Raw genomic sequence first — 57,671 nt, forward strand, 5'->3', positions numbered from 1 at the left:
TCATTGCGGCCGACCGCCTCAAAGCAAAGCCCACGCTGATAATGGGCTTCGCCTAGTGTCCCGTTGACCTCCAATAGTTTGGAATAGACTGTGATAGCTTGCTCCCACTGATGATCAAGATAAAGGGCTCTGCCGAATTCAAAGATATATCGTTCGTTTTGTGGTTCCTGTTTGACTGCAGCACCAAAGAATTTTGCAGCCAGGTGCTGGTCTGCTTCAAGATCGGAGGCAATTTTTCCTTGGAGTGCGAGTGCTGCCGCGTGCCTTGGAGTCGTTTGCAAAACTTCCATGACACATGTTTTTGCCTCTTGCGGCATCCTGCGAAAATACAAATTTTCACAATCATCTAAATCTTGGGGGGGATCATTAGCCGGAGCCGATAGGGGGATGGGAGGTAGAGAATTTTCAGTGGCCTGTATGGGATAAGGGGGTAGGGAAGGTTCGAGATCAGGTGTCGTCTCAATCGCTTGAGAGGGAGGCTGGGGAGGTTGTGGATTTGTTTGGGCCTGAGATCGAATAAGTTGCTCGGCCCTCTGTTTGGCCATTTCTGCAAACTTAGGGTCGAGCTTAGCAAGTGCCAGTATATCCTCCAGTGCCTCCTGCGGTTTACCGGTAAGTTCGTAGATATCGGCTCTCCTCAAACGAGCACGACTGAAAGTGGGGTCAGCTTCCAGCGCATTGGTGAAATATACAATCGCTTTTTCGTAGTGGGATTTTTGAGCAAGAATATCCCCAAGGTCAAAGGAGTAAACCGCTTGGACCGTATCCCGTTTTTCTAGGCGAAAGGCTTGTTTGTAGAGTGCTATACCTTTATCTACATCATTGTGCTGCAGAATCCGTAAAGCGCCCAATTGGGCATAGGTGCGCGCGTCTTCAGGGGCAATGCGTATAAGATGGAGAAGATCGGCTTCAGCTTCATCAATGTGGCCTAAGTTATATAAAACCTCGGATCGTGCCGCCAAGGCCCACTGGTTATCGACATCCCGCAATAGTGCTTTAGCAAAGTCAGAGATCGATTCCTCGTTATTGAAAAGGTATCGGTTCTTTACCCCTTGGTAAAAATCGGGCCACGGTGAATGGGGAAAATCGTACCGATATTGATTAATAGCCTTATCAATAAGCCGAGCTTTCTCCCCCCCTTCTGGAAAAATGGCAACCATGATATCCAGGCGGGTAGGACGAAGGATCTTCATCTTGAGTAGTTCAAGTGGAAGGGTATAGACAATGCTTCCTTTAGGGGACTCATTGACGCAAGTGCGCAGGAAATTCATGAGTTCACGGTTGCTGCCGCGCCACATCGGAAGAATGGTATAGAATTTAGCTCGATAGGCAGCCATCCAACATTTGTCGGCTTCGATTGCTTTTCTGAACCATGCGTCGATGACGTCAATTGTCTGATCTTGGAGCAACGACACGCTAATAAGAAGGGAAGCGCTTTGCGGGTCTTGGGGCTGCATTGCCCAGGCTGACTCGAGTGCAAGTTGAGCCCGATGCAATAGCTTATTAATAGTGGTTCGTTGTTGTATGGAGACTGATTTTACCGGACCATTTCCTCGGATACGCCACGCCTCTTTAGCAAGGCAACTCCCCAAAATTACTTTGGGAAAATGGGATTTTTTCCTTGCCTTGTACCACTCTTCAATTTGATTTGGTTGTGTACAGAATAAGGGATCTGCGTAGACCTCTTCAAGCAAACGTAAACCGTTCACTGAAAGCTTTTTTTGTTCGAGCAATGTGGCAAGGGTTCGTTCCGCATTCTTGTAGCGTCGTTTCTGGACATCAGCCATCAGGTGTTGGACAATCGTTTTAGGGGGGGCAGGCTGAGGAGGCTTTTTTGCGTGAGTTATGGAAGCTAAACAAAAAAAACATAATAGAATGCAAATTTTGTTACGGAAAAAATGAAGTCTCATGGTGAATAAATAGATAATTATTTTATAGTGATAAAGATACAAATCAATGAAAAACACATATGCATATATGTCGTGTATAAATAGGAGTATTGCATAATATCAAAAAGGTTATGTCAATATAAAAGTGCATATGAGACCAATAAAAAACAGGCGTCCTTTGATTGGTGTTTTGAATGATGTTTTTTTCAGTCAAGAGCATGTTTTGGTGGCAAAAGGAAAATTTATCTAGAGGGAGGGATAATCAATATCGATAATGTTGAATCATGTGGCTGGAACATTTGGGAACCAAAGATCAAATCAATTTCAGGTTGTTTTCGGTAAGCCTGGAACGATCAATAATGGTCCTGAAATTGGGCTCTTCCCACTGCTATTGATCAATTGCATCGAACTAAGGAGGGCGTCGCTGTAGACCTCAATCCCGGCGAGATATGAGTAACGTTTCTATGGTGCCTTTAGGTCCAAGGCTTGGTAACGTAATCAAATAGCCTGTCGATGCAACCTGTTCGAAAAAACGTATTTATCAGCGGTCTGATAGCCCAAAGCTGATGGCTACCACGCCAAGCCTGGAGCCGATCAGGAGGGCGCCCAAAAAAATCACAGCCCTGTTTTTACAACTCCCGCGTATTGGGGCTAAGCGACAACACATGGAACGGGCGTCGTCGGGACGAAGATCGGAATTGATGAAGTTGGCGAAGTAGGGCAGACCATACCGGGCCGTGGTTTGCCAGAGCTGTTCCAGGCTTGCATGTTCCCAGTCAAGGTCTGCGGTGACGTTGTAGTTGTAGGTGGAATTGGAAAGGTGAAAACCCTACCCAGGCATCGCCCTCCGCCCAGAGTACACCGAGAGCAGGTTGAGATCGTGAAGTGGAGATCTCCTTGGATATGGGCCTGGCGGCACCTCGGCAGAATGGATCTTTTTGAGCCAATAGGTGCGACTGAGTTCACTTAAGATGTAATTATTCAGTCCCTGCAGAGAGTAGGACATATTGGAATTTTCCTGAACCCGCCAGTCCAGTTGCTGCAAATATCCGTCAATCAGGTCAAGGTTAGTCTGGGCGACCATCTCTCACAGGCTAGCATGCTGGTCCCGGTAGAGGATGTAGGCCTTGGCTGTTTTTTAAGAGAGAGGGGAGCAGGACCTCCTCCATTGCATCCTGACTGAAGCACTTGAACAACAACGACAAACCAGGCTGTCTAATTTTGAAGATTTTGAAAATGAATCGCGACACGCTTTATGATCGAATTACCGCCGCAAAATGTTAAACACTAACCGTGAGGGGGCAGATGTTCCATGATTGTCTCCAGGAGACTTTCCGGTGGAGACACGGCATCTGCCAGTCCTGATGCCTCTATCTCTTCCAGAGCCTCTCGTAGCATACAGCTGAGGGGATGTTTGATGGTTATTTTTCGGTGCTCAGCTTTGAAAAAGCGGAGTGTGTCCAGAGAGCAGAGCTTTGCCCCTGAGAAAAAATTCAGGGAAACGGTACCGGCAAAGTGATCGACTACAGAGCGAATGAGGGGATCTATCCCCTGTCTCCTTCCAGGTGAGGCAGGGAAGGAATCAGGCATGGTGAGAACGATTCCGTTCGTGTGTTTTTGCAGAGTAAAGCCAGCAGCAGTGCTGAGGTAACACTGTCCTGCAAGAAGTGGTGTTTCGCTGGTCAGAGGCACTACCTGAATACGGCAAATTTGATTCATGTAATGCACCAGAGGCGCAAGCAGGACGCTGGGCATGGTTTGCAGCACAAGAAGGCTGCCTGCAAATTCACTTGAAATTTTGACTAAAAGAGGAAAAAGCTCAGCAATGCCGCCAGCTCCGGAGATAATAATGGCTAACCGCTGACAGGGAACCCGGTTGGCTGGCTTTTTTATAAGGTTTTCGAGGGGAGGGGGAGGCGACAACAGTCTAAAATGCTCGACATGTGCCTTTGCTGCATCATGAATGGTTTTGAGATAATGTTGGCGTACCTCTTCGGGATCCTGCTCGTGTCGGGGTTTGACCAGAAAATCCACCGCACCCAGACGAAGAAAGTCAATAATGGTCTCCTGAGAACGATTACTCAAGTTACTGATAATGACTACGGGGCAGGGGTGGGTCAACATGAATCGTTTGAGCGCCGAAGTGCCCCCCATGCCGGGCATGTTTACATCCAGGGTGATCAGGTCAGGGTGTAATTCTTGGTTGCGTTGCAGGGCCTCATGACCATTCGATGCTTCGCCAACCACTTCCATGGTTCCATCTGATTCCAGAATATCTCTGATAATGCGTCGAAAGAGTTTGGAATCATCAACAACCAGAATTCTTTTTTTGGGTGTCGGGGCAGTAGTCACTGCGACCAGCTGGTTTTTTAGAGCCACATCGGGGCTTATAATTTCTGAGGGGCGTTCTTTGGAGATTGTGATGAGAAGGTTGCATTCCTGACAGTGAAAACTGTGGTACAGACCTTGGGCTGCGTCCAGATCGACATCGTAACGTTTTCCGCATTCCTCACAAAAAACGATCATCTTCCGTTGCTCAGATCAAAAGTCGTTTGGAAGCCGAGGACATTGTTCATAGGTTTTGCGCAAGCGATTGGCGAATACCGGCCAGATACGCTTTCAATGCTTTGTGGTCGTCTTCAAAAATATCCACAAACCTGGCCCCGATCTCAAAACGCTTCTCTCCTTGGTCCTTTTTCGACCAGACAACCTCTGCTATGGCCGTAAGCGGAGCCTTGACCATACTTTCGTTAACCAGTTGAGAAACGCCTTGCCTGTGATGTTGCCAGCCCAACAGGTCGATACTGAGACAGAGCTGGTCTTTTTCCTTGTAGGCTGTTTCTATAAAAAAACAGAGTCCCTCATCACTGATATTGCATAAAATGCCTGGTGCTCCAGGGCCAGATGCAAGAGGGTAGCTCAGTTGTTTGACCTGGAGAGTGGCTGTCTTCTCCACTCGACTCCATTCTCTGCATTCGTTATTTGTGGGGAGTGTATCTGTCATGGGTTTGCTGTGCGTGTACACGTTGGGGGTAAAATGGTATCAATCCCTTCAATGCCATAAAGAGAGGCCTCTTGGGCAAAGCGATCGTCAACCAATCCTTCTATGTCATCGCTTTGGCTGAGCTCATAATGCACCATGAGTTTCGCCATCTGCTTCAACTCGTCTGCTTTAGGAATGTACCGATCAAAAACGACCCTGTTATGTTTTGGAGTGGTCAACGCGTAAGTGACCAGCTCTGGGGATTGATTCCAGTAGGAGGCCGCAATTTCGGCGGCAGAAGCAAGATTATCCTGCGCCCACAACCCTGAACGAACCGCCCCTTGCACCAGTTGCTCGACCAGCTTGGGGTGAGCGTCGATAAAGGACTGCTTGACCAACATGACATTGCAGATGAAGTCTGGCCAGATATCCTCAACATAGAAAAGGGAATGAGACTGCCCGTTTTGCAGGGTCCTGGCGGCAAAGGGTTCTCCCACAAAATACGCGTCCAGCGATCCGGAAATGAGCGCTGCAGGCATATCAGGAGGGTTCATTTCCACAATTTTAACTGTATCACCCAGGTGATTTGATTCTGCAAGCTGGCGCAGGCTCAGATTGTGGCCTGAGTAGCGCATGGGCACGGCCACAGTTCGTCCAGCGAGGTCCGAGATGGAACGTGCTTGAAGATCGGCCCTGGCGACTAAAGTGCTTTCGTGACGGTTACCGATATACACCACCTTAACATCCTCTCCCTGCTGTTTGAGAACAATGGCCAGGGGCGCAATGATAAAGGCGGCTTCGATATTTCCATCACGCAGGGCTTCAGCCATTTCGGCGAAGGAAGCAAATTTCAGTGCAGAAAAACGAATATCAGAGTCTTCCTGGGAGGCATAATCAAGCAATGGCGCGGCCATGTTGGTTATGACTGGCATATAGCCCATATGGACAATTGGACGGCTGCCTTTCGATTGAAAGTTGAGCTGATAGTGGAGTAGGCTGATGAGCAGCAACCAGCCAAGAGCAATGAGGGGAACACGCACCGCTGCCGGAATTGTGTTACGCAGGCTGTTTCTTAAAGCGTCACACCGCATCCGGTACTCCCAACATGAAAAAGATTTCTCTGCGGAGTTCGACCAGTTCCGGTTCGCTCGTGATCTTTCGCGGATGGGGATAGGTCAGCTTACGGCTTAAGAGGACAGTTGCCGGACGTCCACCTAAGATGACGATACGATCCCCCATGACTAGGGCGTCATCAATATCATGGGTCACAAAGAGAACAGATTTTTCAGTGTAGAGGTGCATCATGACAACCTCTTCACGCATACGCATATGGGTGAGAAAATCAAGGCCTGTAAAAGGTTCGTCCATAAACAGGGTTTTGGGGTCCACTGCCAATGCGCGAGCAAGTTCGGCCCTCCGTTGCATGCCTCCGGAAAGCTCATAAGGATATCGGGATTCAAATCCGTTCAGTTCCACCATGTCGATGTACTCTTGAATTTTTTCCTCACGCTGCTTTTCTTCTCTGATACTCCGCAACCCCAAACCAACATTTTCGCTCACCGTCATCCAGGGTAATAGGGCACTGTGCTGGTAGACGAAAATATGATCTTCGCTTGGTCCCTGGATTTGTTTACCGTCAATGAGCACGCTGCCTGAGGTAGCCTGATCAAAGCCTGCAATAATTCGAAGAAGCGTTGATTTGCCACAACCGGAAGGTCCGAGAATGCAGACCATCTCACCGTTTTCAAATTCAAGGTCAATATCCTTGAGCACTTGGAATGACTGAGCTTGCAGCTGCTCTCCCGCATCCCTGATCTTTTTTCTGCGCTCACTATATTTTTTCGACAAACCGGCAAGAATGATATGGCTCATTGGCAAAATCCTATTGGGAAAAGGTGCCCCAGGCGACAGCCTCGGCTTTTCCCAGTTTTTTCATGGCCATATCAAGTGCAAGGCCGATCAGTCCGATAACAACCATACCTGCCATGACATAATCCATGCGCAGGGCATTGCGTGAATCGAGAATCAGGTAGCCCAGCCCAGAATCCACAGCGATCATTTCCGCCGCGACCACAACCAGCCAAGCGATTCCCAGAGTGATACGCAAGGCTGTGATCACTTCAGGAAGCATGGCAGGAACAATAATCTTGCTGATGACTTCCCAGCGAGTAAGGTTAAAGTTGGCGGCAACCTGGAAGTAGGTAGGGTTGATGGAGCTGACTGCCAGGGTGGTGGAGACGACCAGTGGGAAAAAGCTGGAGAGAAAGATAAGAAAAACGGCCGGTGGTTCACCAATACCAAACCAGAGCATGGCAATGGGAATCCAGGCAAGAGGAGAGATTGGGCGCATGAACTGAATCAGTGGATTCAAGGCGCAAAGCAGGAAAGTATTACGGCCAAGTACCATCCCCAGAGGAATTCCCAGAAAGATGGCAAGGTAAAACCCTGCAGTAACGCGAAACAGGCTGGCAATGGTGTGTTTGACAAGGGTCCCATTGGCTATCAATTGCCCGATGCTGGTGACAACGGTCAAGGGATCAGGAAAAACTTGGGTCTTCCAACCACTGAAACAGATAGTCAGCTCCCAAATGACGATAGCGCCACAAAAGGTGAGCAATGGCAAAATAAATGACCGGGAAAGTATTTTCATATCAGCCAAGTGGTTGTCCTTACCCCGCTATGATAGGGCTCTGTTTATCTGTGTTCTGTTCTGAGGACAATGCCGTTGGCATAGAGTCAAGTATTTCCTTGGCCAGAAGAATATGCTGCCGGGCCGCCGTACTCTCACGGTCGTAGACGATCGCTGGCAGGGAAAGGATCTGGGCCTCCTTTATTTTACTGTCACGTCCAATAAGCGTCGTGAAAAGTTTTCCAGGATAGAGTTGCTGCAGTTTTTCGTATACGACCTGGGAGGCGGTTTCGTTGGCATCGAACATGGTGATGAGAATCCGAAAAGTAAGGCCCGGGTTCGTCTTGGCCTGGATCTGCTCGATCAGTTTTTTGATTTTGGTCACGCCATGGGTGGCAAGGAATTCGCACTGACAGGGGATGATGGCCATCTGAGCTGCTGTTAGGGCGTTCATTGTAAAAAATTCTATGGAGGGAGGTGTGTCAATCAGGATGTAATCAAATGACTCGCCTAACTGATTGAGGCGATCACGCAGCAGAAATTCAAAGAATTGACGACTCAGGTACCGCTTATTCAAAAGCGCCATGTTCATGTTGGAGGGAAGCAGATAGAGGCCTGTATAGCGGGTGGCAATAATATGAGAGCTGAAATCTTTGACCCTTGTATCGACTATTTCAAAGAAGGAGTTTCGATCCTGGTAGCCCAATGACAGACTGAGGTTTGCCTGGCCATCAAAGTCAATGAGCAACACCTTTTTTTTCAAAAGCGCCAGAGATAAGCCCAAATTCAGGCAGGTGGTCGTTTTAGCCACACCGCCTTTCTGGTTGCTGAAGACAATGATGTTGTCCATGGCAAAACCGTGCAGGGCTTTGTCGCGATCAAAAAAGAAGAGTTCCCCTGCATTCGTCTCTTTTACCTGTCGTACGCCTTCCCCACACTGTCTGCAGCGAAGTCGGTCAAGATTCGCGGGTGCTGCATCGGTTTTCAACCGGTATTTTTTTCCGCATCCCTTACAGACAAACAACATTGCCTTTTTCCTCAGTACTTTTTATGGGTGCCTTGAATAATTAGATTTTCCAATCAAGGTCAAGGTGTGCTCAAAATTTTACCGCAGGCATCGAAACGATAGAATTCAACAATCCCTCTGGGCCCCCAGATATCAGGGAGCTGGAATCATGATTCAAGTGTTTGCTGGACCGCGGCAGCAAGATCACGGTCCTTGACAATCTTATCGGCTACGCCGCATCTGATGGCGTTTTCGGTCAAATTGGGAAAGACGCAGTAATGGGTGTCCTGAACCAGGGTCGTTCCCTGATGACGCTGGATCATGCCCAGCCCTTCAGCGCCGTCATCGCCTATGCCGCCTAACAAAACACCGACAATAGGGCCCTGAAAAGTTGCAGCGGCTGAGCTGTAGAGGAGATCAATAGGCCTATCTACGGGACCTCCCACCAAGACCAGCGGTTTGCCTTCAGTTGAGGTGGTAAAACTCAGTGAGGTTTCCGTTGAGCCGATATAGCACCTTCCTGGTTCAATAATCGTGTCCTCCTGCAGGGCATGAATTTTCCAGGGAACGGATTTATCGAATTGTTCTGCAAAGGTTGCCAGTATTTTGAGGGATATATCCTGAATAACCACGATACCGGCCCGTAGTATAGGCGGAAGGGTTGCAATCATACGGATAACCGTGTTCGGTCCACAGAGATTGGTACCGATAATGACCAGCGCTTCAGGAGGAAGGGTTTCCCGGCTGGAGTTCTCAGGTTTGTTTTCTGAAAGGGACGGGAGCTTGGCTCGATGGATGTTGCCGACTTTGACCGCGGCGGCCAGCTTCACCCTGTCGATGATCATCTCTTTTCCCTTGTTGAGGTCTCTGGAAACAGCACCGGAGGGCTTGGGAACAAAATCGACCACCCCCAGCCGCAGGGCCTCAAAAGTGATGGCGCCGTCGGCAAAAAGGGAACTGAGGACAACGATCGGAATTTGACATTTGATCATGATGTGGCGAATGGCACTGATCCCGTTCATGACCGGCATATCCATGTCCAGAGTGATCACATCCGGCTGAAGTCGCTGAGCTTTTTCCAGGCCAACCAAACCATTCTCAGCCGTATCGATCACCTCGATCATGGGGTCGGAATTCAGTATGTCGACCACCGCCCTACGCATGACGCCGGCGTCATCGACGACCAGTACTTTAATTTTTTCTTCCATAGACCTTTGGTTTCCAAGTGCTTTCATCCCCAAATTTTTCCACATGCATTGCAAGGCTGGGATGGTCGGGGAGGTATGGCATCTTTTTCCTTTTTGGAGATGAGAGAGAATTGGAATTTTGTATACGATCAGTTTGCCCTGGCACGAACAATGCGCGTTATTTCAGCAGCTATCTCATCATCGGCAATCACCAGAGCCCTGTCACATTTTTTCAAGGCTGCCTCGGCCATTTCTTTCAGGAGACATGTTTCGGGTGACTGAACCAGTGCCTTTCCCCCTGAATGCAGCAACTCGTTCAGACCATCGGAGCCATCACTGGATGCACCTGATAGCGTAATGCCTACGGTGGAGGGGCCGAATTTTTCCGCCAGCGAGATCATCAAGATATCTGCGGCCCCCCGGCGGTTGGGAAACGATGAGGGGGTAAGCTGCAGCAATAGATCCCTGCCCGACTGTTCAATGGTTGCATATTCCTGCCCGGAGACGAGGTAACAGATCCCGGGTTGCACTGCATTGCCGTTTGTTGCACGCTGAACAGTGATCTGGCTGTGCTGGTTAAGATAGTGGGCAAATGCGTCCACATGCTCAGTGGCTCCGTAGAGTACGACCAGAAAAGCTGCTGGCAGATTCGGGTCCAACTGGGGGACAATCTTTAACAAGGCTCCATAGCCCCCCTCACCGGCGACCATGCAGGCGACATATTCCAGCTCTGTCTCTCCCTGAATATGTTGTTTTTCCTGGCGCCCTCTGCGGATATAGCGCACAGAATTGATGGATACTTTTGAGGCCAGTTGGATTTTTTCACGGATAAGTCTAATCTGTTCCTCTTTATCGTCCTCGCTCAGTTGTGAGGGCTTGGGGATGAAATCAACGGCTCCGTATTTCAGGGCATCAAAGGTGATGGTTGCACCATCCTGTGTCATTGCGCTGACCATGACCGTGGGCAGGGGAAATTGAATCATGATCCTCTTGAGCGTTGAAATCCCGTCCATGACCGGCATATTGACATCCAGAGTGATCACATCGGGGGTGAGACTGGGGATGAGATCAAGGGCTTCTGCGCCGTTTGCTGCACTGCCGACAATGAGAAAATTCGTCTCGTCGAATATGGTGGCAAGGGCCTTACGCATCATGGAGGAATCATCGACTATGAGCACCCGTATCCGTGTATCTTCGATTTCGGCGAACGGCTTGTCCTTGTCTGTTTTCGCTAGAGGTTGCGTCGGCGAGTCCTCATCTTGCCTGCGGCAGGCCTCGAGCAAGAGATGCTGCCAACTCTGGACAATGGAGTTTGTATCGGGAACCTGACCGAGAATGGATTCAAAGTTGCCCTGATTCCAGCCCATGATGGCGAAAAACGCTTTTTCCCCCGATATATCGCCTGCCTCCGCGTGGACAATTTCCCCTTCAACCAAGTAGATAGTGCCCTCTCGCCCGTCTTTGGTCACACGAATTGCGGTGCTGGTGCCGCCAATGCAGCACATCTGGAGGATATCGGAGAGCTGGACGTTGTTGAGGGTTCCGACAAATCCTCGGCTTTTTGTGCCTGGGGTGTTCATAGTCTTAACTCTCGGATGTCATCGTTGCAGGTTCGTTGATCCTGCGGTTTTGTCTGCCAATGGTGAGGTGAACCAGATCATGGATATCAAGAATAAGCGAGATGCGTCCGTCGCCAAGTATGGTTGCTCCTGAAAATCCTCTGTTGTCACGGAGATAATCAGGCAGCGGCTTGATAACGACTTCTTCCTGTCCACGCAGGGCGTCGACAACCAGCCCCACCCGGCTCTTGCCTGCGCTCACAATGACGACAAAGGTCTTCTCATCGTTTTCGCTCTGGGAGTGAAGGATGGGCAGATTGAATATGGTTGAAAGGCGAATCAGGGGAATGGTGCTGTCACGGAGGTAGATTACTTCATTGGATTTGATACTGTGAATCTCCTCGTCACGCACCTGCAGGGTCTCGTCAACCGCTATCAGGGGTATGGTGAACAGCGAGGTCCCCACCTTGACCAGAAGGGCTTTTATAACCGCAAGCGTCAATGGTATTTTAATGCGAATGTTGGTCCCTTGACCGGGTTGGGAGTCAATCTCAATGGTACCGTTGAGATTTTCCAGGTTTTTCCTGACCACATCCATCCCGACCCCCCGACCTGAGGTACGGGTCACCTCGGCAGCGGTTGAAAAACCCGGTCGCATGATGAGTTCGGTGATTTCCTTGGGAGAAAGAGCGTCCAATTGCTCCTTGCTGATCAACCCCTTTGCGAGGGCCTTTGATTGGACCGCCTCAAGGTCGATGCCGCGTCCGTCATCAGTTACCTCGACAACCACGTGACTGTCTTCGTGATAGGCATCAAGTTTCAACAGCCCTTTTTCCGGTTTGCCCAATGATCTGCGGGTTGCGGCGGGTTCAATGCCATGGTCGACTGCATTGCGTATGACATGGATCAGCGGATCGGCAATTTCTTCAATGATCATTTTATCCAGCTCGGTATCTGCACCGCGCAGTACAAGTCCGATATCCTTATCCGTGTCATGCACCAGGTCTCTGATCAGCCTCGGATAGCGGTTGAACAGTTGGGATATGGGCAGCATCCGTACCTTCATCACGCCTTCCTGCAATTCATTGGCAACTCTGCCCAGGGCTACAATTGCCTCATGAAATTTGAAGGAAAAGCTTTTGACCTGTTTGACCTCCCGTTTGTCTAACTCCGGGATATTTTGCAGGTGCACCTCCATTCTTCGCAGCTCATTAAAGAGTTGGGAAAACCATGCACGATTAATAACCAGTTCTCCTGCCTGGTTCATCAGCTCGTCAATTTTATTGGCATCAATGCGCAGGCTTTGACGAAATACCTTTTCAACGCCTGACTCTGCAGTTTTCCTCCTCTCTCCTTTCCGCCGCTCCACACCTTGGAACTCGTCAACCATGGTCGGATCATTCTCTGCTGGGGCAGGAGAAGGGAGGGCTGGCTGCGTTGATTCTGAAGGCTCGGGTGGCAGGGAGACAACCTTGTGCTCCTGGCTCTCCTCCTCAGAACAATGCAACACACCTTCTGCATTTTGTTCTGGATCAAGAAGTGCACCCAGGTTGTTGTCAGGGGGGGAGGGCTGCTGGTCGATTGAAGCTGTTCTCTCTGTTTTCAAGGCGTCATCGAGCGCGGCGCTAAGCCGATCAGCCAGCATTTGCTTTTCGCCGATAACGATTTCTTCATGGAATGTTGGTTCTTCAGAAAGGAAGTCCTCTTCCTCCTGGTCCACTGCAGTGCTTGAGAAAAGCTCTTCGGTACGATCTACTAAGGAACTATCTTTTTCCGCATCAAGGGACGGTTGTTGCTCTGTTGTGGAGGGGGGAGTTACAGCGATTTGTTGTTCCATCCGGGCTGGACTCTGAACGGGGGATGTTGATTCTTTTTCTTGTATTTGTGGAAAAATATCGTAGAGCTTTTTGGCATATTCCCCAATGCAGTTACCAATTTGACTGGACAATTCCGTGCCCGTTGGGAAGAGCGAGAAGGAATCATCCAGTTCCTTGAGTTCGTCGACCCACTGGTCGTAAAGTCCGGTGAGTTTTTCATAGCCCATATAGTTGGCAGCTGCCCGAATACGGGTAATCTTTTTTGTCAGGGTATGAAGGACTGCCTGTGGGTTTTCGTTTGCTGGGATTTGATGCGCCAGGGTTTGCACCACCTGAAGATTATCTTTGAGTTGTTCCAGAAAGATAGAAAACAGTTCCGTGTCTATGTTCTCCTCATACTCATTCTCAGGCTGAGATGCAGAGGGTTTCTGGTGGAGAGGCTGGTTGTGCGATGCAGCAGGGGAGGGGGAACAAGGGGCTGCTGCTTCTTTAGCTATGTCTATTGGTGCCACTGTATCAAGTTGAGGGAAGAGTTTGGATATTGTAGCCAAATAGGTGTTGATCCCCTCATCAATAAGCATCGTACAGGTTGGTGGAGCCGTCAGTGATAGCTGATCTCTGAAACCAGTCAACGTATTCTGCCAGCGCGCACAGAGACCAACGAGGCTGTCATACCCCATATAGTTGGCCGATGCCTTGAGACGCTGGAGTTTTTCATCGATTGCGACAAGCAGCGCCGACCTTTCATCTGAGGCAATAAGCTGCTCGCCAACTTCCCGAATTTCCAGGAGATGGCGTTGCAGCTGTTCAATAAAAATCGCGACAAGCTCTGCATCTTCTGTCGTATCAATGATGCTTTCTGTATGTTCCCCCTGCAAAGCAGGTTCTGCCCGGGCTGGCAGGGGATCCGGTTCGCTCTGCGGTAGCGGGCCGTCAGGCCTCTCTTGGAAATCGGGCTGCTCCTCTTGACTATCAAAAATATCATCAAGCTCAAGTGTCAACTCTTCTTCATCATGTTGTCGTGCATCGGCTTGCTGCGCTACTCCTGCAGGAGCGTTTTCAACCAGTGCTATTTCACCGAGCTGCGGAAAATAGTGCTGGATAATCTGAAAAAAGGTGGCAATGCCCTCCTGAAAAATATCGTTGCGAGAGATGGCCTCAGTGGAGGAGAGTTGGTCCTGAAAGGTAGCAAGGGTATCCTGCCAGCGCTTGCAGAGGCTGACGAGTTTGTCATACCCCATGTAGTTGGCTGAACCGTTTAAGCGCCCTATTTTTTGCCTGATCTCACTTAAGAGTTGGTGCAGGTCTTCAGAAATGGCTATCTGAGCGGCGAGTTCTTGAATATCGGATAAATTCAGGTGTAATTGCTCAATATAAATTGCAAACAGCTCCTGGTCCTCTCCGGTTTCTTCTATCGTCTCAGTTGCGGCATCGCTGGCCCCATCTTGTCCAGAAGTGCCCACATGATCAGGTGCTGGCCCGGGTGAGGCTTGAGAATGAGCGACCGAAGAGGTTGTCTCGGCTACAACATCAGCCTGGTTTGACTCCAAATCAAAAATATCGTCCAGGCTGAGCGAGATCTCTTCTTCAGAGATGGATATGGGGGGATTCGCAACCGTTTTCGCAACCTTTTTGAACAATTTTTCAGCGGGTTCGTTTAAAGAACGCTCGATTGCTTCGATAAGATCATCTGTTTGCGTTCGCTCCTCCTGATATCCTTCTACATCAGCAACCAACGAGGACAGTCTGTCACGGGCGGCCATAAGCGTATCAACAAGAGAGGCGTCAACATTGCGTTTGCCTTGACGTACTATCTCAAGGATATTTTCAAGTTTATGGGCAAGATCGCTGGTCACGCTTAATCCGAGATAGGCGGAGGAACCTTTTATGGTGTGGACGTCTCTGAAAATATCATTGATGATTTCCAAATTTTCAGGATCAGTTTCCAACTTGATCAGGTTCACTTCCATTTCATCCAGATGTTCGCTCGCTTCGGCGACAAACTCAGGAAGCAGTTCAGGGTCAATCATTGTAAGCTCCTCGTTGGCTGTCCATCCTCCGAAATGGTGCTGACACCTGGTTGTGCCGTTCCTTCGAGCACAGTCTTTGCACCCGCCATGGCGCACTGGTCTATGATCTGGACATCATAGAGAGTGAAGGAGGTAATGACCTGTTCCATTTTTTGCACGTCTTGCTGTATTGCCGTGAGGTCCTGGCGCAGTTGCAGAAGATGTTTTTCCGGGTTTTGCAGCATTTCGTGTTCAACAACTCGGTCAAGTATGATTGAAGAGTCCCGAAGATGGTTCCAACTCAGGAGAATAAGCTCCTGGAATGTACTGGAAATATCGTCGAAACGCTGACCGAGTTTTCTAACCTCCGCACAGCCGTTTTTAGGCATAGTGATATCCAGATTACCCTCGCTGATCTGGCGCGCCAGCGAAGCCATGCGCAGCATTGGGCCAATCAGACAGCGGTAAAAAAAGGTGAGCGCCAGAACACCTCCTATCAGGAGAAAGGCAAGGAGTGATGCCAGCCCCACTTGGATTGTTTGCAAAACAACGGACACCGGATGGCGATCGATGCCCTGTGCAAGGTGAGAGGGCAACTGTGCGGAAACCGCTGAAATCAAGCTTTCCTGGAAGGCTGGGTTGTCCAAACGGATGAGAAGCCACAATCCGATGCAGAGCGGAATGATGAGCATCATGAGAGATATGAGCCACACATAGATGCGGGTATTCTGTCGTTGAAGCCTGCCCATATTACACCACCCTGAGGCCTGCAAAAGTTCGTGTCAGCGGCTGGGCGCCAAACAGTTTCTTGTTGAGCATGGAGCTTTCCGTTTCAGCTGGCACTACAGCAGCAGAGGCAGCAATTCTTCGAGGTTATGTTTGTTGACGAACCCCAGAGCTCCCAGATCTGTCGCCTGTGCAGCATATTGGTCTTTATCAAGATTGGTGAAAAATATAATCCGGGCGTCAGGATCAAGAGATAGAATCTCCCTGGCCGCGGCGAAACCATTCATGTCCCGCATGGTTACATCCATGATGACGATGTCGGGAGCGAGTGTTTTATACTGCTCGATAGCCTCTATCCCGCTTTTTGCTTCACCGGTGATTTGGTGTTCCGTTGTTTCCAGGAGTTTGCGAACCATCTTGCGCATGATGGCGGAATCATCCACAACTACAATCCGTTTGCCCATACCTGATATTCCTCTCAGAACGTGGTTGTCTCTCTCATTCCTCTTGCTTCTCTTATTCCGTCATTGCCTTCAAACGTTTGATTTCATCGACATGAAGGATTCGTGCGAAGTTGAGTAGAATGAGAAGCCTTCCGTCAATGTCGCAGACTCCGTCGATATACTGACTCTCCAGACCCGCTGTTACAATTTCCGGTGGCGGTTCGATACTGCGGACAAGTATTTTGATCACCTTGGATACGGAGTCGACCCGAAATCCTGTAATGCGCCCTTCAATCTCCAGTATCAGAATCCATATTTTGCTTCCCTCTGTATCCTGTTCCAGAAGATTGAGTCGTTTACGCAGGTCGATGACCGGAATGATGTTGCCGCGTAGGTTGGTCACACCTTCCACAAAATCCGGTGAATTAGGGATAGAGGTTATCGGTGCGTCACGGATGATTTCACGTACCTTTAAAATATCTACACCGAATAATTCCCGTCCTATGGCAAAACCAACCAGCTGCATTGAGGCATCGACAGAATTTGTCTCGGTATTACGTAGCTCATTTGCAGTGTTCATTATGCATATCTCTTGTTGTTCAATGTTGAGAGCATCGTATAAGGGTGTCTTGAATAATTAGATTTTTCAATCAAGGCCAAGGATTGCGCAAAATTTTACCGCAGGCATATGTGTGATATCGGAGTCTTCGCTTACCTCCGAGGATAAAATTTTAAGCATGACGCCGGGATTGGCAGAAAAAGCAATTATTCAAGATTCCCATAAGTCAAACCCTTAAGCAGCAGCGTCCTGACGAATCTTGAATTTTCTGACCTCGTCGGCCAATTCATTGGAGAGCTTCTGCATTTCCTCGGTAATGGTGATAACTTCGCCGGTTCCTTTGAAGGTCTCTACCGCTTTTTGAGCGGTATCCTCGGTCGCCGTGATAATTTTCTTGGAACGTTGGGCCTGGGCAGATGTCAGTTGATCGATTTCTTCCGAACGGGCGACCACCGTCTGCAATTCGTTTTCCGCTTCGCTTGCAAGCTTATTGGATTGTTCAACAAGAGTATCAATGGCCTTGGCCTGTTCCATGAGGCTGGAGAGGGCTTCCTGGGCAGCAGCTCGGCGGGCACCCTGTTGACCGGCCATTTCCATAATTTCTCCAGAGAAGGTGTTTACTTCCGTCATGATCTGCTGGACGTTTTTCGCGCTAAGGGCCAATGTTTCAGCTACCTGCACGATTTCTTCAATAGCCTGAATGTTTCCTTGACCACCCTGGGCAATTTTTTCCAGAGCAAGTTGTGACTGGTTCGACAGGGTTGTTCCTTCCTCGACTCGTTTGGTAGAGTCTTTAATGAGTTTGGTAATCTCGTTGGCAGCATCAGCGGAACGTTGCGCCAGCTTGCCAACCTCGTCAGCAACAACGGCGAAACCTTTACCATGCTCACCGGCACGAGCAGCCTCGATGGCAGCATTCAGTGCAAGCAAGTTGGTCTGTTCTGTAATCTCCGTGATAACCGATATGATTTCAGAGATCTGTTCCGATGAATCAGCAATAGCCTTCATACCTTGTACTGTTGCATTGATGGTATCGTGGCCTTCCTGGGCGGAGAGTAACACCTGCTGTCCTTGATCTTTGGAACTTTCAGCTGCTTGGGTGAGGGAGGCAACAGCCGATTGCATGACCTCGATAGCCTGGGTGGCCTGCTGAACCGCTTCCCCCTGGGTGGTCGCCGCGGCCACAACCTTGGCGCCAGTATCACCCATGTCACCTACACGTGCGATAACCGTACCGGCTTCCGTGTTCTGCACATGTGTCGCCTGTTCCACCGATTCCATGGACTGCAACAGGCCTTGGAGTTTTTGACTGGAAAGAACAGCCTGATCTTTCTGAGCGGCGGCATGCCCGGCGACCTCGCCGGCTGTTTGTCCCATCTCATTGATAATGGACTGCATCTCTTCGGTTGTCTTGAGATTCATCTCGGCACGATCTCGGTTTGCAACAGCACGCTGAGCAACGTTTCCGGAGCGGTTCTCCACATCCTGAGCTGCGGTATTGACAATTGTGAAGGAGTTTTGCAGCTGCTTGATCAAAGCGTTCAACGCGTCTGCCATCTCACCGATTTCATCTGAACTTACGGTAGGAACATTCTGGGTGAAATCACGATGTTCTGCCACGTGATGGACAGTACGGGCAATCTTGACAATTGGGCCGGCGATGGTGCGCGCAGTAAACATCCACACCAGGATGGTGATGAGCAGGACCACCGCGGCAACTGTGCCGAATATTTTCGTGGCCCTTCGTCCATTTTCTGCCATCATTTGCGGTACGGCGAGCAATTCATCCTCATACGAACCCGCAGCGATAATCCAGTGCCAGGGCGCAAAGTAGACAAATTTTGTGATCATCATGCGTGGAGTAGGATCACCAGGGTTTTTCCATAAGTAGAGCTGTTCTCCTACTTCGCCATTGCCCAGCTTCTCGGCTTTATTGATAATTTCTTGAATGAATAACTTGCCGGAGCTGTCTTTTTCCTGGAAGATGTTTTCACCGTCGCGTTCACCGTTCTGGGAAAGGACATAGCGACCATCAGTATCGAGGATATACGCATAGCCGGTTTCGCCGACCTTGGTGTCCAGGATTTCCCGCCTCATAAATTCGTTCAGCTCCGAAAAAACACCGACAGAGAGCATGCCGATAACCTGTCTGTCGCTGTTGTAGATCGGCTCATAAGCGGTTTCGAGCCATTTATTGACAACAAGTGACTTGCCGGCAAATTTTTCTCCTCTCAGCACAGTGGTGATAACCTCATTGGGTTTACCGTCGGGATCGAGGTGAGGAATGTATGTGCCGAGGGCCCTGGAACCATCGGCGTTTATAACGTTGGTCGCGACTCGGAGCATATCTCCGGAGTCGTTCATTTTTTGGAAAATGGTGGCTGAGACCCCCTGGAGATCTTTCATCTTGTCAACAATGGCAACTTTTTCTCCTGTGGAAGTTGTCTGTCCCAGCCATTGCTGCCCTACGTATAATTCCGGCAGGCTGACGGTGGTGGTTGCTTGGGAAAATTGGTTCCTCGCAGTCCATTTGATCTCCTTGCCTGCTTTTCCATAGGCTATCCCGCCTTCGTCGTTCACAAGGCTGCGGGCTAATTTCAAGGCGAGTTGAAGCTTCTCGTCGACCAGATGTTTCTGTGTCTCGATATTGGCCTCAACGACTTTGAGAATATCTTCAAGCTGATTGTAGACGATCTTTTCGGTTTCTATCTTGGCAATGGTATTGATGCTGCGATTCTGAAAATGGTTAAAAACCAAAATGGAGAGAAGCGGGACCATAGTAAGAAAAATACCGATGGATAACAGTTTGGGAACGAGTTTTAAATTTTTCAGCATGGTTAACCTTCTTTTTTCCGATTATTTCACATGTAGGGGATCCCCTCGAGTTCCTTTGAGAACAAAGGCTAGCAAAGGGATATCCTCTCCAAAAGCTGAGTCAGGTAAAAAAGATTTTTTTTTATATGATGATCTCAGTGGTTGTCTGAAATCATGAAAAAAGGTGAGATAGGTGCGTACCGTTTGTCTGACGTGCGGATATGGCCAGAACACGCTTGAAAACATTGAATACCAATGCCTTCACGGTTTACACGGCTCGCGTAATGCTGTCTCTACCTTGGGTTCTTATTGCTTTATTTAATTTTTTCTACTGGAAAGAGGAACGTGTTGTATGGCTACAAAAAGAAGAATCCTTTTGTATCAAGGCATTCGGGGGAATGGATCGATGATATTGTGGATTGTTGTTTTTGAATTGGGAATATAACTGAAAAGATGAGGAATTTTAACAATGTTACACCTGTTTTAGTAATTATTTCTATTCGTATTCATTGGACCTGAACTAGTTTTAAAAGATACTCTATGTCATTCTCTGTTCACTTTACAAGTGAAAAGTAAACAATAATAAAAAGATTCTCTTCACTGTCTTTATAGCATTTTATAGGATTTAATTAGTTGGTAATTTACGAATAATACTAAATTTTTTTAAAAAAATTGAGGTGAAAAAAGAGAAAACTGTAAAAAATTCTTAAAAAGAAAATATTGCCTTTACATTTTTAAATGAGTTGATCAAGTAAAGTATCAATGACGTCTATTTCAGCCGCACAGGCAGTTTCTTGCAATGCTCATATTGAGGCTCTGGTCACAGCGCATCAGAGTTTTTCCGGTATGAACTAATCATTTTTTTCCACCAGATTATTAACCAGCCAGCGTGGGCACTAGCCTGCCAGTTTCGCAGAGTCGGCACTCACCTGGCCGTAATCGCAACCACATTTCTGGAAAACAAAAAGCCCTCAATGCTCGAGATGGGCATTGGGGGCTTTTTGTCGTTTTCAAGGGGGGATTATCTGCTTTCACATACCGGGTGGCTACTCCCGAAAGAGTGGATCAGCACCACAGAAAGAAAAGATGAACTCCATCCACTTGTTAGCACATGTTTCATCTCATAAACCGCTTTCTATCGGCAGGGTCAGATTGTTTTTTCTCTTTAATCGTGAAAGCGCTGTTTTCTCTTCTTCATCAAATGGGGAAATGAAAATTTGCACTTTACGGCATAGACCTATCAACTTGCGTGTAAGTGTAACTATTTGTTTCTTCATTATTTACAAGGTCAGTGATTGGTGAAAAGGGGTATGGGGCAGGTTTAGCTGTATGCAAACAGGTAGGGGATTCTGAAATCTAAAGGGCATCTTGAATAATTGCTTTTTCTTCCAATCCCCCGGAGTCTGGCGCTTACCTCGTCACGCTTAAAATTTTATCCTCGGAGGTAAGCGAAGACTCCGATATCATATATATGCCTGCGGTAAAATTTTGCGCAATCCTCGAAGTCTACGCTTATCTGGCCTTGATTGAAAAATCTAATTATTCAAGACACCCTAAAAGCGATAGACCAATTCGATGCCATAGGTGGCTCCAACATCGCGCAGCACTCCCCAGTTTGCCGTAGTCGGGTATCCCTTGTTGTTGGTTCCGTACTGTTCATCGGTGATATTTTGACCAAAGACTGCCATCGTCAATTTCTCCGAAAAATTTTTAGAGAGGCTGAGATTGATCGTGGTGAAATCACCCACTGTGTAGCCATAACTTAGATACGGCGAGACATACAGAACAGTGGCGTGAGACTCCCAGTCACCATGACGCCAATTGAGACGGGCGCTGTATTTCTTTTCAGGAAATTCATTGCCGTCAATACCATCCTCATTGCTGTCGACAAAATGGGTCCAACCTAGTTCGTACCCGAGTTGATCACGCAATAAGTGTCCCCTGATGCTCATTTCAAAGCCAAATCTTTGCCGGTTATCCGCACGGTAGACGGTCAAGGAGGTAGCCTCACCGGTAGTGGGATCAATGATGGGGTTCCCCGCTGTATCGGTGGTAATGGTTCCGTCGGCTACCTTGGCGTTCTTGATGGCATAGTAAAATGGAGTCAGCGTCATTTGAAAGGCATTGCTCCAGTTAGCCTCTATTCCAACTTCATACCGGTGTCGCTGCTCGTCGGGGAGGGTGGCGTCGTCGACGGTAGTCAAGACATCAGGTGTTGGTGTCAGATTAAATGAATAGCGGGCTGTAACTCTCCATACCGGATCAATCTGCCAGGCATTGCCTAAAGAGACGACATAGGCCTCATCGGTCCATTCCCCATCTGAAAGTTGCACTTCGGTCCCGCTGGAAAGATACTTGTCCCCTCCTTGCACAATTTTTTTCTTATCAACGCGCATGGCTGCATCCACAGACCATGTAGGGTTGAAGGCATAGATATCAGTCGCATAGATCCCATAAATTCTTTCCTCTCGCGGCGTGGTTTTTCCTTCAGAGCGTTGGAGCCAGGAGACGATTTGACCACCGATTTTCAGAGTGTTCTGTTGGGTGGTTATGGCATGGGCCAGGTTCCACTCTTCGGATCGATCTTCCGCATCCCTGCCTGCCACAGTACTTTTGTCGGTCAGGGTGTTGTAGGCATAGAGTGTTGCTTCGGTTCTGTTCCATCCATAGGTGAGTGAGGTATTGTGCTGCGCATTCCATGATCGGTTGAGATTTATGGCGAAAAGCACGGTGTCTATTGGGTCGTATTCCCATATGTTCTTGTCGAGCACCCCTGCGGGGGTGGGCCCGCTGATGGGATAATTGGTGGAACCGCTGTAGGAGCCAATGGCCCGTTGGATCTCCCTTGAGGCCGCGTTGTAATAGAGTGAACCACTTGCCTGAAATCCCTCGCTGTTGAAGCCGCCGTTCATCAACCAGGTGTTTCCCGTATACCCGTTGTTCCAGTCGTCCTTGCCCTGGCTTTGGCTGCGTTGATATCCGGCGCTGAGGGTGAAACGGTCATCCATCCACGAGTGAGCTGTGAATGCCGAAGATTTCCAGGTGTCATAGGATGCGTAGCTGGAGCGCACTTCGGTTCCATATGGACTGTCCGGTCCTTTTTTCCGGGTTTCAATGATGATGAACCCCTGATTGGGCGAACCACCCGATGCAGAGCCAAACGACATTAACGGACCGATGGTGATAACCGATGCATCACGGACAAATTTTATCGAATCGATCATTTCCACAGGGATATCACCAATGATGCGGCGTGCCTCGGTTGCAGTCAGGTAAACGCCGTCCAGGATGACGCTGACGCTGTCGCCGCGGCTGAAGGAGAAATTATGGACGCGTGCTCCTTGCCGCCGGATGCTCATTCCCAGTGTAGTCTCAATCAGATCGCTGACATCGCGCGGGCGGATGGCCTGGATATCTTCTTTGGTCAAGGTCTCGACCGCTTCCACGCTTTCTGGTAGGTAAAATCGGCTTGATATGGGTTCCTCTGTCGTTTCTGCCTCATCGGAAACGATTATGGGGGCCAGTTCTTTGGGTTGTTCTTCCTCAATATTTTTTCCCCAGGCGGGCAGGCTGAAGCAGTGCCAGAGTGCGATTGGAAAAATTGCCTTGTTGGTCCAGTTTTTCACGTATTCCTCCTTTGAATGCCAGCTGTCGAACAAGAATTGTTTGTTTGGGGTCTTCCTCACCAAGAAATATGCCATCCTAAATTCTCCTGGTGTTTTAACGGAATAACAGGGTGATGGTTTGGCTTGTCCGCAGGAGGGACCATGGCATGTCAGCTGGAATGCACCGACATGTACAATCGGCTGAAAAATTGTACCTCAAGTGCAACGATCGGTTGGAGCAGGGAATGAAGAAAGCGAGAGGAAGGAGGGGATTGGGCATTCTGGTGACAGTTTCTTTTTGGGGAACTTCCCATCCTTTTTTACGGGAACCATGTGTACCGATGGGAACCATCGCCTGGGAGGTGTACCTGATGGTGCTATTGGTCTGCTTGGTCCTGAAGTGACAAAGAAATTTTCCGGGGAGTTTGGGGCTCCCTCTCTCCTTGGTATTAGAGAATATAGTACGATAAAACAAGTGGTTGTCTGGTTTGATCCGACGAGATTCTACTCTCTTTGAAACCGATTTGCTGTATGGCACATCCTTTGCTGTTTACCAGGCAAAACGACGAACAGCGGATTGTTTTGGTACAACAACACGTTTATTTATCATTGGCAATCAGAGGGATCAATTGGGTGTTCCCCAATCCCTCCCGATGGCCGATGAGCAACAAAGGAGACCCTCGCCATGCCGATGGTATTGCTCGAATGCGATAAAGACATCCCGGAACGGGAGCAACATGTGTACATCAAGGCTGAAGGGGAAAACACCACGATGTTCCTCCCTGCCTCCAATGTAGCGACCATCCCAGGAACCTTATCCGAACGCGGTTGCAGTTTTTGCGGTGCAAAACTGGTGATCGGAGCCGTAATCAAGGACACGATCCAGCTGATTCACGGTCCCATAGGCTGTGCCTACGATACCTGGCATACTAAACGCTACATCAGTGATAACGATAACTTCCAACTCAAATACGCCTGGTCCTCGGGGATGAAGGAATCTCATGTTATTTTTGGGGGCGAAAAACAGCTTGAAAAGAGCATTAACGAAGCCTTTGACGCCATGCCAGAATCCAAACGCATGTTTCTCTACACGACCTGTACCACCGCACTTATAGGCGATGATACCCGCGCTGTGGCCCGCAGGGTTATGGATCAGCGACCTGATGTGGATATCTTTATCATAGAATGCCCCGGATTTGCCGGCGTCAGTCAATCCAAGGGGCACCATGTGCTGAACATATCCTGGATGAATGACAAGGTCGGTACCCTTGAACCGGAAATCACCAGCCCCTACACCATCAATTTTATCGGCGATTACAACATCCAGGGCGACACCTTTCTTTTACAGGAATACTGGGATCGTCTCGGTATCCAGGTCATTGCCCATTTTACTGGCAATGCCACCTATGATGAGTTGCGCTGCATGCATCGGGCGCAGCTCAACGTGGTCAACTGTGCCCGTTCTGCCGGCTATATCGCCAACGAATTAAAAAAACGGTACGGCATCCCTCGTCTGGATATGGATGCCTGGGGATTTCGCTACATGGCCGACGGCCTGCGTAAAATCGGGGCCTTCTTTGGCATTGAAGACAAGGTGGAACAACTCATCGAGGAGGAGTACGCCAAATATAAACCCCAACTCGACTGGTACCGCGAACGGCTGACCGGGAAAAAAATGGCTATCTGGACCGGCGGTCCCCGTCTCTGGCACTGGACCCGGGCTGTGGAAGAGGATCTCGGGGTGGAGGTGGTGGCCATGTCCTCCAAATTCGGCCATCAGGAGGATTTTGAAAAGGCAATTGCCCGCGGCAGGGTTGGCACGGTCTATATCGACGACGCCAATGAAAAAGAATTTTTTGAAGTGATCGATATGGTTCGGCCGGACGTGATCTTTACCGGGCCACGGGTTGGGGAGCTGGTGAAAAAGATGCACATTCCCTACATCAACGGCCACGCCTACCACAACGGACCGTACATGGGGTTTCTCGGCTTCGTCAACCTGGCCCGTGATATGTACAACGCGGTCAAGTCGCCCATGTGGAAGCTGGCGGCCCAGGACATCAGAGAGGTCTGAACCATGGAAAATAAAATAGAACAACTAACTGAATATATACAAAAAGATTGTCTGTGGCAGTTTTTCTCCAGAGCCTGGGACCGGGAAGAGAACATTGAAGGGGTACTGAACGGCACCGAAGCATTGCTCACTGGCCCTGTGGAGGAAGCTACCAGCGATATGGATCGCTGCCATATGGCGGACGCCAAAGTGCTCTCACGTGCCTTTACCTCCAGTTTCGGGTGGATCCGCGACATGAATAAAGAGGAACTCCACGCCCTTTTTCAGGGGGTCAAGCAACGGATGCGCGAGATTGTCATTACCTCCTCCCACAACGAGGAATTGCACGTCAAGAATTATTAAAAGACACAAGGGGATATTCAAAATTCCCGCAATGTTTGATGAGGAAAACCATGTCCTGCACAGTAATCAAGAAAAAACGCGCCGGTGTTATTAATCCGGTCTCCAATTGCCAGCCCTGTGGAGCGCAATATGCGGCTCTGGGAATCAAGGATTGCATCTCCCTGGTCCATGGCGGTCAAGGCTGCTCCATGTTTGTTCGCCTGGTTTTTGCCCAGCATTTCAAGGAAAATTTCGAGATTGCCTCCTCCTCCCTGCATGAAGATGCGGCGGTGTTCGGAGGTGGGAAGAGGGTAGAGGAGGGCATCGAGGTCATGGCCCGGCGCTATCCCGATTTGCGCGTCATCCCGGTGATTACCACCTGTTCTACAGAGATCATCGGCGACGATATCGAGGGTACCATCCGTAACGCCAAAGCAAGATTAAAAAAAATATTTCCTGACCGTGAAATCCACATATTGCCGGTGCATACACCCAGTTTCAGGAGCACCCATGTTGCCGGATACAACGAGTGCATCACCGCAATGGTCAAAGGCATGGCCAAGCAGACCACGGCCAACGGCAAGCTCAATATCTTCAGCGGCTGGGCCAATCCCGGTGATGTTCAGGTCTTCAAGAGCTATTGCCAGGAAATGATGGTCGATGCCACCATCATACCGGACATGGAGCCTCTGGATTCCCCCACCTTGCCCAGCAAGGAGGTGCTTACTGGCGGCGGGACCACGGTCGAAGATCTGGCCGGAACAGGTGATGCCCTAGGCAGCCTTTGCTGCAACCGGTATGAGGGCGTTGATGCGGGCCGCTACCTGGAAGACAGCTTCGACGTGCCCATGCAGCTGGTCAACACCCCCATCGGCATCAGAAATACCGATGCCATGCTTCATGCGATTAGCGACATGACAGGGAAACCCATACCCGAATCCCTGGTCAAGGAACGGGGCTTGGCCATCGACGCCCTCACCGATCTCACCCACATGTTTTTTGCCGATAAGAAGGTGGCCATCTTCGGCAATCCGGATCTGGTGATTGGCCTGGCGCAATTCTGCAAGGAAATCGAACTGGATCCCGCCTTACTCCTCTTGGGTGACGATGCCTATAACTTCAGCCGTGATCCGCGGATCAAGGAACTTGAAGAAGGGCTCGACCATGACATGGAGGTGGTGGCCAATGCCGACCTGTGGGAACTGGAAGATCGGATCAAGAATCAGGGTATCCACTACGATCTGATTCTTGGTCATTCCAAGGGGCGCTATGTGGCCATTGACAACAATATCCCCATGGTGCGTGTGGGCTTTCCCACCTTTGACCGGGCCGGCATGTATCGGCAACCGATTATCGGCTATCGGGGCGCGGTTATACTCGGTGAATTGATCGCCAATACCCTGTTCTCCCATATGGAATACACCCACGATCGGGAATGGATTCTCAATACTTGGTAGATTTCCCTTCCCCCCGTGTTTGTATGCCATGATGGCAAGCTTGCCTCAAACAGCGATACTCGCCGTCGGCGTCCCGGAGTCCAACTCCCCCTCACACTTCGGGACGCCGACCCACTGGAGGACCCATGACCTATATCCCAAAAATTGCAGGCGGTCTGCTTACCGATAAGATCGTTTTTCACGGTCCGTTAAGTGAACTCTATCGGCTGGCAGGCAAGGGCGCTATTCCCACGCACCTGCAGGGAAGCCATACCCGCCCCTGTAAGTTCTGGACCGCCACCAAGATCCTTTCCGGTATTCGTAACAGTGTGGTCCTCACTCATGGCCCCAGCGGTTGCGCCTACGGGATAAAACAGGCGTACAAACTGACCAATTGCCGCAATAGCGGTGCGGTCTACGAGCCGGTGCTGAGTACCAATTTGGACCAGAACCAGATTATTTACGGTGGGGAAGACGAGCTGAAGGCCGCGATCAGGGAGGTTTCGGAAAAATATGCGCCCAAAGTGATTTTCGTGGCTACCAGTTGCGCCAGTGGAATTATTGGCGACAATGTGGACGGGATTATCCGGGATATGCGCGGAAGGGTCGAAGCCGAAATCATGCCGGTCCATTGCGAAGGGTTTTCCGGTGAATACCGTTCTGGGTTTGATCTCGTGTTTCGCGATCTGGTCAAGCTGATGCACCCACCTACCGAGGAGGAAAAGAGTCGTTTGGCACGTTCGGTGAATATTGTCGGTGCCAAGATGGGGCCGGAGCGGACAGAAATCGACACCGATCTCAAGGAACTTGTCCGTCTGGTCGAGGCCATGGGAGCTTCGATCAACGCGGTGATTGCAGGGAACTGTTCCCTGGAACAACTCCATCGGGCTCCGTCGGTGGCAGTAAATTGCGCCCTCTGCCTCGATATCGGCTATGCCGTGGGCACGGCCATGCGTGATGCCTTTGGCACGCCGCTCAACTCCACCATCCTGCCCTATGGCATCGCCGCCACCGAGAGTTGGCTCCGAGGTGCCGCCACTCACCTGGGCTTGGAGGCCGAGGCCGAAGCCTTGATGCAGCAGGAATATGCCGCAATTTATGCAGATTATGAGGAGGTTCGGCCCCACCTTGTCGGTAAGACCGCAATTATCGAGGGCCACGATGCGATCAAGTCATTGGCAATCGCCCATATGCTGGACAAGGATTTTGGGATGCGGGCGATTATCTACAATTTTCACCCCTGGAGTACCGAGGCCCGTGAAACCAGTATCGATTATATGCTGGAGGCCGGGCTGGATCCTGAAATCCTGATAACCAAAGGGACCCTGGCTCTGGGGCGATATGAATCCATGCAACAGACCGAAGACGAACTGCTTCAATTTCTCGGCGGCCTCAATCCCATGGAGACGGTCTATTTCGGCTCGTCACTTAGTTTTCCCAAGATACCCCTGGTGGATCTGAACGCTATCCTCAACCGACCCCGGTTCGGGTATCGGGGGGCACTCAAGGTGGCCCAATGCATCAAGACCGCCCTTGATTACGCCTTCAGGCCTCGAAGTACTCTGGCCAAGCGTATCGTTTTCCCCAAAGACGGGGGATTGGCTTCTGCCGCCTCGATGACTCCTAAGCAGGCGCAGAACCTACCCGACTGTACCCTCTATGCCGGAGGCAGAAGGAGAGGTCAATGTATGATGAGTTAAAGTTCTACCAGTGCAACCACTCTCAGGACCCGCTGGTGGGATGTGCTCTGGAGGGCGTGGCCACGGTCCTTGCCGGGATCGAGGATGTGAGTATTCTCATCCATTCGCCCCAGGGCTGTTCCTCCACCGTGGCCTTGGGCTACGACAATCAGGAGATTGACTTTACCCGGCGTAAGTCCGCCTGCACCCGCCTGTTTGAAACCGACATCATCATGGGGGCAACGGATAAGCTGAAAAATCTGATTGTGGAGGCCGACTCGACCTTTGCTTCAAAGGTGATGTTTGTCGTGGGTACCTGTGCAGCTGACATCATTGGTGAGGATATTGAGGCTGTTTGTCGAACGATGCAGCCTCAGGTCGGTGCCCGCTTGATACCGGTTTTTGCCGGTGGCTTTCGCGGCAATGCCTATGATGGTATGGATCTTGGCCTGGAAGCCCTGCTTGCAGTCATGAAAGAGCCTGAGAAACGCGATGCGAGGAGCGTCAATCTGATTGCGCCCCAGGCCTCGCTCAACCCGACCTGGCGGGCCGACCTCCTCTGGGTGCGCAGAGTGCTTACGCGCATGGGCATAGAGGTCCGGGCGGTGCTCACCCGGGATACATCCCTGCATGAACTGCGGCACGCCTCCTCTGCCAGTGTCAACCTGCTGCTCAGTCACGATGTCGGCTACGACATGGCCAAACGCATGGAGGAGCGGTTTGCCATCCCGCTTCTCCTTGCGGACATCCCCCTCCCCATCGGGCTGATAAACTCGGCACGTTGGCTTACGGCTCTGGGCAGCCACTTCGGTGCCGAGTCAGCTGCGCAGGAGATCATCACCGAGGGCGAGACCATGGTTACGGACGTGCTCAGACGGCGCGGACTGATGATCATTCCCCGGTACCGCAACTGCCGCATCACCCTGAGTGCTGATGCCACCATCGGCATCGGGCTGGTGCGTATGCTTTTTGCGGAGTTGGAGATGATCCCGGAATGTATCCTCCTGCGCTCGGGGCGACCGGAGGCCCGAGACCTGCTGGCAGCGGAATTGACCGAGCTCAATTTGGCCGCCAAGGTAGCTTTTGATGTCGATGGGCACCAGATGCGCTCGACCCTGGCACAACAGGATCCTCATGCCGTGCTCGGTTCGGCCTGGGAACAGTATATGGCTGAGGAGGTGGGCATACAGATTGGGTTTGATCTGCTCACCCCCACCAACCGCGATACCTACGTGGATCGCCCCTATATGGGCTACGAGGGGATGCTGAATATGCTGGAGGTCATGGCCAACGATTTCGAACGGGCACAGCGGTCCAAGCGTATTGCCTGGGAAAACTATACCTCGTAATACCGTCCTGGGCGGATACGGAACTTTCCTGCCCTCTTGATCCGGTCCGTCCGGGATGGTTCTTCTAAAGATTGATGAGAATTGGAGTGATGTTATGAATGGTTTTGCCGAAGCCGGGGCAGAGCGCTTGACTCGGAACACCCAGGGACGAAGGCTGCCGGAGTACCGGGAACTCGAGATGTACACCAACTCCTCCGTCATACAACTCTGCGATCCGGAATGCGCAGAGGAAAACAACGGCTGGAACATTCCCCAAGTCATGGATGCCCTTGAGGCCTTTTCCTTTCTCGATGGGTACTGGGAGAGCGTGAAACCACAGTTTGCCGGGCTCCCCCCGGAGCAGCGCTTTATTCGGCTCGAACCGAGAACCCAGACAGAACGGATCATGGGGCAGATCTACCGTATTCTCAAAATTATCCGCCAGGGGATTGCTGCCCCGGATGTCCGCATCCAAACAGGCAGGGGCCTGTTCAAGATGAATTATGTAGCACCACCCTACGCCTTTGCCCTGCATATCAGTTTTGGAGGGCTCGAGATTTTGACCGCAAGCATTGTGGTCTATCTCAATTCGTTTCGTCAGTGGTTTCCTGAGGCCTATCTGGAGGCGATGCTTGGCCAGTATTACGAGGATGCGGCAAATGAGATCAAGTATTTAAGTGACGAAATCGGATCGGTGCAACAGTTTCGCAAAAAGATGTTTTTCAATAGGCACCATCGCCTGCGCTGCGGTTCGGCGCGCTACAGCCTGACCTCCGACAGCCTGGTGATTGATGTTGGCCCACGCTATGCCAACAGTTTCCTTTATCCGATCGACTTTTTTCTTCAGGTCGACGGTATCTTTCATATCATCCCTGCTGAAGCTCTGGAAGAAGGGAAATTGCCCAGGGAACAGCTCGCCGATTGGCAGGTCCGTATCCCTATTCCGGAGGCTGGAGCACCTGAATACACCCTGCGGGCAGAGGCCATCATTCCGGCTGTCGGCCCTATGTACTGACAAGGAGTCATAACTACTAGACGAAGAGTGATAGATAGCGATGGACCGGTCATGTCTTGGGCAAGCCTTCACTTCCTCTGAATGTTAAGCCATCCGGCATACGGATGAAATCATGCAGTGTATCAAGGAGAAAAATCTATGAGTAAGAAAATGCTTCGTGCCGCCTTTGCCTCCGATGACAGGCAAACAGTGAATGCCGAATTCATCAACGCGAAACATCTGGTGATCTATGAGGTCGATACAAACGGCTGCACCCATACAACGACATATGATTTTCCCGACGGGACGGGCGGTGGTATGAACAATCCCCGCCTTGCCGCTCTACAAGGTTGCGGCCTAATTTTTGTGGCCAAACCGGTTATAGGCGAAGAGGCCCTGGCTTTGATCCGGTCCCATGTTTTTGTTAGCAAAATAGAAGGAAACCAGCGGATTGCTGATCTTCTGGATAAGCTGCTGTTCACCCTACGCGATAATCCTCCGCCCTGGATGCGCAAGACCTGGGAGAGGGAGACAAGAGGCGGGGCCATGTCGTTTGCTTAAGCAAGTGCCAGACAAGAGCACTACAACTTTGCTCATCAAAAAGGATACGTTTTTCTGCGAATAAACAACCTCACGGATTCAGAATATTGATGCGCAGGCATGCCGACATGCCTGCGCATCAGCAGTCTCTCATGTTAAACGCAATATGTTTTGGGAATCAAAGGGGAGGGTGGAGGATCTGGTCGATCTCTTTTTGAGAAAGGGTATAACCATAGAAGCGGGCGTAAAATTGTTGGACCTCTTGCTTCATATCGAGATCCCTGAACAGGCGCGGGTGAATATGTTTTGTCAGCCAGGGCACCTGGAGGACACCCTCGCCGCTCCGCACCGACCAGAGGTAGACGCCACGCGGCGACTGATACACCCGCCCATGGATCACTGCCTGGATGTCCTTCCATTTCTCCGAATGAGTGATCAGATGCGTTGCATTGGATGTATTGGTGATTATGACATCAGGATCCCAGAGGATAATACTTTCCATAGTAACCTTTCGCTGCCCTCTTATTCCCTGTTCGGCGGCTATATTTATACCGCCGGCTGCTGTTACCCATGCATTGCCAATGGTCTGCAATCCCTCGGTATTTAAACCGTCTTCTCCCCCGGCATAATAGATCTTAGGGCGTTTTTGACGGGGAATATCCGAGGTCCTTTCCCGAATTTTTTTGATCATTGCATCGTAATAGGTGCAGAATGCAGAGGCTTTGCTTTGATATTTCTCACCAAGCACCGTACCGATTAGCCGAAGGGTATTTTTGATGTCCTCAAAATTTTGCAGGCGGACAGCCAGGCAGGCAATTCCCAGGGATGCGACCTGCTCATGCTTTCCCATGACCACATCAGGCCGGGTTCGGATTAACGATTCCAGCTGTATCTCCGACTTCCCCCCGGGAGCGCCGAAAATAATCGGAACTTTTCGGATTGCCGGGTAAATTTTGAGCAGCATCGGATTGGTTGCCACGAATTTTCCAGTGGCAACCAATCGCTCACCAGCGCCAAGCATCAGGACCATCTGCGCCAAGGCACCGTTGGCACAGAGCCGCCTGACCTCTTGGGGAATTTTGACCCGATTGCCATCACCATCGATAACTATACGGTCATCCGTACGAGCGGAAGAAAGGCAGTTTCCGGGAAAGATAAAGGTCCAGACGAGGAGTGCAATAAAGAGGGGAGAGCAAAATCGTATCATGTTCTATCACCATCAATGTTCAAGCAGTGGAATGCAGGAACGAATCCTGGTTCCATTATCCAGAGAGGATTCGTTGATTTTGACCTGGACGCCATAGGCGCCCATGAGATTGTCTTCCGTCACAATCTCTTCGGCATTGCCGATGCGCAGTTGATTCTTCCTGCAGATCAGGACCACCCGTGCCGAGCAGAGAAAACCGTGGTCGGGTGCATGGGTTGTCATGATGATGCTCAGGCCCGTTGCCGCTAAGGCATTGATCTGCGAAAGTACCCGCACCTGGTTGCCGAAATCGAGACTCGAGGTGGGCTCATCCATGAGGAGAATACGGGGTCTTTGAGAAATGGCCCTGGCTATGAAAACCATCTGCCGTTCTCCGCCGGAAAGTTCGGTGTAAATCCTTTTTTTGAGATGGAGGATGCCGAGTTTTTCCAATGCTTCTTCGGCTTCCCTGTAATCTATGGCGGAGGGGGTGGAAAAATTACCTATATGGGCCGCCCGTCCCATGAGAACAACATCCATCACGGTAAAAGGAAAAGGCGAGACGTGTGCCTGGGGAATGTAGCCGACTTGGCGGGCCAGTTTCTTTTTCGACCACGAGTTGATGTTTTTTCCCTGGATCGTCACCTCGCCTGCAATCGGCTCAAGAAATCCCAGGATGGTTTTCAAAAAGGTGGTCTTTCCGACCCCGTTGGGCCCGAGCAGGCAGAGAATTTCCCCGGAACCTATTTCCAGAGAAAGGTTTTTGAGTGCTGCCTTTTTGTTGTATCCGCAACTGAGGTTATGTATGCCCAGATTCATAGCCACCCCTTTTTCCCTTTAACCAGCATATAAAGAAAAAATGGCGCCCCAATAATGGAAGTGATGATGCCAAGCGGAATTTCTACGGAAAAGAGGCAGCGGGCGGTATCGTCGACAAGAACGAGGAAAATGGCGCCAACCAGGATGGATACCGGGAGTAATTTGTGAAAATCGGGCCCGACAAGGAGGCGGGAGATGTGTGGGATGATCAGGCCAACCCAACCGACGAGCCCACATATGCTCACACAGGAAGCGGTGAGTAGGGTCGAGCATCCTATGACCAAAAACCGTAACCGTAGGACATCGATCCCAAGAGACTGGGCCTCATCGTCTCCCAGGGAGAGAATGTTCAGCCGCCATCGGATCAGGAGCAGTGGAAGGGCTCCTACAGAGACAGTGAGTAAGAGAAAGAGGGCATCGCTGGTGCCGACGCTGGCAAGCCCCCCCATCAGCCAGAAGGTGATTTCCGGGAGTTTGCTTTCCGGGTCGGCAACGTATTTGATGATGGAGATGAGAGCTGAAAAAAGGCTGGTAACGATCATACCGGTGAGAATCATCGCTATGGTTGAACTGCTTTTCCTGGCAATGATTTTGCTGACAAGCAGGGTGAGGGAAACTGCAAGTAGACTTAAGGAAAATGCCGAAATCTGGACAAAAAACATATTAAAGGAAAGGAGGAGTGCTATTGCCGCTCCGAATCCAGCCCCGGCAGAGGCCCCGAGGATATCCGGGGAAACCATGGGGTTTTTAAATATCCCCTGATACGAAGCCCCGGATAAGGCCATGGCACCGCCGATGATGGACGCAACCGCAAGGCGGGGCAGACGGATCTTAAAAAGCACCGTGTCGATGGCATGGACCATCTGTTCGCTGTGCCCTGTCAGCTTAAGTATCAATGAGTGGCATAGGGTGGATAAGGAAATACCAAACTGACCAAAGCTGCATGAAACGACGAACACTGTGATAAAGAGAATCGTCAGTGATGTCATCATGCTCATCGGAGTTGAACATTTCTCCTGGAGTCCGGAAAGACTTTCCCTGCTTGCTACGAATTCATAATCTCCCATTTTGCACCTTCCCTGAGTTATTTGTGTGGCAATTGAATCGCAATTAAAGTGCCATTATGGGGATTATGATTTTCTTGAGTGCATGTGCTGTTTTAGACGATATTCTAGATGGATATGATGGTTCTCTGGGAAATATATCACCTCGGTCTTCCGAAATTCGTACCAATGTGGACAGTTGCTGGAAAGAAGCGTACCTTCAGGTGCCGAAAAGAACAGGGGGTAATCTGTTCAGGTTTTCCTTATAAGAAGGGGAGCTGTAGGCTACACAGTGGCAAGAGGTAAAACAGTTCTCCGTAGCGTTTGGGAAAAAACAGCTGGTGGAAGCAGCAAGAGCGAGGTACTGACGCCTCATTTGATGTCGAGGGTGCGCAGGGGGGAAGATGTTATGGCCGTATCTTTTCGGAAGTCCTTGTAGTTCAGGTCGAATTTTTTCATCCGTAAGCCAAGCATCCGACGGGTCAGTCCCAACTCCTTGGCTGCCTTGGTGGTGTTGCCTTTGCACTGGGTCAATGTCTCGATCAACATCTCGTATTCAATGGCCGCAAGGCGGGCCTCCAGGCCATTGCGGATAGTGGTATTGGCGACAACCGGAGATTGCAGGGCCAGCGGCAGATCATAGCCGTGGATCGTGTCGTCCTCGGTGAGGATGACGGCTCGCTGAATAATATTTTCCAGTTCGCGGACATTACCGGGCCAGGAATAGTTCATGAGCATATTCAGTGCCGGGGTTGCGATACTGGTGATCTTTTTTTCTGTTTCTGAGGCAAATTTTTCAACAAAATGTTCGGCCAGGGTGAGGATATCGCTGCCACGTTCACGCAGGGGCGGTACCATGATTGGAAACACGTTCAAGCGGTAATAGAGATCCTGACGAAAGACGCCCTTGTCCGCCATCTCAAGCAGGTCCTTGTTGGTTGCAGCGATGATGCGGATATTCACAGTCACCGTACGGTTGCTGCCCACCCGTTCGAAACTCCGTTCCTGGAGGACCCGCAGGAGTTTTGCCTGCATGGCCAGGGAGAGTTCCCCTACCTCGTCAAGAAAGATGGTGCCGCCGTCCGCCTCTTCAAAGCGACCACGCCGCAGCTGGGTTGCTCCGGTGAAGGATCCCTTTTCATGCCCAAACAGCTCACTTTCGACGATGCTTTCCGGTAGAGCTGCACAGTTGAATTTAATAAAGGGGCCGTCAGGAGCCATGCCGCCATAGTGAATGGCGTTGGCGATCATTTCCTTGCCAACGCCACTTTCACCGAGCAACAGCACCGTGGTCTTGGTTTTGGCGACCTTATGGAGCATGGCATAGACATCCATCATCGGTTTGGAGCTACCGATGATATTGGAGGGTTTGTACCGTTCCTGTAATTCTGCCACCATCAGACTGGCCCGTTTTTTCCAGAAGGCCTTATCCACATTTTCAACCAGGTACAACTCGATTGCCTGGGCAAGCATGTGCGATGTAACCGTGAGGACATCCATATGCTTGCGTAACCGTTTTTCGCTGTCAAAGGGGCACTCCGCACTAATGGTGCCCATGACTTTGCTGCTTCGAAGAATGGGAACACAGACAAAGGACAACTGGTTATCCGAGGCCTGCGACACACTCTTGGTCCGGTTCAGAAAATCAGGTTCATCAGAAATACGCGGCACGATCATGGGTTTGGCGGATTCCACCACCTTGCCGGTAATACCTTCGCCCAAATGGTAGACCCCACGGGATTGTTCCTCCTGGGTCAGGCCGATACTCCGATGGATAAAAATACGACCCGACTCCCGGTGATGCAGGCTGATCATGGCTCGGACTACACCCATGTTTTCCCGCATGTATTTGAGTAGGCATTCCAAGGCGCGGGAGAGATTATTCTCCCCGGAGATCAGATACCCCATTTCCAAGAGCAACGGCACAACCCGCCCCCGGCACATCCCCGGACGGCACTCGAAACCAGGATGTGCTGTTTTATTCCCCTGGTGTTTCGGCACAGAGGAGAGGGGGCAATCCTCTGGGGCTGGGACCACCGATGCTGTGGTACTTGATGACGAGGGATTCACCGATGAAGTGGGGGCGTATTTGTACATGGCAACTGGAGAAAAATTGAGGGCGGATAGTGATCAACTGATGGCAGCATCTCCGGATTCTGCGGTACGTACTCGGAAGGAGTTGCCCATGGGCAGGATAAATATTTTTCCGTCACCGGGATTTCCTGTTTGATTGATGGAGATAATCGTGGCAACCACCTTATCTGCAATCTCATCGGCAACGACCACACTCAGCATTCGTTTGGAGAACAACCTGCCTTGTTCAAGAGCGGCCTCGGTTTCTCGTACAGTGGCCTCCAGCGGTCCCTCTTCGTTTGTTGCCTGAGGAGGTTCTGGAACGGGCAAACCTTTCCCGCGGCCTAATACCTGCGTGGCGAAAAAGGCTGGAACTCCAAGATCCAGCAGGGCCTCTTTGGTTTTATTCATCATGTTGGTGCGCACCATGGCAATGATTTCTTTCATGATAACATCCTCTTGAGGGTTGGTGTTTATTGTTCTGTCAACTCGTATGACGTATCAACCAGGAGACATGCCATCTGTGTTTCCAGGTTAAAGGTTTCTTCAAGAAAACGGACAAGATCATCGGCGGTGGGGTGGCGTTTTGTTCGTGCCGCATGCCTTCGAACCTTGTCGAGTATGCATTCGACCTGTCGTTTATCAAGGGTGACTCCGAGCTTTTGGTAAGCCCAGCGGATAGCAGTCGTGCCGGAATGCTTACCAAGGACTAACTGATGACATCTTCCCAACTCTTTGGGATCAATGTTCTGATAGTTGGACCGGTCCCGCAGCAGTCCACTGACGTGAATTCCTGATTCATGGGTGAAGATAGCCTCTCCGACAATGGATTTATTGACTGGAATAGTTCTTCCGGAGGCTATGGCCACCAGATGGGCCACTTGAAAGAGGTGGTGGGGGGCTACCCCGGTCCGGGTGTCGTGGAGGTGCTGCAGGGCCATGACCACTTCTTCCAAGGGTGCGTTCCCGGCCCGCTCGCCCAAGCCGTTGACCGTGGTGTTGGCATGGGTCGCCCCACCTCTGATCGCGGCCAGTGTGTTCGCTGTGGCCAGGCCGAGATCGTTATGCGCATGGATTTCCAATTCCAATGAGGTGGAGCTGCGCAGTTTTTGAAAGATGTTGCAGGTGGCGAAGGGCTCGAGTTGGCCCATAGTGTCGGCAAAGCGAAACCGTTTAGCTCCTGCGCGTTCGGCGGTTTCGATCACGCGCAGCAAAAAGTCGAGATCTGCCCTGGAACTGTCCTCTCCGCCGATGCAGACCTCAAACCCCATATCCAGAGCAGTGGCTGTCAGGGAGGATATGCGTGACAGGACCCATTTTCTATCACGACAGAGCTTGCCACTGATCTGTTGATCGGAAACAGATATGGACAGGTTGATCGTGGAGACAGCGCACTGCTGCGCAGCTTTAAGATCTGCCTCATGCATGCGGCACCAGACTACAAGTCGGGCGGCGAGCCCTAGCCGGGCAATGGCCCGAATTTCCTCTTGCTCCTGCGCTCCCATGACAGGTATGCCGATTTCTAGCTCCGGTACACCGGCTGCGTCCAGGCTGCGGGCTATAGCCAACCGTTCATCCAGAGTGAATGCGACCCCGGCTGTCTGTTCGCCATCTCGAAGTGTGGTGTCGTGAATGATGGTTCCAGCTGGAAACTGTGATGCGTACATAGGCAACTCCCAAAAAAATATCTCTGCACAGTTTAAAGCAAATCAAGTGCCAACTGTTTTATGTTCTTTTTCCGGGGCGTTAGATGAAATTGAAACCTAAACGAAGGAAGATAACCAGGCAGGAATACGCTATATTTGGAAAAAAATAACCAGGCGTGTTTTTTCGTGATAGAGTGATGTGATGATGGGGCGTGCAATTACGCACAGCAAAAGTGTTCCCTTTGGTACACTCTTAAAGAAGATGTACAGAATTGTGCAATGTGAGAGTCGAGCAGAACAAAAGATAAGAATAAAATTACTGAGAATGCGATGTGATTCCTGTGTGATTGATTGTAGGATTGGCTTTGTTTTTTCGAGTTACCGGATAAAATATTTTCACCGGCGATTGGAAGTATGATAGCATTATCAGTAATTCCAGCAGGTCCAACTCTCCTAGAGGTATACAGGTCATCCGCCGGTCTGAGCTATGGATCGATGGTGTTTTCCAGAGAAAGAAATCGGTTTGCTGTTCAATAATTCACGTTGAGGATTTTTTGCATGGTGAGTGGAACTCTCAGATCGTCAGGATACAGCATCGGTTTCGGGCATAGACTCTCTCAGGTCCAGCGTTGAAGCAGCCAAACTCTCTTTTCTTCAGATACAGGTGGATGTCGTTTTCTACCCTGTTGCTCACGTTCATTTTTCTGTTCACGGCTGTTTCCGCCTCTGCAGCTACCGTGCCCCAGACCTCTGATCTGAAGCTCACGGAACAAGAAAAATCCTTTCTCGCGGCCCATCCTGTCATTCGGGTTGGAGGCCCTAAAGCCTTTCCCCCCTTTTATTACTATGATGAACAGGGGAGGCCCCAGGGGATTGGGGCTTCATACGTTGAGATCCTCACCCAAAAATTGGGGGTGAAGGTAAAACACCGTCCCGCAGCCCCTTGGCCGGAGGTGCTCAATGGGGTCCGGGGCAGACAACTGGACCTTGTTGGTTGTATTGCCAAATCAACGGATCGTGAGGCCTTTGCCGAGTTTTCTGCCGCCTATCTCACCATGCCGATCGTTATTGTTACCCGGACCGATGCTCCCTTTATCAGCGGTTTGAATGCACTGCAAGGCTGGAAGATGGCTATTATCAGGCAGGTGGCAACCTCCTCCTGGCTCGAAAAGGAAAAAATCAAGGTGGATCCTGTTTGGAGGGATACACCGCTAGAAGCCTTGAAAGCGGTCTCGTTGGGCCAGGCCGATGCTTGTATAGACAACCTGGCATCAGCCAGTTATCTCATCAAAAAATATGGTCTTTTGAACCTGAAGATAGCGGCTCCGACCTCCTGGGGTGAATACCAACTTTCTTTTGCTGCCCGCAAAGATTGGCCCCTGCTTATCAGCAGCATGAATAAGGCGTTGGCCACGTTAACACCTGAGCAGCATAATGATCTGCTCAACCGTTTCATGGCGGTGCGTTTTGAGCACGGTGTCCGCAGGGAAGATATTTTTCACTGGGTGCTCCTTAGCGGGGTTCCATTGGCTCTGCTTACTTTAGCCGCCCTGTATCACAACAGACGTCTTAGAAGGGAGGTGAACGAACGAGTCAGAGCCCAAAAGGAAACGAACCAGACCAACGGTTCTCTCAAAGCTACCATGGCCGATTTGAAACGCGTTGAGGAGGCACTTCGCAGAAGTGAATCAAAATTTCGCTCCCTGTTCGAATCGTCAAGAGACGCTGTTATGCTTTTGGACGAGGATCGCTTTGTGGACTGCAATCAGGCAACCTTGGAAATGTTTGGCTGTACGCATGCCGAGGAATTTATCGGCAAGGGGATGGAGGATTTTTCGCCTGATATACAGCCTACAGGCGAGAGTTCCGTGTCTGCTATTCAGAAAAACGTTGCAACTGCGATGGCTGAAGGAAGCGTGTTTTTTGAATGGATGTACAAAAAAGCAGATGGTGCGGAATTTCCTGCTGAGGTCAGGTTTGGCGATGTTGAGGTTGATGGGCATACTCTGCTGCAGGCTCTGGTACGGGACATCAGTGAGCGGAAATGCATGGAAAAAAAGCTGAAACTGCTTGCCTTGACCGATCCGCTCACTGGTGTTGATAATCGACGGAGTTTCCTGGAGAAGGGAAAGCGGGAACTGGTCCGTTCTCTTCGTTATCAGCATTCTCTGGCTTTTTTAATGCTTGATGTGGATCATTTTAAAGCAATTAACGACACCTACGGTCATCAGGCAGGGGATCTGGTCTTGCAAGAACTGACAAGCCATAGCCAACAAGTGTTACGGCACAATGACATGTTCGGTCGTCTGGGCGGCGAAGAATTTGCCCTCCTTCTTCCGGAGACCGATCTCTGTAAGGCAAAGGAAGTGGGAGAGCGTATACGGTGTGCACTCGAGAACCTGGCGGTAGAATATGAAGGCCAGACAATACGTTTTACAGTGAGTCTTGGCCTCTCTGTTTTGAAAGGCAACAGTGACACCATGATAAAGGTCATGAGTCGGGCTGACTCTGCCTTGTACCAAGCCAAGGCAGAAGGACGAAATCGACTTGTTGCAGGGTGACAGCATATTTGCTGCAAAGAAGTAAACCCCCCGTGGCGGGGGAGGTTGGGCTTACTGATTTTCAACTTGGGCTACACCCTAAAGATTGGTCTCTGGACAGGGGAGCAGGTTGTGGAAGTCAATGCAAAAGTTCTCACCTTTCAGCTTGATGAACGCTTATACGCGGTACCGGTCGCCGAGCTGCTAGAGGTTGTTCGGCCGGTCACGCTCTACCCGGTCAATAAAGCAGAACCGTATGTGCTCGGGATGATCAACTACCATGGTGTTTCCACGCCAGTGCTGGATGTTAAGCGCTTATTGGCGTTAGATGAAACAGCGCGAGTAGAACCACAGGCCTGGCTTGCCGTGCGGGCGGAAAACATGCTGGTTTGCCTGTGTGTTGATCAACTCAGTCAGTTATACCGCATTGCACCGGAAAATTTAGATGCGGTCCCGGTACTGATTAGAAATGAGAATACGGACTATATTAAACAGTATCTGCGATTAGGGCAGGAGGTGGTTCCACTCATTGACTTGCAGGAACTCCTTGTCCATAAAATGACGGAGATTGAAACATTGATGGCCTCGTGAAAGATTCATAACTTTCACCTGGATCAGTGAGCATTCATTGGTGTGTCAGCTTCGCTGTTTGTGACATGTCGATTAAAGTAAACTTTATCGGCTTGTTACGAACAGTGAAGGTGGCATACTAATGGATGCCCCAAAGGGCGGCGGGTGAAACTGAATTGCAAATAAATTAGTTTGAAAATTTCTGCATTATCAACTGAATATGTTATTCAGAGACCATCCGCCGTCACGGATTCAGGTTTCAAGCCAGACGATGGATCAACAGTTTGCCCTGAAATCTTAGGATGTCGTTCAGCGTTGTACAGGAACGGCAGATATTGATGTCGATCTTTGCCATCGTTGCCAAATGGATCCTGCCTATGAATGATATCATTGCATTGATAGAGAAAGAGACCGGGCTCGCCATTGATCGCAAATGGAGGCGGAGGATTCTTACTCTCCTGAGAGAGAAAGCGGCTGAAAAGAAATTCGTCTCCATCCCTTCCTACGCTGACTTTCTCCATTCTTCGCAAGGACACAACGCCTTGCTGGCATTGATCGACAGTATAACTGTCGGCGAAACCTATTTTTTCCGAAACCAGAAAAGCTGGAAAGCCTTTGACGAACATATTCTGCCAAGAGTCTTTGCACAGGCACAAGGTAATGGCAGAAACATTAAGATCTGGTCCGCAGGCTGCTCCACAGGCGAAGAGGCCTATTCCATAGCCATCTCCCTCTCGAAGCATGATCTTCCTCTCATGGAACAGGGCGTCAGCATATTAGCAACAGACATTAATTGCCGCTCACTTGCAAAAGCCGAGGCTGGGCTCTACCGGGATCATTCTTTCAGGGGGGGAGACCCTGCAGTCAGAGAAAAGTTTTTTACTCGGGAAAACGACCAGTACAGGATTCAAAACAATATCAGAAAGCTTGTTTCCTTCAATCGGTTGAATCTGAATTGTTCGAGTGATTTCCCCCAAGAATATCACGATGTCGATGTGATCTTCTGTAGAAACGTCTTGATGTATTTCGGTACAGAAACCTGCAGGAATATTGTACAAAAAATCAGCGCCTGTCTTGCCCAAGACGGGTATCTCGTTCTGGGGCATGTTGAAGGGGCGATGGCTTCGAGGGATGTTTTTACACCTGTCAAATGCCATGGGACATTCGTCTACCAAAAAAGAACAAAGCCCCGGGAAAAACCGGTTCAGTGCATCAAAAAGGACCGCAAGCCCGTTTTTCAGAAAGAACGTGTCTGCATACCCGCCCAACCTTGCATTCACCAGGAACAAACCTCACAAAAAAGCCCCTACCACAAAGCGTTTCAGTGTTATCTCAAAGAAGAGTACCAGACTGCCTTGGATTATTTTGATGCCTGTCTCTCTCTGGAAAAGAGAGGAAGCAAGGAGTTGATCCTTCAGGCGTTGATTCAGTTGCATCTTGGTCAGTATGCAGCTGTTGAGACCTGTCTTGCTGTTGTCAGCGCTCGAACCGTCTTGACGCCAGAGGTGTACATGGTCAAGGCGTTGTATCAAGAGGCGTTGAAGGATCTGATCAGTGCCGTCAAAGAAGGCAGGGCGGCAGCCTTTGCGGACCGAAATTTTTTCGCTCCCCAGTTTTATCTAGCTCTTTTTTCGGACAGACTGGGCAAGAGGGTACAAGCTAAAAAATATTACGCTAACTCTTTGCGGAATATGGAAAAGGACACGGATGAACGGATACGGTTGTTTGTAGGTGCTGTTTCCAATGAGTTATTACGGAGTATCTGTGAACGGAGGGTGCAGTCTTGAAGGAGAAAGAGGCAATCTTACGGTTGCGAAAACGACTCAAGGAGCTGAAAGATTCCTATGATCTCTCTGTTGCCCAATCTTTTGAGACAGAAAAACAATCAGGGATCAAATTCTTGACCTTTGCCTTGGATAACGAGGTCTATGCCTGGCCTGTTTCCCATACAAGCGAAATTCTGGAATATCGGGGCATCACCCCCATTCCGGGTGATATGCCTTTACTGCATGGCATTGTCAACAACAAAAACCGGATCGTCTGTGTTGTGAACTTGCATCGTCTGTTCCAGCTTACGCAGCCACAGTGTTCGACAACCAGCCGGCTTATCTTCACAAAAAATCTCGGAGAGGAGCAGGCGTTTTTGGTGGACCGTCTTATGGGAGTCTACCTGATAAACACCGAACAATTTTCTTTTCATACACCAGTTCGCGAAAAGAATATCAGTAAATATATCAAAGGAGCGTTTTATCTTGAGGATACCCTTGTTTCAGTGCTTGTTCCAGAAGCCTTTCAAAGCGAGTCATCGATTTTGAACAAGGACTAATAACAGGGCATCCGTAAGATTTACCCAAACCAGACAAGGAAGTGACCAAGGAGGGCTGATCGTGCTGAAGAATATGAGATTCAAACAAAAATTGCTTATTTCCTTTCTTGCCGCCGGTATCATCCCCGCGTTGCTTCTGGGCATCGTCACCATTCGGGTAGCCGGGAATTTTATGGAGCGTATTGAGTTGGAGGAACTCAGTGCGATAAGTCAGAATAAAAAGCTGCGGATAGAGCAGCATTTTCACGACAGACTGGTCTATGTACAGACGGTCGCCGATACTGATGACATCAAAAATTTTGTCACAGCTTTGATTGACTATCACGATCGGATCAATGTTCTTGCCGATGGGCCTTTTGATGTTTCTTCAGCTGAGTATAAACAGATTGTCGCCAGTTCCAGTGAATTTCTTATGACCTTTTGGAAAAGGAGCGGCTTTCATAATATATTTTTGATCTGTGCCGGTCATGGCCACGTCATGGCAACCGCAGACCGGGAAAAAGACCTGGGAACCAATCTGCAGTATGGCAGGTACAAGGACAGCGGCCTTGCGGAACTCTGGAGAAAGACCGTGAATACGGGGAAGACCACAATGGTCGACTTCAGACCCTATGCCCCAAGTAATAACGAGCCTGCTGCTTTTATAGGCATTCCTGTCCAGGATCGCTCGGGAAAAATGGTCTCTGTTCTAGCCTGCCAGCTCTCGCTCGATCCTATCAACGCTATCATGCAGGAAAAAAACGGACTGGGTAATTCCGGTGCATCCTTTCTGGTTGGACCGGATAAGCTGATGCGTTCCGACCTCAAATTAGATTCCCTCCATCATTCCATCAAAGCCTCCTTCGCAGACCCTGGGCTTGGCAGGATGGAGACCTCTGCCACCAACGATGCCCTGGCTGGAAAAACAGGGAAGGGGACTACCATCGACTTTCGTGGGATCAAGGTTGTTAGCGCCTATACCCCAGTTGATATATTGGGGTTGCAATGGGGCCTGGTTGCGCAGATCGATGCAAGTGAAGCTTTTGCTTCTGTCACTCGTTTGATCTGGATCATCCTTTCGATTGCGGCCTGTTCTCTGCTAGCCGTTGCCGTCTGTTCCTTCTGGTTGACCAGGTTGATCTATCGTCCGCTGGCGCAGACAACCACGGAGTTGCGGACCGCGTCGGAAGAGTTGAAAACCGCAGCGCAACAACAGTTTACCAGCACCACGGAACAGGCAACGGCCACCACGGAAATTAATACCACCTTCACTGAGATGACCACCTCATCAAAAATGATTCTGGCAACAGCCAAGGAGGTGGTCGGAGCCGCGGAAACCACCAATACTGCCTCTTCCAATGGCAAAGAATCTCTTGAGCATGCCGTGCAGGGAATTGAAAAGATTGAAGGGCAGGTGGGGAAAATAGTCCAGAATATGCTGGAGCTTGGTGAAAAAACCAAACAGATGGATCTGGCGGTTGAAATGATTAACGAACTTTCCGGACAGACGACCATTCTTTCCTACAACGCAACCATTGAGGCTGAAGGTGCAGGTCAGGAAGGACGGCGTTTTTCAGCGTTGGCCGAATTGATCATGAAGTTGGCCAATAAAGCGGTTGAATCTTCAAAGGAGATAAAATCATTAATTGAAGGCGTTCAGAAAAGTGCCAATACCACCCTGCTGGCAACGGAAGAAGGAATGAAAGCTGTTGAGGAAGGCAAAAAACATGCTGTGGATTCAAACCGGCATTTCGATGACATACTCAACGCCTCAGAAGATACGCTGACCTCTGCCAAGGAGATTGAGATGATCATCTCACAGCAGAATACAGCGATCGAAGAAACATCCGTTGGAGTGGAGGATATCCATCAGGCCTCCGAAGAGGTGAAGGTGAGCTCAGAAGAGACCTTGAAAACAGCAGAACTCATTTTGGATATGTCGGACAAGCTCTCTCGTCTCTAACTCGTGTCCATCCAGAAATGGTCTTTTTACCCAATTTCTGCGTTTTGCTTAAAATTTTATCCTCGGAATATTAATCATATGCCTGCGGTAAAATTTTACGTACGCCTTGAACGTGAACAAAAATCCTCATTTCTGAACGAACACTAACGGATTGAATGGGGAATCGGTATGCATGACCCGTATCAATATTTTAAAATAGAGGCCGCGGAACTTGTTGAGGAGATGACAAAAGGACTTCTCCAACTGGAGAAGTCCGTCGATGATGTTGATCTCGTCAAAACGCTTTTCCGTTATGCTCACACCCTCAAGGGAGCGGCCAGTGTAGTCCGACTTGGTGTCATCAGTGATCTGGCACACAGGGTAGAGGACTGGCTGGCTGTTTTCAGGGATAAGGGGCTTCGGGCCGGTGGTGAGGACATTACCCTCCTGCTGGAAGCTGTGGATGTTATCAGCCTTCTGATCGATGCGGTCAGCGAAGGAAAGGCAGAAGACAGTATTGATGTGGGACCAATTCTTCAGAAGCTGGAAAAGGGGGAGCAGGCGGTTCGTGCCTTTGGAACCGATGCCCCGGAGTCACCACCCTTTACTCATGGTGGTGACTCGTTGGCTGACCAGGGAGACCAGCAGGCAATTGTCACACAGAATGGTGACAAAAGCCAAGCACAAGACGAAGGGGCCTCCCGGCATAGGGCACGTACTCAGCCCCAGGAAACAGGGGAGCGAAAAATTGCCGAGACTCTGCGGATCGATACGGATGATATGCAGTTAATGACTGATTTCGCAAATGAAATCGTCATTAATATTCTCCACCTTAAGCAACTGGCGTCATCGTTTCGTGAAGGGAAAAAATCAAGAGAGCAGGACCATGAGTCCTTGGATATTTTCTGTGATCAGCTGGAGCAGGCTCTGGAGCAGACCGGCCGGTTTTCTCAGGAAATGTCCGATCTGATAATGGATATGCGCCTGGTCTCTGTGGGGGAAGGGGCATTTTTTTTTGAAAAAACCGTCAGGGATCTCGCTCATTTTTTGGACAAAGACATTGAATTTATTCTTGAAGGAGAAGCAAATGAAGTGGATCGTTCTCTCTTGGCTGGAGTGAAAGAACCCGTCTATCATCTTTTGAGAAACAGTATCATTCATGGCGTTGAATCCGTTGACGAACGACTGGCGGCAGGAAAAAACAGACAGGCCCGCATACGTCTTGAGTTTGAAAAAAATGGTGAATGGCTTGAAATTACTTGCCAAGACGATGGCCGGGGCCTGGATGCGCAAAAAATAAAAGAGCACGCCATACAAAAAAACATGATGGACGAGGAGGCGGCGGAGGCTCTGTCGCATCAGGAAGTGCTGCACCTGATTTTTGAATCCGGTTTTTCGATGGCCGAGACGGTAACGGAACTGGCGGGACGGGGTGTGGGGCTTGATGTCGTGAATAACACAGTCAAACTGTTGGGGGGAACCATTAGTGTAGATTCCGCCAAGGGACAGTATACCCGTCTGCTCTTACGCTTGCCCTTGTCCGTGAATGTCGTTGATGCCTTTCTGGTTGAAGTGGGAGGACACAAACTCCTGCTTCCCATGCAGCATATTGTGGAAACACGTCTGGTTAAAGAAGCGCAGATCAAAACCGAGGCCGGTAGGGGAACGCTGCGGTTTTATGATCAAGCCGTCCTGCTGGTAAATCTGGAGGAGGCTATGAAGCTTGGTACACCTTCCCGTAACCCTGTTTTTCCTGTTCTTTTTATTCGATCCCACGAGGAAACACTTGCCTTGCAGGTGGATGCCATTCTGGGGAGAAGAAAAATTTTGTTGAAACCCCTGCCTGATCCCCTCCAGACGCTCGCCTTTATCAGTGGAGTGACAATTGCCGAAAACGGGATGCCTGCTTTTGTCGTCAGTGTTGCCGATATTTTTGCACGCTTGAAACATCGTGCGGTTCAATCGCTGTCGCAGGGCGAACCGAGCCTCCCAGCCAGTGTGCTGGTTATTGATGATTCCCTGACCACAAGGACCTTGATCAACGGTATTCTCCTGGATGAAGGCTATAGGGTCAGCCTGGCTCAATCGGCTGAGGATGCGGCAATCATGATCGAGGAACAGGATTTTGATCTGATTATTACCGATGTGGAAATGCCAGGTGAAGACGGATTCGCCTTAACCGAGCGAATCAGGAGTCATCCGAAACACAGCGAGACTCCGGTGATGATCATGTCGTCCCGAGGCAGTGATGCCGATATACGCCAGGGAATTTCTGTCGGTGCAAGTGCCTACATCGTAAAAGGTCAATTTGAGCAGAAAGTTTTCATAGAAACGCTGGAGAGCTTGATATAATGGGAGGAAATGGAGAAAAACAGGGATCCCATACGAGTGCTTATTGCTGACGATTCGCTCACGGTCAGAAATAAACTCGCAGACATCATAAATAGCCAACCCGATATGGCTGTCGCGGCGATAGCTGCCGACGGTAGGGAGGCGGTTCATCTGACTGGGCAGGAACGGCCGGACGTTATCCTGATGGACCTGGTGATGCCAAAGATGGACGGCTCTGCCGCCATAGAGCGGATTATGCTTAAGAACCCCACTCCCATTATCGTCTGCTCTTCGGCAGATAATAGAAAAGAGGCCTTCCAGAGCTGGAATTGTCTGAAGTCGGGAGCACTGTCGCAGATAGAAAAAAACCTGGCAGCTACAGAACCAAAGAAGTGGGAAAGGGATCTGGTAAGATCGATTAGAGCGGCTGCAAAGCTGAAACCCCATGCCAGGCGAGCAGGAAAAAAGGGGACAGAACCTGCCCCGGTGGCAGCTCTTAACAAACGATTGCGTGGTGCCCCTTATAATACGGTGGGGGTCGGCATGTCGACGGGCGGGCCAGGAATTATGGCCGCTATCTGTGCAGCTCTTCCTGCGGATTTTCCCTTGCCCATCCTCCTGGTGATCCACATGACCTCGTCTTTGGATGCCACCTTTCACGAATGGTTGCAAGGGTATGCCATGATGCAGGTCGCGCTTGCAGAAAACGGAACCAGGATCGGTACAGTGGGGGGGCGAATACTGGTGGCGCCACCGAAACGACACATGGTGATCCGAGAGGGAGTCATTTATCTTGTTGATACCCCACCGATTCACTATTGCAAACCTTCGGTTGACGCCCTCTTTTTTTCTTTGGCGCAGGATCCGTCTGTAAACCCCATCGGTGTTCTTCTCTCAGGTATGGGGCAGGACGGAGCACATGGACTGAAGTCCATCAGAGAATCAGGTGGTTACACCCTCTGCCAGGATGAGGCGACCAGTGTCGTTTTCGGGATGCCAAGAGCCGCTATTCGTCTGGACGCAGCCATTGAAGTCCTTCCTGCAAACACCATTTCGGGCAGACTGGTTGCCCTGACAGGAAAGGTGAATGGACGATGATGAAGGAAGACCGTTCCCAAAAAATTCTTGTAGTTGATGACAGCCTGACCATCAGGATGCAAATCAAAGACCTTCTGGAATCAAGTGGATTCGAGGTCATCCTTGCCGGTGGGGGAGAGCAGTGCCTCAACATTTTAGCTGAGACAAAGCCGGATGTGATTCTCCTTGATGTCATCATGCCGGATATTGATGGGATCACTGTTTTAAAAAAAATACGATCGAACCAACAAATCAGTGACATCCCCATCTTTATTCTGACCGGGGTCACGGATGTCGAGAATAAAGTCAGCGGATTGAATGCGGGGGCTGATGACTATCTGACCAAGCCTTTTGAGGTGGAAGAGTTGGTTGCCAGGGTCAATGTCATCCTGCGAAACAGAGAACTGCAGATGCATTTGGATAATGCATTGAAAATGGCTGAAAGTGCCAACAAGGCTAAAAGTGACTTTCTGGCCAACATGAGTCACGAAATCCGTACACCGATGAATGCCATCATCGGCATGACACATCTGCTGTTGAAAACCGGTCTGGATGAGAAACAGTTCGACTATGCCTCTAAAGTCAAGATTTCAGCAGAAAGTCTCCTGGGCATTATTAATGATATCTTAGATTTTTCTAAAATCGAGGCAGGTAAGCTCGACATCGAAACGGTCGATTTTAATCTGAACGAAATCCTCTCCAATCTTTCCAGTCTGATCGGCATGAAAACCCAGGAAAAGGATCTGGAACTGGTCTTTTCCCTCGATTCAAAGATTCACACCGATCTCATTGGTGATCCTTTACGGCTGGGACAGATTCTCTTAAACCTTGCCAACAATGCCGTCAAGTTCACCGATGAGGGAGAAATAATCGTTATTGTCGAGCTTCTTGAAGAAGCAGCCAGCGATGTCTTGCTGAGATTCTCCGTCAAAGATACAGGAATCGGACTTACCGACGAACAAAAGGAGAAGTTGTTTCAGTCCTTTCAGCAGGCTGATAGCTCCACCACCCGAAAATATGGGGGGACAGGTCTTGGGCTTGCTATCAGCAAACAACTCTCGGAAATGATGGGCGGAACCATTGGCGTTCAGAGCGAGTTAGGGGTTGGCAGCACCTTCTATTTCACAGCCCGTCTGGGAAAACAGCAGACAAAAATTAGAGAGAGAAACGTTATTCCCGATGCCATCAAACAGCTCAAGGTGCTGGTTGTGGATGACAACGATGTTTCCAGAAAGGTCTTGGAACATTATCTGGAAAGTTTCTTTTTTGCTGTAGAGTCAGCCGCATCCGGGCAGGAAGCCCTACGCGCCGTACAGCAACTCAAAAAAAACGGGCAGCGGGGGTTTGACCTGATTTTCATGGATTGGCAAATGCCTGTTATGGATGGCATCGAAACCTCCAGGAGAATTTTGGAAGATCCTGATCTTGTGCCGCACCCCAAAATCATTATGGCCACGGCTTATGGGCGTGAAGATGTGATGAAGCAGGCAGTTGACATCGGTTTAAGTGGTTTTTTGTTAAAACCGGTTACGGAATCAATGATTTATGATGTCGTGGTTGATGCTTTCAAGGCAACTGACACCTGTGAAGGGAAACCAGTTGATCGCCAACCAGAAAAAATGCCGGAAGGATTCGAGAGCATACGTGGAGCAAGGATTCTTCTGGTTGAAGATAACCAGATCAATCAGCAGTTGGCGAGTGAATTGCTTCAAGATGAGGGGTTTACTGTTGAGATTGCTGAAAACGGTAAGGTCGCCTTCGAGCGGATTGCCCAGAATACCCGTGAGGATTGTTTTGACATTGTCCTTATGGATCTCCAGATGCCAGTTATGGGCGGCATAGAATCCACCCAGAAGATCAGGCAGTGGGAACGGGAAAACCAGATGTGCCCTGTTCCTGTGGTAGCGATGACTGCTGATGCGATGACCGGGGTACGGCAGAGAGTGCATGAGGCCGGTATGAATGACTACATAAGTAAGCCCATCGAACCACAGGCCCTTTTTGCCACCTTGCTCAACTGGGTGATTCCGGGGCAGCGAAAGATTCTCCCGGATTGCTGGAAAAAGAGGCAAACAACTGAATCAGCCCAAAACGGTGACAAGCAATTACCTGATCTACCAGGGATTGACACCGTAACGGGCATGTCGCGGGTCAACAATAAAAAAAATCTTTACCTTGATATTCTTAAGAAATTTGTTGCCCAGTTCAAAAGATTTTCAGCAGAAATTCAAGAATATGTCGATGCGAGGGATTGGGAGAGCGCCTTTCGGCTGGCCCATACGTTAAAAGGAGTCGCCGGCAATATCGGGGCTGACGAACTCCAACAGGCGGTCAAGGCTGTTGAAGTGGCCTTAAAACACCAAAATCTGGTCCAGCTTCCCGCACACCTTGCCGCGGTCGCAGCTCCTCTGACCACCGTATTGACAGGCATTGAGGAGAGTATGGTGCTAACAACGGCAAATGAAGAAGAGATGGCGATTACCGGCCCCGTTGATGTGGAGTCTTTACTCGCCTTGCTGGAGATGCTGAGGAATAAGGTGGTGAGAAGTGCCCCTAAAGCCAGCAAGGAGTTGATGAAACAGGTTATGATGCAGCCCCTTCCAGAAGAGCTGTGGGAGCGTTTCAATCAACTCGCCTCAATGATTTCAAGCTATAAATTTAAGGAGGCGCTTACAACAATTGACGTTCTGATAGAGCAAATAGAGAAATGATAAACGCATCGTTTTTGACTTTCTTTTGAGAATGACAATTTTTGATTGCCTGCCTATTGTTGTCTCTGGTACTCTTGAGAAGTGTTTTACACCCCTCACTGATCTCAATATCCTGAATCGATGACAGCGGCTTTTTACTGAACAAAGTATCTTTTTAACTAAACGAAGATTGTGAAAGAATTCGTTTATAGCTCAGTTTCACCCGCCGCCTTCTGGGCATCTATCAGCACGCCCCCTTCATTGTTTGAAGCACGAAGATAAAGTTTACTTTAATCGGCATGTCACAAACAACAAAGCTGACGCACCGATGAACGCTCACGGAATCAGGAAAATCAGGAATATATCTTACCAATATTTTCTTCCGCCTTGTTACTGCGCTCTGTCAAGAGAGTAAAATCGGTCTTCCGGGCGTTTACAGGTTATCTCGTTTGACGGTTCACCCCTCCAGAAAGGTCAGCATACTAGGTGTTAGGATCAAAGCTGTCTATGCTGGCTCATGTGTCAGGATACACAAACGATTATGAGCGAACAGATACAGATACAGCATGCGTTAAAGTTTCTTGCAGAATGTGAGTACGAACGGCAGGAGGTGACCCCTGAATCGATTGCCGCGAAACTTACTCTTTCCCCTGCAGAGGGAGCAGCCTTGCTGCACAACCTGCAAGTCGCCGAATTAATCGAGCCAGAGCGGATACGGTTGACAGAAAGTGGGCGAGATTACGCCCTCCATGTACTCAAGGCCCACCGGTTGTATGAAACCTACCTGGCCAAAAAAACAGGGCACCACGCATCCCAGTGGCATAAACTTGCCGATGAACGGGAACATGAACTTTCCAGGCAGGATGTTGAAAAACTCGACGAGGAACTGGGATACCCGCGCTTTGACCCCCATGGCGATCCCATCCCCTCCTCTACAGGTGAAATGCCCAATAAACGGGGAGCATTGCTCTCAACCTATCCTGTTGGCTGGGTTGGCCGAGTTATCCACATAGAAGATGAACCTGCCCATCTCTACAGTCGCATCTCCCAAGCAAGCATTTCCACAGACTCCATTATCCGACTCGAGAAGAAGGACTCTCTGGAAATTGTCCTCTATCTCGAAGGTGAGCGTTTTTCTTTTCCATTGGAGGTGGCCGAGAAAATTACTGTGGTGGAGCTGGACGCAGGCGAACAGCTCGATGAAACGGTTCAGAGACTTTCTCGATTACCCATTGGTGCTCAGGCGCAGATAGTGGGGATGTCGTCACTGTGCCGTGGATTGGAGCGAAACCGGTTGCTTGATCTTGGCGTTGTGCCCGGGACCATAACCGTGGCCGAATTGATGAATCCTTCGGGCAGCCCGGTAGGGTATCGCATTCGTGGGGCCTGCATCGCCCTTCGTAAAGAGCAGGCTGATCGTATACGCATTCGAAACGTGGAGCAGTAAGATGGCACAAACATCAGGAGCGAACTGCAGCAACTGTCCTGCCAGTGGTGGAGGGAAGTTGGAACGGCTGGGTGTCAAGCTTGGACAATCCGATTTTGTCATTGCCCTCGCCGGGAACCCCAATACAGGAAAAAGTACGGTTTTTAACGCCTTAACCGGACTCAGGCAGCATACAGGAAACTGGCCAGGTAAAACTATCGCCCGTGCCGAAGGTGGATTTTCCCTGGGCGGAAAAAAATACAAACTGGTTGATCTGCCTGGCACCTATTCTCTGCTCTCTGCCACCGAAGACGAGGAGGTTGCCCGCAATTACATCCTTTTTGGTCGCCCTGATGTGACCGTTGTCGTGCTTGACCCCATGCGCCTGGAACGCAATCTCAACCTTGCGCTGCAGGTGCTTCAGATTACCGAAAAGGCTATTGTCTGCGTCAACCTTATGGACGAGGCCAGAGCGCACGGCCTTGAGGTCGATGCCCGTGGCTTGGCCCGCGACCTGGGGGTGCCGGTGGTTTTGGCAGCCGCCCGCCAGGGGGAAGGTATACAGGAGTTGCTGACTGAGATTGACGCCATGGCAAACGGCCGGAGCAGCTGTGCTCCACGAAAACTCAGCTATGACATCGGTTCGGTTCAGGAAAGCATTGATGAGCTGGCTGGAGCCCTTGGCGAAGCATTTCCCAATATGCCGCATCGAGAGTGGGTTGCCCTGCGCCTGTTGGAAGGAGACCCGCGCATTGTCGAGGCGGTCGCCTCTGGTGAGATTGGCGTTCTTGCCGAAGATCACGTATCGACAGAAACGATCAATGCCTGCAGCAGGTAACCAGATTCCCATAGATGAAGACAATGAAACCAGAAGATATCGTCAAACGCGCAAGTGAGCTGCGCTGGAAATTGCCCCAGGATTTTCATGATCGTTGGGTGGAGAAAGTGTATGCCGAATCGGCGCAGATTGCCGAGCGCAATGTGCAGCAGAAGGGCACATCCCACCGCCTGACCTGGGAACGGCGCCTGGACTCACTGTTGACCAACCGCTGGACTGGTGGCCCGATCATGGTCTTGATGCTGGCTGCGGTCCTGTGGATCACCATCATTGGGGCCAATGTACCCTCGGGCCTGCTGGCCAACCTGCTTTTGGATCATGGGCACCCTTTTTTAAAGGATCTGGCTCAATCGGCCCATTTTCCCTGGTGGCTTTCCGGTGTACTCATTGACGGCCTGTACCTGACTATGGCCTGGGTCATCTCTGTCATGCTGCCACCCATGGCTATTTTTTTCCCGCTGTTCACCATGCTCGAGGATTTTGGCTATCTGCCCCGCGTGGCCTTTAACATGGATCATCTCTTTCAGCGGGTCGGCGCCCACGGCAAACAGGCACTGACCATGAGTATGGGCTGGGGCTGTAATGCAGCAGGTATTGTGGCTACCCGGGTTATTGATTCTCCCCGGGAGCGGCTCATTGCCATTATCACCAACAACTTTGCCCTCTGTAATGGTCGCTGGCCCACCCAGATTCTTCTGGCCACTATTTTTCTTGGGGTTCTGGCACCACCGGCGGTTGCAGGCCTCGTCTCCGCTGTAGCTGTCCTGGGAGTGGCCCTGTTAGGGGTATTGCTGACCTTTGTCACCTCCTGGATGCTCTCGACCACAGTCCTCAAGGGGGAGGCCTCCACTTTTACCCTGGAACTGCCACCGTTTCGGCCACCGAATATTCTCAGAACCCTCTACACCTCACTTATTGACCGCACCCTGATTGTACTTTGGCGAGCCATTGTTTTTGCCGCACCGGCCGGTATTGTCCTCTGGTCGATCTGCAATATTCCTCTGGGAGACGCTTCTCTGGCTCAGTGGTTGGTTCACATCCTTGATGGCCCTGGCTGGCTGATCGGGCTCAACGGGGTTATTCTGGTTGCCTATATTGTCGCCATCCCTGCCAATGAAATTGTTATTCCCACCGTGCTGATGCTCACTGTCTTGACCACAGGCGTTGCCGGTGTTGGTGAACAGGGGGCCGGTGTCATGTTTGAAACCAGTGAAAACGCGACCCTGGCCATGCTGTTACAAGCCGGGGGCTGGACCACGCTGACCGCGGTCTGTTTGATGCTTTTCAGCCTCTGTCATAACCCCTGTTCAACCACCATTTATACCATTTACAAGGAGACCAAGAGCCTGAAATGGACCCTGGTATCCACATTCATGCCCATAGTGATTGGCATTGTCCTGTGCGGAGCGGTCGCCTTTGTTTGGCGTATGTTTTCCGGCTGAGACCGCCTGCGACATAGATTAAGAGACAGAGAAGAAACACACCTGCAATTCATGTATTTTTCAGGGCCCTGAGCTGGCCACTGATGAAGAACCGTCCACGACGGTTTCTGGTATTTCCCGAGCACAGATGCAATTTCCTGTCAGGCTGACAGTCAATTGCATCTGTGCTTTTTTTATGCGGCATCAGAAAACCGCCTTTAATTTTTTTTTAGCTGAAACAACCCAATAGTCATGAACAATAATCGTATTCAACGAACCCTGCTTTTTATCTGTGGCCTTTTTATCATGGCCATTGGCGTGGATCTATCGGTTAAGGCGAATCTTGGCGTCTCACCGATCTCAAGCATTCCCTATGTGTATTGTCTTGCCTTCCCTTTGAGTCTGGGGCAGACAACTATAGTCTTTAATATTCTTTTGATTGTCCTGCAGATTCTTGTGCTGCAACGTGCGTATCAATGGTTTCAACTCATTCAAATACCGGTTGTTTTTCTTTTTGGCTGGTTTATTGATCTGACGTTGCCCATGGTTGCCTGGATTGAGCCCAGCAATTACCTTACCCAGTCATTTTACTGCCTCTTAGGTTGCGTGGTACTGGCACTTGGAGTCTTTTTTGAAGTGAAAGCCAAACTGACCTATCTGCCGGGAGAAGGGTTGGCCATGGCCTTAAACAAACGTTTTGGGATTGAATTTGGTAAAACCAAAATTGCGGTGGATAGCTCCATGGTTATTGGAGGCATTCTCAGCTCACTGGTTTTTTTGGGAGATGTCCAGGGCATCCGCGAGGGCACCGTGGCCGCAGCAATACTGGTGGGGTACTGTGTTCGCTTTTTCAACCGGACGATTACATTGCCCAAGTCATGGATTGCTGTTGAATCCGGTACCCAATCTTCTTCCGTCGCTGTTGAACGCAAGGGAGCCGGCACCGAAACGTGCATTGTGACGATATCAAGAGAGTTGGGCAGTGGCGGCCATGCGGTGGGCAAGCTGGTGGCAGAAAAGCTGGGTATATCTTTTTATGATGAGGGACTGATTCAGCTTACTGCTAAGCAAAGTGGGTTTACTGCACAATACATTCAGGAAAATGAACAGCAACTGGCAAATTCACTCTTTTACACCTTGTATGAACAGAATTATGCCTATGTCGATGCGGTGATGCCGCCTCTTGATGCGCTGTTTATGGTGCAGAGTAAAATTATTCGGGATATCGCTGCGAAAGAGTCCTGCGTTATCGTTGGCCGTTGTGCTGATTTTGTCCTCAAAGACACCCCCTGCATCCTGAATGTTTTTGTCCATGCAGACGACGCCTTTCGTGAGCAGCAGATCATGCAACGGTACTCTCTTACTCAAGAGAAGGCTCAGGAAATGATGGAGGCCTCGGATCGTAAACGAGCCAATTACTGTCATCGTTTCACTGGCAAGACCTGGGGCAAGGCGGACAATTATACCCTGAGCCTGGAGAGTTCTGCCTTTGGTGTTGAGCAGGTAGCTGAGATGATTGTTCATGCCATGCAGCAAAACCGACGTATTCATGGGAGGGCTTTGGCTTGAGTAACCATCGGGCTATCCTGAAGATTGGGACCTTGCATTCCAGCCCACGGAGATGGTTCAGCGATCCCGTACTGATACAATCGGAACGGGGCATATTTCTGACTTGACTTCGAAAGATACCTTTGCAGGGTTTGAGCATCTGCTGCTTAAGGAGAATTTCTCTTGCCAGATGCTCTGGCGCGGGCTTGATATGCTCAAATTCTGGCTTTCCCATGATCTTCGAGAATGTAGACGTCTTGGCAGAATGATGAGAAGCTGGAACAGAGCCGTGCCACTACACCTTTATAATGTGGATAGTCTTCCAGAAGGCCACTGGTTTTGGCGATTACTCGCACCGCTTTTCCTCTCCCATTTTTCTGGGAGTACCTGGCATGTCCGTCACGACAAGGCGGCCGCTGTTGAGCAATGGCTCATCAGACACGGCGTTGGTCAGATAGAGCGAGAGTTCCATCCTCCTTGTCCGGTGAGTACGTATATCTATGACGAACAAGAGCAGCACATGCTTAGCTGGATGGAGGCACTCGCGCTGGTTAATCCGGTTTCAAGCCCCTATGTGACGGAGTCTCTGCTCTGTTGCGTCGCCCGGAAGCTGTTGCC

43 protein-coding genes (2 of these 43 cut by a window edge) are annotated in these 57,671 nt (G+C 50.1%); 20 read left to right on the plus strand and 23 right to left on the minus strand.

Translation table 11 applies throughout. The features are described 5' to 3' along the window. The 17 genes from JWJ90_RS07285 to JWJ90_RS07365 form a co-directional block, all read right to left on the minus strand. Positions 1-1,787 carry the 5' portion of a tetratricopeptide repeat protein gene (locus JWJ90_RS07285; RefSeq protein ID WP_205226544.1) on the minus strand. 1,051 nt of this gene lie to the left of the window's left edge, so the window shows 1,787 of its 2,838 coding nt (coding positions 1-1,787); its start codon is at positions 1,785-1,787; its stop codon lies off the left edge, out of view. A 643-nt stretch (positions 1,788-2,430) separates the two neighbouring features. After that, a complete protein-coding gene (gene nrdD / locus JWJ90_RS07290) occupies positions 2,431-2,649 on the minus strand; it encodes an anaerobic ribonucleoside-triphosphate reductase (RefSeq protein ID WP_205226604.1) in 219 nt (72 codons plus the stop codon). Between the two features lie 69 nt (positions 2,650-2,718). Further along, a complete protein-coding gene (locus JWJ90_RS07295) occupies positions 2,719-2,973 on the minus strand; it encodes a hypothetical protein (RefSeq protein WP_205226545.1) in 255 nt (84 codons plus the stop codon). A gap of 203 nt (positions 2,974-3,176) precedes the next feature. Next, on the minus strand, positions 3,177-4,415 hold the full coding sequence (locus JWJ90_RS07300; RefSeq protein WP_205226546.1) for a response regulator: 1,239 nt from the start codon (positions 4,413-4,415) through the stop codon (positions 3,177-3,179). A 46-nt stretch (positions 4,416-4,461) separates the two neighbouring features. Further along, complete coding sequence (locus JWJ90_RS07305) at positions 4,462-4,893, minus strand: PilZ domain-containing protein (protein ID WP_205226547.1); 432 nt, start codon at positions 4,891-4,893, stop codon at positions 4,462-4,464. Next, positions 4,890-5,963 (minus strand): ABC transporter substrate-binding protein, encoded by a 1,074-nt coding sequence (locus JWJ90_RS07310; RefSeq protein WP_205226548.1) that lies wholly within the window; start codon positions 5,961-5,963, stop codon positions 4,890-4,892. Before JWJ90_RS07310 ends, JWJ90_RS07305 begins: the two co-directional genes overlap by 4 nt. Next, positions 5,953-6,744, minus strand: coding sequence for an ABC transporter ATP-binding protein (locus JWJ90_RS07315; protein WP_205226549.1), 792 nt, complete (start codon positions 6,742-6,744; stop codon positions 5,953-5,955). Before JWJ90_RS07315 ends, JWJ90_RS07310 begins: the two co-directional genes overlap by 11 nt. A 10-nt stretch (positions 6,745-6,754) precedes the next feature. Further along, positions 6,755-7,522, minus strand: a complete 768-nt coding sequence (locus JWJ90_RS07320) for an ABC transporter permease (RefSeq protein WP_240194814.1) — start codon at positions 7,520-7,522, stop codon at positions 6,755-6,757. Positions 7,523-7,541: 19 nt separating this feature from the next. Further along, on the minus strand, positions 7,542-8,528 hold the full coding sequence (locus JWJ90_RS07325; protein ID WP_205226551.1) for an AAA family ATPase: 987 nt from the start codon (positions 8,526-8,528) through the stop codon (positions 7,542-7,544). Positions 8,529-8,674: 146 nt separating this feature from the next. Next, positions 8,675-9,715 (minus strand): chemotaxis protein CheB, encoded by a 1,041-nt coding sequence (locus JWJ90_RS07330; protein WP_205226552.1) that lies wholly within the window; start codon positions 9,713-9,715, stop codon positions 8,675-8,677. Positions 9,716-9,843: 128 nt separating this feature from the next. Next, a complete protein-coding gene (locus JWJ90_RS07335) occupies positions 9,844-11,274 on the minus strand; it encodes a chemotaxis protein CheB (RefSeq protein WP_205226553.1) in 1,431 nt (476 codons plus the stop codon). Between the two features lie 4 nt (positions 11,275-11,278). Next, the gene (locus tag JWJ90_RS07340) at positions 11,279-15,100 is read right to left on the minus strand and encodes a chemotaxis protein CheA (RefSeq protein WP_205226554.1); all 3,822 of its coding nucleotides are present in this window, start codon (positions 15,098-15,100) and stop codon (positions 11,279-11,281) included. Beyond that, the gene (locus tag JWJ90_RS07345; RefSeq protein ID WP_205226555.1) at positions 15,097-15,828 is read right to left on the minus strand and encodes a HAMP domain-containing protein; all 732 of its coding nucleotides are present in this window, start codon (positions 15,826-15,828) and stop codon (positions 15,097-15,099) included. Before JWJ90_RS07345 ends, JWJ90_RS07340 begins: the two co-directional genes overlap by 4 nt. Positions 15,829-15,921: 93 nt before the next feature. Continuing rightward, a complete protein-coding gene (locus tag JWJ90_RS07350) occupies positions 15,922-16,269 on the minus strand; it encodes a response regulator (RefSeq protein ID WP_205226556.1) in 348 nt (115 codons plus the stop codon). A gap of 52 nt (positions 16,270-16,321) precedes the next feature. After that, positions 16,322-16,828, minus strand: a complete 507-nt coding sequence (locus JWJ90_RS07355; RefSeq protein ID WP_205226557.1) for a chemotaxis protein CheW — start codon at positions 16,826-16,828, stop codon at positions 16,322-16,324. 213 nt (positions 16,829-17,041) lie between these two features. After that, a complete protein-coding gene (locus tag JWJ90_RS07360) occupies positions 17,042-19,642 on the minus strand; it encodes a methyl-accepting chemotaxis protein (RefSeq protein ID WP_205226558.1) in 2,601 nt (866 codons plus the stop codon). Positions 19,643-21,174: 1,532 nt separating this feature from the next. Continuing rightward, positions 21,175-23,247 (minus strand): TonB-dependent receptor plug domain-containing protein, encoded by a 2,073-nt coding sequence (locus JWJ90_RS07365; protein ID WP_338032300.1) that lies wholly within the window; start codon positions 23,245-23,247, stop codon positions 21,175-21,177. Between the two features lie 664 nt (positions 23,248-23,911). On the opposite strand from JWJ90_RS07365, the gene vnfD reads away from it, so the two are divergent. From vnfD to JWJ90_RS07400, 7 genes are all read left to right on the plus strand, one after another. After that, complete coding sequence (gene vnfD, locus JWJ90_RS07370) at positions 23,912-25,300, plus strand: nitrogenase vanadium-iron protein, alpha chain (RefSeq protein ID WP_205226560.1); 1,389 nt, start codon at positions 23,912-23,914, stop codon at positions 25,298-25,300. A gap of 3 nt (positions 25,301-25,303) precedes the next feature. Further along, positions 25,304-25,642, plus strand: coding sequence for a Fe-only/vanadium nitrogenase subunit delta (locus tag JWJ90_RS07375; RefSeq protein WP_205226561.1), 339 nt, complete (start codon positions 25,304-25,306; stop codon positions 25,640-25,642). 50 nt (positions 25,643-25,692) lie between these two features. After that, entirely contained in the window at positions 25,693-27,078 is a 1,386-nt protein-coding gene (locus tag JWJ90_RS07380; RefSeq protein ID WP_205226562.1) for a nitrogenase component 1, read from the plus strand. Between the two features lie 125 nt (positions 27,079-27,203). Next, complete coding sequence (locus tag JWJ90_RS07385; RefSeq protein WP_205226563.1) at positions 27,204-28,757, plus strand: nitrogenase component 1; 1,554 nt, start codon at positions 27,204-27,206, stop codon at positions 28,755-28,757. Continuing rightward, positions 28,742-30,085: a nitrogenase component 1 gene (locus JWJ90_RS07390; protein WP_205226564.1), complete on the plus strand. Its 1,344-nt coding sequence runs from the start codon at positions 28,742-28,744 to the stop codon at positions 30,083-30,085. Before JWJ90_RS07385 ends, JWJ90_RS07390 begins: the two co-directional genes overlap by 16 nt. 94 nt (positions 30,086-30,179) lie before the next feature. Next, the gene (locus tag JWJ90_RS07395; RefSeq protein ID WP_205226565.1) at positions 30,180-31,079 is read left to right on the plus strand and encodes a hypothetical protein; all 900 of its coding nucleotides are present in this window, start codon (positions 30,180-30,182) and stop codon (positions 31,077-31,079) included. Between the two features lie 138 nt (positions 31,080-31,217). Further along, a complete protein-coding gene (locus JWJ90_RS07400) occupies positions 31,218-31,619 on the plus strand; it encodes a NifB/NifX family molybdenum-iron cluster-binding protein (RefSeq protein WP_205226566.1) in 402 nt (133 codons plus the stop codon). Between the two features lie 157 nt (positions 31,620-31,776). Here JWJ90_RS07400 and JWJ90_RS07405 read toward each other — a convergent pair whose 3' ends face one another. The 6 genes from JWJ90_RS07405 to nifV all read right to left on the minus strand — a co-directional run bounded on the left by JWJ90_RS07405 (position 31,777) and on the right by nifV (position 38,386). Beyond that, entirely contained in the window at positions 31,777-32,805 is a 1,029-nt protein-coding gene (locus tag JWJ90_RS07405) for an ABC transporter substrate-binding protein (RefSeq protein WP_205226567.1), read from the minus strand. A 12-nt stretch (positions 32,806-32,817) separates the two neighbouring features. After that, the gene (locus JWJ90_RS07410; RefSeq protein WP_240194807.1) at positions 32,818-33,603 is read right to left on the minus strand and encodes an ABC transporter ATP-binding protein; all 786 of its coding nucleotides are present in this window, start codon (positions 33,601-33,603) and stop codon (positions 32,818-32,820) included. After that, positions 33,600-34,601, minus strand: coding sequence for a FecCD family ABC transporter permease (locus JWJ90_RS07415; RefSeq protein ID WP_240194808.1), 1,002 nt, complete (start codon positions 34,599-34,601; stop codon positions 33,600-33,602). The genes JWJ90_RS07410 and JWJ90_RS07415 overlap by 4 nt, the downstream gene beginning before the upstream one ends. A gap of 417 nt (positions 34,602-35,018) precedes the next feature. Continuing rightward, positions 35,019-36,590, minus strand: coding sequence for a sigma 54-interacting transcriptional regulator (locus JWJ90_RS07420; RefSeq protein WP_420828898.1), 1,572 nt, complete (start codon positions 36,588-36,590; stop codon positions 35,019-35,021). Positions 36,591-36,776: 186 nt separating this feature from the next. Beyond that, a complete protein-coding gene (locus JWJ90_RS07425; RefSeq protein WP_205226571.1) occupies positions 36,777-37,166 on the minus strand; it encodes a P-II family nitrogen regulator in 390 nt (129 codons plus the stop codon). Between the two features lie 26 nt (positions 37,167-37,192). Continuing rightward, a complete protein-coding gene (nifV, locus tag JWJ90_RS07430) occupies positions 37,193-38,386 on the minus strand; it encodes a homocitrate synthase (protein WP_205226572.1) in 1,194 nt (397 codons plus the stop codon). A 647-nt stretch (positions 38,387-39,033) separates the two neighbouring features. Here nifV and JWJ90_RS07435 point away from each other — a divergent pair. The 13 genes from JWJ90_RS07435 to JWJ90_RS07495 all read left to right on the plus strand — a co-directional run. Then, positions 39,034-40,926 (plus strand): diguanylate cyclase, encoded by a 1,893-nt coding sequence (locus tag JWJ90_RS07435; RefSeq protein WP_205226573.1) that lies wholly within the window; start codon positions 39,034-39,036, stop codon positions 40,924-40,926. Between the two features lie 45 nt (positions 40,927-40,971). Next, positions 40,972-41,496 (plus strand): chemotaxis protein CheW, encoded by a 525-nt coding sequence (locus tag JWJ90_RS07440; RefSeq protein ID WP_205226574.1) that lies wholly within the window; start codon positions 40,972-40,974, stop codon positions 41,494-41,496. Between the two features lie 317 nt (positions 41,497-41,813). Beyond that, a complete protein-coding gene (locus JWJ90_RS07445) occupies positions 41,814-43,262 on the plus strand; it encodes a CheR family methyltransferase (RefSeq protein WP_205226575.1) in 1,449 nt (482 codons plus the stop codon). Beyond that, the gene (locus tag JWJ90_RS07450) at positions 43,259-43,801 is read left to right on the plus strand and encodes a chemotaxis protein CheW (RefSeq protein ID WP_205226576.1); all 543 of its coding nucleotides are present in this window, start codon (positions 43,259-43,261) and stop codon (positions 43,799-43,801) included. Before JWJ90_RS07445 ends, JWJ90_RS07450 begins: the two co-directional genes overlap by 4 nt. Positions 43,802-43,862: 61 nt before the next feature. Beyond that, on the plus strand, positions 43,863-45,743 hold the full coding sequence (locus JWJ90_RS07455; protein WP_205226577.1) for a methyl-accepting chemotaxis protein: 1,881 nt from the start codon (positions 43,863-43,865) through the stop codon (positions 45,741-45,743). A gap of 168 nt (positions 45,744-45,911) precedes the next feature. Next, on the plus strand, positions 45,912-48,074 hold the full coding sequence (locus JWJ90_RS07460; RefSeq protein WP_205226578.1) for a hybrid sensor histidine kinase/response regulator: 2,163 nt from the start codon (positions 45,912-45,914) through the stop codon (positions 48,072-48,074). 9 nt (positions 48,075-48,083) lie between these two features. Then, the gene (locus tag JWJ90_RS07465; RefSeq protein WP_205226579.1) at positions 48,084-49,151 is read left to right on the plus strand and encodes a chemotaxis protein CheB; all 1,068 of its coding nucleotides are present in this window, start codon (positions 48,084-48,086) and stop codon (positions 49,149-49,151) included. Further along, entirely contained in the window at positions 49,148-51,841 is a 2,694-nt protein-coding gene (locus JWJ90_RS07470) for a response regulator (protein ID WP_205226580.1), read from the plus strand. The genes JWJ90_RS07465 and JWJ90_RS07470 overlap by 4 nt, the downstream gene beginning before the upstream one ends. 520 nt (positions 51,842-52,361) lie before the next feature. Beyond that, positions 52,362-53,267, plus strand: coding sequence for a metal-dependent transcriptional regulator (locus JWJ90_RS07475; RefSeq protein WP_205226581.1), 906 nt, complete (start codon positions 52,362-52,364; stop codon positions 53,265-53,267). A gap of 1 nt (position 53,268) precedes the next feature. Beyond that, positions 53,269-54,084, plus strand: a complete 816-nt coding sequence (locus tag JWJ90_RS07480) for a FeoB small GTPase domain-containing protein (RefSeq protein ID WP_205226582.1) — start codon at positions 53,269-53,271, stop codon at positions 54,082-54,084. Between the two features lie 23 nt (positions 54,085-54,107). Next, a complete protein-coding gene (locus tag JWJ90_RS07485) occupies positions 54,108-55,526 on the plus strand; it encodes a ferrous iron transporter B (RefSeq protein ID WP_205226583.1) in 1,419 nt (472 codons plus the stop codon). Between the two features lie 231 nt (positions 55,527-55,757). Beyond that, positions 55,758-57,074, plus strand: coding sequence for a cytidylate kinase family protein (locus JWJ90_RS07490; protein ID WP_205226584.1), 1,317 nt, complete (start codon positions 55,758-55,760; stop codon positions 57,072-57,074). A gap of 103 nt (positions 57,075-57,177) precedes the next feature. Beyond that, a protein-coding gene (locus JWJ90_RS07495) for a hypothetical protein (protein WP_205226585.1) crosses the window boundary here: on the plus strand, positions 57,178-57,671 show its start. 1,387 nt of this gene lie beyond the right edge of the window; only the first 494 of its 1,881 coding nucleotides appear in the window; its start codon is at positions 57,178-57,180; its stop codon lies off the right edge, out of view.

The sequence above is a fragment of the Desulfobulbus rhabdoformis genome (genome assembly GCF_016919065.1).
Classification (GTDB): domain Bacteria; phylum Desulfobacterota; class Desulfobulbia; order Desulfobulbales; family Desulfobulbaceae; genus Desulfobulbus; species Desulfobulbus rhabdoformis.

Bases quoted from the DNA above. Each gene is read 5' to 3' on its own strand.
- JWJ90_RS07295 (WP_205226545.1), bottom strand. From the start codon at position 2,973: ATGGTCGCCCAGACTAACCTTGACCTGATTGACGGATATTTGCAGCAA.
- JWJ90_RS07300 (WP_205226546.1), bottom strand. From the start codon at position 4,415: ATGATCGTTTTTTGTGAGGAATGCGGAAAACGTTACGATGTCGATCTG.
- JWJ90_RS07305 (WP_205226547.1), bottom strand. From the start codon at position 4,893: ATGACAGATACACTCCCCACAAATAACGAATGCAGAGAATGGAGTCGA.
- JWJ90_RS07310 (WP_205226548.1), bottom strand. From the start codon at position 5,963: ATGCGGTGTGACGCTTTAAGAAACAGCCTGCGTAACACAATTCCGGCA.
- JWJ90_RS07315 (WP_205226549.1), bottom strand. From the start codon at position 6,744: ATGAGCCATATCATTCTTGCCGGTTTGTCGAAAAAATATAGTGAGCGC.
- JWJ90_RS07320 (WP_240194814.1), bottom strand. From the start codon at position 7,522: ATGAAAATACTTTCCCGGTCATTTATTTTGCCATTGCTCACCTTTTGT.
- JWJ90_RS07325 (WP_205226551.1), bottom strand. From the start codon at position 8,528: ATGTTGTTTGTCTGTAAGGGATGCGGAAAAAAATACCGGTTGAAAACC.
- JWJ90_RS07330 (WP_205226552.1), bottom strand. From the start codon at position 9,715: ATGGAAGAAAAAATTAAAGTACTGGTCGTCGATGACGCCGGCGTCATG.
- JWJ90_RS07335 (WP_205226553.1), bottom strand. From the start codon at position 11,274: ATGAACACCCCAGGCACAAAAAGCCGAGGATTTGTCGGAACCCTCAAC.
- JWJ90_RS07340 (WP_205226554.1), bottom strand. From the start codon at position 15,100: ATGATTGACCCTGAACTGCTTCCTGAGTTTGTCGCCGAAGCGAGCGAA.
- JWJ90_RS07345 (WP_205226555.1), bottom strand. From the start codon at position 15,828: ATGGGCAGGCTTCAACGACAGAATACCCGCATCTATGTGTGGCTCATA.
- JWJ90_RS07350 (WP_205226556.1), bottom strand. From the start codon at position 16,269: ATGGGCAAACGGATTGTAGTTGTGGATGATTCCGCCATCATGCGCAAG.
- JWJ90_RS07355 (WP_205226557.1), bottom strand. From the start codon at position 16,828: ATGAACACTGCAAATGAGCTACGTAATACCGAGACAAATTCTGTCGAT.
- JWJ90_RS07360 (WP_205226558.1), bottom strand. From the start codon at position 19,642: ATGCTGAAAAATTTAAAACTCGTTCCCAAACTGTTATCCATCGGTATT.
- vnfD (WP_205226560.1), top strand. From the start codon at position 23,912: ATGCCGATGGTATTGCTCGAATGCGATAAAGACATCCCGGAACGGGAG.
- JWJ90_RS07375 (WP_205226561.1), top strand. From the start codon at position 25,304: ATGGAAAATAAAATAGAACAACTAACTGAATATATACAAAAAGATTGT.
- JWJ90_RS07380 (WP_205226562.1), top strand. From the start codon at position 25,693: ATGTCCTGCACAGTAATCAAGAAAAAACGCGCCGGTGTTATTAATCCG.
- JWJ90_RS07385 (WP_205226563.1), top strand. From the start codon at position 27,204: ATGACCTATATCCCAAAAATTGCAGGCGGTCTGCTTACCGATAAGATC.
- JWJ90_RS07390 (WP_205226564.1), top strand. From the start codon at position 28,742: ATGTATGATGAGTTAAAGTTCTACCAGTGCAACCACTCTCAGGACCCG.
- JWJ90_RS07395 (WP_205226565.1), top strand. From the start codon at position 30,180: ATGAATGGTTTTGCCGAAGCCGGGGCAGAGCGCTTGACTCGGAACACC.
- JWJ90_RS07400 (WP_205226566.1), top strand. From the start codon at position 31,218: ATGAGTAAGAAAATGCTTCGTGCCGCCTTTGCCTCCGATGACAGGCAA.
- JWJ90_RS07405 (WP_205226567.1), bottom strand. From the start codon at position 32,805: ATGATACGATTTTGCTCTCCCCTCTTTATTGCACTCCTCGTCTGGACC.
- JWJ90_RS07410 (WP_240194807.1), bottom strand. From the start codon at position 33,603: ATGAATCTGGGCATACATAACCTCAGTTGCGGATACAACAAAAAGGCA.
- JWJ90_RS07415 (WP_240194808.1), bottom strand. From the start codon at position 34,601: ATGAGCATGATGACATCACTGACGATTCTCTTTATCACAGTGTTCGTC.
- JWJ90_RS07420 (WP_420828898.1), bottom strand. From the start codon at position 36,590: ATGTGCCGGGGGCGGGTTGTGCCGTTGCTCTTGGAAATGGGGTATCTG.
- JWJ90_RS07425 (WP_205226571.1), bottom strand. From the start codon at position 37,166: ATGAAAGAAATCATTGCCATGGTGCGCACCAACATGATGAATAAAACC.
- nifV (WP_205226572.1), bottom strand. From the start codon at position 38,386: ATGTACGCATCACAGTTTCCAGCTGGAACCATCATTCACGACACCACA.
- JWJ90_RS07435 (WP_205226573.1), top strand. From the start codon at position 39,034: ATGTCGTTTTCTACCCTGTTGCTCACGTTCATTTTTCTGTTCACGGCT.
- JWJ90_RS07445 (WP_205226575.1), top strand. From the start codon at position 41,814: ATGTCGATCTTTGCCATCGTTGCCAAATGGATCCTGCCTATGAATGAT.
- JWJ90_RS07460 (WP_205226578.1), top strand. From the start codon at position 45,912: ATGCATGACCCGTATCAATATTTTAAAATAGAGGCCGCGGAACTTGTT.
- JWJ90_RS07465 (WP_205226579.1), top strand. From the start codon at position 48,084: ATGGAGAAAAACAGGGATCCCATACGAGTGCTTATTGCTGACGATTCG.
- JWJ90_RS07470 (WP_205226580.1), top strand. From the start codon at position 49,148: ATGATGAAGGAAGACCGTTCCCAAAAAATTCTTGTAGTTGATGACAGC.
- JWJ90_RS07475 (WP_205226581.1), top strand. From the start codon at position 52,362: ATGAGCGAACAGATACAGATACAGCATGCGTTAAAGTTTCTTGCAGAA.
- JWJ90_RS07480 (WP_205226582.1), top strand. From the start codon at position 53,269: ATGGCACAAACATCAGGAGCGAACTGCAGCAACTGTCCTGCCAGTGGT.
- JWJ90_RS07485 (WP_205226583.1), top strand. From the start codon at position 54,108: ATGAAACCAGAAGATATCGTCAAACGCGCAAGTGAGCTGCGCTGGAAA.
- JWJ90_RS07490 (WP_205226584.1), top strand. From the start codon at position 55,758: ATGAACAATAATCGTATTCAACGAACCCTGCTTTTTATCTGTGGCCTT.